The organism is Mesorhizobium sp. B2-3-2 (assembly GCF_006442295.1).
GTDB lineage: Bacteria > Pseudomonadota > Alphaproteobacteria > Rhizobiales > Rhizobiaceae > Mesorhizobium.
Map to the genome: position 1 here is coordinate 1 of NZ_VFWA01000022.1, position 56035 is coordinate 56035.

Sequence of the window (56035 nt, forward strand, 5' to 3'; positions counted from 1 at the left end):
GTAACCTGCCGAGGGACGCCGGCCTGCGGGTTGGAGCTCCGCCAAAGAAATGTACCAGCAAAACGCGCCCGAACCATTGGAATTAACCTTTGTTAATAGGGCGTGGACAAGATAAGCCTTTGTGGGCGCTAAAAAATGCTCACCGGAATTACTTTCGGATGAGCAAGGAGCCTCTTTCATGTGCAATGACTACGAGCAGCATGTACTCTGGGCCGAATATTGCCGGATGATGGCATCGCTCGCGCTTGAAATCCCGACCCACCAAACCGAGCTCGATCTGCCGCAGGCGGATGATATTCATATTAACGACCCGGCACCGATAATGCGCGCCGCCGCTGACGACGCCATCGAGCTCGCTTCGATGACATTCGGATTTCCACCATCCGGTCCGAAGGGCGGGCCTGTGTTCAACTTCCGCTCGGAAGGGCGTCAGTTCGGCGGCAGTAAACGCTGCCTCATCCCTGCTTCCGCCTTCTTCGAATTCACCGGCACGAAATATCCCAAGGCAAAACATCGCTTCACGCTCAACGGCTCTCCGTTCATGGCCATCGCGGGACTCTGGCGTGACGCTGTCGGCAACAAGCCGCCGACCTTCACCATGTTGACGACCGAGCCTGGGCCGGATGTCGCGCCGTATCACAATCGGCAGGTCGTAGTCCTCCAACCGGAGAATTGGGGAGCCTGGATTAACCTGACGAAGCCCGAGGCCGAGCTTCTGCGACCGCTTCCGACCGGATCGCTCGCCGTGGAGACGGTGCGCCCCGAAAGCTCGTAGCGCGCATCGAACCTTGCGGCTATTCCATGTCGGGTACGTCGCCGCTGACAAATAGCGTTGTGGGCGGTCCGTAGTCGCCAAGCGCCGGGTCGGCATCGCGGCTCCATGCAATGACGCCGATATGTTTGGAAGCCAGCGCCTTGGCCGTACGAACTGCCCGTTCCTCGCTTTGCTGATCCGTCGGCCCGTATGCGCTACAGAGATCGCCTTCGTCGCCACGGTCAAACGCAACGACAACGATCAGCTTCGGCTTTTTCTGGCTAGGCAATACATGGTCGGACACGGATCTCTCCTCAGATACCGATCGCCGTCAGCGCCGTGCTGTGGTTATCCTGCGAGGGGTGAACAAAATAGGAACGAAAATGTCAAGCGCCCCTTGACCTTGGAGGAATATGTTCCTCATTTCAGGCTATGCCGGAACAACCCGAACGATGGCCGCGCGGCGTGCCTTGGAAACTATTGAATGCCCATAACGCAGGGCAGGTGGTGCGCCTCCGCTGTGGCCACTGCAATATCAAGCGCTTCTACAAGCCGGCTGAATTGCGCGAGGTCATTGGGAACATCACCATAGACGAGGTGCGCGCCAAGGTCCGTTGCCAGACATGCGGCGAGAAGCGTTCAATGAACGCCGAGCTGTTCCACCCTGTCGGCCAGGAATTGCAGACGATCCGCTTTCGCAGGCTGGTCGAGATCCGTTGGGAGCGTCGGGTGATCTGGCGCGACGAACCGCCATGAGGGTTCGCCGGCACCGATGGCCAAGGAATACAATTTTAAGCAAATGTTTCCGGATCGCGCTATTCTGTTACCTGGCGCCAGTTCACGTGCAATACAGCGGAAACACCCACGGGACACCTTAGCGCTGAGGCTGGAAGTGCACTTCAATGGCGCATCTGGCAGCTCTGTGATGTGTAATATTAGCTACGCGCGTAAACTTGGCATGTTCGTTGCACCTTACCCCTCGAGGGGTCACGGGGGTTGGAACCAATGTATCGAAATGACGCAGATCTGTTCGCGCGGGCGAACGCACGGGGCATTACGATCTACCAACGTTCGAAAACTGTATGGATCGCGGCGGGAAGCTACCGGGATCGCGAATATGCGGTGAAAGGACGGACTCCTGCCCTTGCGCTCGCATTGTGGAAGGAAGCGGCCAGATACAGCGGGTCGGCAATTTAGAGCCTGTTCCATGCCGGCTGGATGAAGCAGCCGGCTCAGAGACGATCTAGACGCCCGCCACGCGACAAAACATTTGCAACGCTGTCAGGGTGCGGGCTTCTGTCGGCTCTTCTCTTCCTGCCTGTAAATCCGCCGGCGCTGCATCCGCTTCGACGAATTTGCGCCGGGAAGCGGATGGCTGTGCGGTACGGTTGTCGTTTGCAGCGACGACAATCGCGGACTTTTTCATCGACAATCCTACCTCGTGGGAGCGCTGCGAAACCCGTAGTGCACGGCATCGCAGCGCTCGGGGTGTATCACGGCAGCTGGTCCAGGAGCAAGCCATTGCCGCTTGTTCAGAAGCGCATGCCTGAGGACAAAACCGGCCGCTGAATATTTTGTGCCTCGCTTAGCCGAATTGCCGTGACCAACCTTCTCAGAAGAGCAAGCTGAGTGAGCCGTTGCGCCCTGGGCGCACGGGCCAGCTCGCCTGTTGGTCCGTGGCAGCGATGGAAGTCGCGGTGGAGGGTCCGGGCGGACTGGCGGCGGTGATCGCTGCCAACGGCGCCGCACTCGAGCCTGGCGACCAAGCGACGCTTGGCATGCGCCCGCTCGCCGGCGCACGCTACGGAACGATGATCGGCAACCGCTTCGCACTTGGCAGCAACTGTTATTTTCGGTGACCGAGCTTAATTCGTCGAACCCGGTTATCCGGATTGCTCCGCCCGGATCAATCCTAGCGCCGCGGCAAAGGGATCGGGGCGAGCACCAGCGGCTGGTACTGCGCTAACCTTCGCAGGCCCGCCAGATCCGTCAATTCGATGAGGTGCGCATTGCTGGTGATGAGCTGCTGGGCGCCGCAGCTTCTGCAGGACGCGATAAGATGTGGCACGCTCAATCCGAGGACGTCGGCCATGATTTCCCTGCGAAGCTTGCCTCTTGTGCATGTCCCACCTCTAAAAGGCGTGCGTGGATCTCGAGCAAAAGGCGCACCGGCCTTTCATGGTGCGCGCCTGCCGCGAACTGGCGCTGGCAGGGCAGACCACCGTGCTGGTCGAGCAGAACCTTGCCGACTCTCGCGCTCGCGACCCGCGTCTATATTCTAAGCAACTGCCATGTCGTCCACGAGGCCGCCGCTGCCGAGCTCAGGGCTCAGCCGGACCTGCTGCAGCGTCCATAGTTGCTGGCAGCCGCGCCTCGACCTGGACTAGACGCCAAGAAAGCGCCGGTGGGATGCCGATCGGGCGCCGTTGTTGGTCACCTTGCGCTGCGCCAGCCCAACCGGGATTCGATGCGCCTGGCGCTGGCTTTGACCAGGTCGACCAGATCCGGATTCTTCTGCTTCAGCTTGATATCGGGAACCACGATGGAAATCGTCGCCCTGCAAGCCCCCTCGCCGTCGCATATGGGGGCGGCGATGCACGCCACCGAGAAGTCGGATTCACCGGCCTGGATCGAGAGGCGTTGTTCGAGCGCCGCAGCCGCCGCGCTCGCCAGCACCTCCTCATCCGTTTCGGCTCGGCCGGTCGGGGACGCCGTTGCCGAGCGCGCAAAAATGGCGCGGCGTTCCTCTTCCGGCAAGTGGCCGACCAGCATGCGGCCTGAGGCGGTCCAGTTGAGGGGGCTGCGAGTGCCTACGCGCGAGGTCACCTGGAAGTGATCCTTGCCCTCCTTCATGGCGAGCACCACCATTTGATCGCCATCGCGCCCGCAAATCTGGATGGTTTCGCCCGAACTGTGAGCAAGCTCGTGCATCTCCTGGATCGCGACATTGAGAAGATCAAGGGTGCGCGCATAGGTCAAACCATAGTGGTAGAGGCGAGGCCCGAGCCAAATCAGGCGATTGTCCTGCCGGTCAAGCAACTCCTTTTCCACAAGGTCGTCAACGATCACATAGATGGTCGACAGCGGCGCGCCTATGTCGCGGGCGATCTCGTAGGCGGTCGCCGGCCGCTCCACCTTCTGCAGATAATCGAGGATCTGCAGCGCCCGGTCGATGCCGCTGGTGCGCGAGCGGCGCGGCTCAGGCGCCGCGATTGGCGCCGCTTCAATTTGGTCCACTGTCCTGGTCATTGGTTCGGACATCTTTCTGAAGGCAAATGTTGAACGGAATGGCTGTTTGCGAGACCTGATATCAATCCAGCCATTTCAGGATCGCCGCTTCGCGTGCGCGCAGGCGCTCCTCAAAGGACGTGGCCGCCATCACGTTCGACTTGCGCGCCTGATCCAGTTCCACGGCCAGCCGCTCTGCCACGACAAGCTCCTCATCCGGATGCAGATTGCAGGGGTCGAGGAAGAAATAGCCGTGCTCGACCTCATGGTCGCGCACGATGACCGGAGGGTCGCCGGCAGCGAGGCGGTCGGCCAGATCCCAGGCGGCAATGCGCGCCTCCCTGGGGTCGACCGACAGTTTCAAGCGGTCGAGGGGATTGTTGGTCGGATCCGGGACGATCTCGGCGACTATGCCCGGCCGGCCATCGAGCGCCTCGAGCCAGCAGTCGAGCGCCTTGCGTTCGCGGGCGCGGATGCCGTCATGGTCGCGTGTTTTCCACGCCTGCAGGGCGGCCACAGCGCCGACGATGCCTTCCTTGCCAACCTTCATGCCGCGGCCAATGCCGCGATTTTGCAGATAGACGTCGCGCACCCTTGCCTTGGATCCGGCAACGATGCCCGAGGTCGGGCCACCGAGGAACTTGTGACCGGAATAAAGAACCAGGTCGGCTCCATCGGCCAGGAAGCCCTTCAGATCGTATTCCGACGCCGCATCGACAATCACCGGTACGTTGTGCGCATGGGCCACTTCGGCGAAAATCTTCAAGGGGATTTGCGCGTAGCCCACCACGTGGTGTGAGACGACGTAGACGGCGGCCGCGGTGCTTTCGGTAATGGCGCCGGCGAGTTGGTAGGCAGCGGCACTTGTTGCCTGGCCGACCGGCACGACTTTGGCTCCGGCAATGCGGATCGCCTGCTCTATGGGTGCGCCGTAGCTCACCATATGCCCGGACTGGATGACCACCTCGTCCTTCAGCCCGGCCGTGTCGGGCAGGCATTCGATCGCCGCCAGATCCGGTCCGGTCATGCAGGCTGCCACTGCCAGGCTGATCGCCGCCGAGCAGGATGCCGTAATGAAGCCGGCTTCGGCACCGGTCAGGTCGGCGATCACGGTGCTGGCGCGGCGATGCAAGTCACCCATTTCGACGAATTCGGTCAGGATGGCCGCCACCGCTTCGACGGCATCCGGCACTACGATGGACGCGCCGAGCGAGGTCATCGTGCCGGAAACATTGATGACCGGTCTCAAGTCAAGGCGGCGACGGATATCGTCAGTCGGCATGGCGGCGGTGCTCCTTGATGGCAACTCAATCGATGGCGATGATGGCTTCGATCTCGACGGTGATTTGGCCAGGCAGCGAACCGTGCCCGACAGCCGAGCGCGCGTGGATCCCCGCTCGACCGAAGACGTCGATGAACAGATCCGAGCAGCCATTGATGACAGCAGGATGGTCGGCGAAATCGGGCACGGCGTTGACCATGCCGAGTAGTTTCACCACCCGCCGCACACGGGTCAAATCATTGAGCGACGAATGCATCACGGCAAGCAGGTTGATGCCGGTCAGTCGTGCATGCGCGTAGGCCTGCTCGACCGTCACGTTGCCGCCGACCTTGCCGGTGTGCTGCATGCCGTCAGCCTCGGTCGGCCCCTGGCCGGACAGGAACAGAAGCTTGCCTTCCTGAACGTAGGTGACGAAATTGGCGATTGGCGGTGGCGCCTTGGGCAGTGTGATGCCCAGCGCCTTCAGCCGGTCATAGGGTGAGTTTTCCGATCGCTTCGTCGGCTCGGAAAAAGTCATATGCGAACTCCAGTCAGTCTGCTTTTTCGTCGTGGCGTATGCACGCCACGTGATGTCCACCGCCGATTGGCGAAATCGGCGGGATTGCGGCGGCGCAGGCTGCGATCGCTTCGGGACAGCGAGTGCGGAAGACGCAGCCCGACGGCGGATCGATCGGGCTCGGAATATCGCCGGAAAGCGGTACATGGATGCGCCGGCGCGTTGGATCCGGCACCGGCGCGGTTGCCAGCAGGGCCTTAGTGTAGGGATGCCGCGGCGCCGCATAGACCAGCCGGCTCGGGCCGCGTTCCATCACCCGGCCGAGATACATGACCACAACTTCGTCGCACAGATATTCGACCACCGAGAGGTCATGTGCGATGAAGAGCAGCGTCAGGCCAAGCCGCTTTTGCAGATCGCCAATCAGGTTGAGCACCTGCGCTTGCACCGAGACGTCGAGCGCCGAAACCGGCTCGTCGGCGACAATGAATTCCGGCTCGACCGCGAGTGCCCGGGCAATGCCGATCCGTTGGCGCTGGCCACCTGAAAATTCGTGCGGGTAGCGGGAGGCATGATCGGGTGAGAGGCCGACAAGGGCAAGAAGCTCGGCAATGCGGTCCTGCCGCGCCTTGCCGCGCAAATAGCCGCGGGCATCGAGTGCTTCGCCGAGTATTGCGCTGATACGCAGGCGCGGATTGAGGCTGGAGAAGGGGTCTTGGAACACGATCTGCAGCTTTTGCCGATAGGCCCGCATCTCGCGTGCCGACAGCGAGAAGAGATCGACGCCGTTGAACAGGGCTTTGCCGCTGGTCGGCTCGACCAGGCGCAAGATGGCGCGACCGGCCGTGGTCTTGCCGGATCCGGATTCACCGACCAGACCGACCGTCGAGCCGCGCTTGACCTCGAAACTGACGTCCTCCACGGCGTGTACGACACGCCCGTTGCGCGCGGGGAAGCGCTTTGTCAGTGCCTGGACGCTGAGCAGGGGGGCTGCTTGTGTCGTGGTATTGGTTTCAGCGTCGGCAATCATAATTCGGCGCTCCGGATGCAGCGGGAGAACCCTGCGGAGCCCGCCGGCATCAACGGTGGCGGGGCTGCCCGGCACGGGGCGATTGCATAGTCGCAGCGCGGCTCGAAGGCGCAGCCGGGCGGCAATGCGGTGATGGGCGGCACGCTGCCGCGGATGGAGTACAGTGTTTTGCGCTCGCCGGCCGCATCGACGTCGCGCGCTGCATTGGGCGTGCAGGCAAGCAGGCCGCGCGTATAGGGATGGTGCTGATGCGCGAACAGATCGTTGACGGGCGCCTGCTCGACGACGCGGCCGGCATACATGACCACGACATTGTGCGCGATCTCGGCGACGACACCCAGATTGTGGGTGATGAACAGGATTGACATGCCGAACTGCTGCTGCAGCCGTCGCAAGAGATCGAGAATCTGTGCCTGGATCGTCACGTCGAGCGCCGTCGTCGGCTCGTCGGCGATCAGCAGCGAAGGATTGCAGGCAAGCGCCATCGCGATCATCACGCGCTGGCGCATGCCGCCCGACATCTGGTGCGGATAATCGTCCAGGCGCGATGTGGCATCGGGGATCTCGACATGCCGCAGCATTTCCAGGGCTCGTCTGCGCGCTTCCTGCCGGCCGACCGGTTCGTGTAGCGCAATCATTTCTCCAATCTGGTCGCCGACGCTGTAAAGGGGGTTGAGGCTGGTCATCGGCTCCTGAAAGATCATCGCGATCTCCTTACCGCGGATAGGGCGGAAATCCTTCGCGGCGAAGCTCGCGAGATCGTCGACCCTTCCGGCTCGGTTGCGAAACAGGATTTTTCCACCAGCGATCCGGCCTGGTCTCGACAGAAGCCCCATGATCGACAGGCTGGTGACTGATTTTCCCGAACCGGATTCGCCGACCACGGCCAGCGTTTCCCCTCGTTTCAGGTCGAAAGTGACGCCATCGACCGCCTTGGCGGTGACGCGGCGTGTCACGAACCAGGCTCTGAGGTCCTGGACCGACAGGATCACGTCCGAGGCCGGAACGTCGCTCAAGATTTCCATCCGCAATGAGGACAGGCAGGACTGCCGTCACCGCCATCCGCGGCCGGCACGTGCCGATGGGCTTGGACTGCGTTCGCACCCAGAATTGCGTAGCGCGGTTCGAACAGCTGTTGCAGCACACTGGTTGCGCCTTGTGAATCCTTCACCGTCAGCGCGGCATCGACCAGATCGAACAACGTGAATTCGGCCGGCTTGCCTTTTTCCAGCAACTCGTCGGCGGCAATCCGGATGGCACGCCGCGGCGCCACGGTCGATGCCGTCACCACGTCCTCGAACGCCATGCCGAGCGAGAGCAGCTTCGACATGGTCGTCGGCATGTCCCATACGGCCCCGTCGATCGAACGGTTATGCAGGTCGGTCGAGATCGTCTTCGGCGGCAGGCCGCGTTCCAGCGCTGCCTTGGCGACGTCGAACGAGAAGGACGCCCCGCCATGGCCGACATCGAGCACGATGCCGCGCGACGCCGCGTCCTCCGCCAGACGGTAGAGGTCATCGTCCTCGATGATCGAGCCGCCGGCCTTGCCGTTGAAGCAATGGGTGACGATGTCGCCTTCGGTGAGCAAGCCGAGAATGTCGTCATAGAGGGGCGGTGGCTCTCCGACATGCACCATCACTGGCAGCTTGACGATGCGGCCGAGCTTCTTGGCCAGCTTGACTGGCGTCAGATCCCAACCGCCGGTGATGACATGGCTTGCCCGCACCTTCAGTCCGACGATGACGTCGCGATTGGCTTCGATGGTGGCGATCGTGCGGTCGATGTCGATCGAGCGCATGTCGATCAGCTCGCTCACCCTGTTGCAGGCAACCAGCCCGATCGAACCAATGTTGAGGAAGGCATAGATGTTCTCCTGTGCCGGTTCGATGATGAATTCGCGAAAGCCGTGGAAATTGGCCTCGCCGGCAGAACCCGCGTCGACCATGGTGGTGACGCCGCGATTGGCCCCACACTGCTGGGGCCGTATGGAGATGTCGGTGCCGCCATACCACACATGGACATGCAGATCGGCCCAGCCGGGCGACAGGAACGCGCCATTCGCTTCCACCACCTTCACGTCGTCGCCGGCGGCAATCGTCGAGCCGATCTCCGCGATGCATCCGTCCTTGTCGACGAGCACGTCGATGGTAGGGCCGAAACGATCGCCGAAAGCCACTGGCTTGGCGCCCCTGATCAGAAGCGGTTGCTTCGTTTCGGAAAAACGGTTGCCAAACATCAGATGTCCTTTGCCAGACGGGGATCGAGAAGGTCGCGCAGGCCGTCGCCGACCAGTTGCAGGGCCAGCACGGTGATGACGACGGCAGCGCCCGGAAACATCATGATCCAGCCGGCCTGGTCCATGTACTGGCGGCCGACCGCGATCATCGTGCCCCATGTCGGGATGTCGGGAGAGATGCCGACGCCGAGGAAAGACAGCCCGGCTTCGGCCAGGATGGCGTTGGCGAAGACGAAGGTTCCCTGCACCAGGATGGGGGAGGCGACGTTGCGCAGTACGTGACGCACCAGGATGACGGGCGTCGGCACGCCGAGCGCGCGCGCCGCCTCGACATAGGGCAGTTCGCGGATCACCAAGGTTGAGGCGCGCACAACCCGCCCCAGTCTCGGCGCATAGACGATGCCGAGCGCCACCACGACGTTGGTTGCCGTTGCACCGAGTGCCGCCACAAGGGCAATTGCAAGCAGAATATCGGGGAACGCCATCATGGCGTCGATCAGCCGCGAAAGGGGGGTGTCGAGCTTCCTGAAGAAGCCGGCCATCAGGCCAAGGACGATGCCGATCGCCGATGAAAGGACGACGACTGAGAAGCCGACGGAGAGGGAGGTGCGCGCGGCATAGAGCATGCGCGTGAAAACGTCACGGCCTAGATCGTCGGTGCCGAACAGATGCTCGAGGCTCGGGGGATGTAGCCGGCTCGCGATCGAAAGCTTGGTCGGTGCGTAGGGCGCGATGACGGGCGCCAAAATCGCCGCCACTGCAATAGCCACGAGCACGGCCAGTCCAATCGCCGCCGTCGGGCGGCCCAGCAGCCGTGACAGCAGGTGGGCTTCCTGATGCAGCGGGGGGGCGATCGCGGCCATCAGTAGCGCACCCGGGGATCGACGAGGATGTAGAGCATGTCGATGATGAAATTGACCAGCACGTAAAGGCCGGCGATAACCAGCAGCGCGCCCTGGATGACCGGATAATCACGCCGCAGCACCGCCGAGACGACCAGGCTGCCGACCCCAGGCAGCCCGAACACGGTTTCAGTGACGACGGCTCCCGAAATCAGCAGCGCCGCCGTCAGGCCGATCACGGTGAGGATAGGGATAAGCGCATTCTTGAGGGCGTGTTTGAGCACCACGCGCCACTCGCTCATGCCCTTGGAGCGCGCGGTGCGGACGTAGTCATCGTTAAGAACGTCCAGCATTGAGGCGCGCGTGAAGCGCGTGATCAAGGCCGAACTGACCAGGCCGAGCGCCAGCGCCGGCAGCACGAGATGAGCGATGCGGTCGCCGAAGGAGGCGCCGGGGCCGCCATATCCCGACGTGTCGAACCAGCCGAGCCTGACGGCAAAGAACTGGATGAACAGCAGGCCCAGCCAGAAGCTCGGAACGCTTGCCGCGAACATGGCGATCGTGGTGGCTGCCTGGTCGAAAAGCGAGCCGCGCCTGTAAGCGGAGAGGATGCCCACCGGAAGCGCGATCACACTGGCAATCAGCAGCGAGAGCACCGTGAGAAAGAAGGTCGGTTCAGCGCGCTGGGCAAGGGCCGTGGTGACCGGCTCGTTGAGGAAGATCGACTGGCCGAAATCCCCCTGCAACACGCCGGCGATGTAGCGCCAGAACTGTTCCAGGATCGAGCCGTCAAGCCCGAGTTTGGTGCGAAGCGCGGCAATATCGGCGGCCGTCGCGTCGGGCCCGAGCATGACCGCGGCCGGGTCGCCGGGCGTCACCCGCACGATCACGAAGACGATGGTGGCGACCAGGGCCATGACCACAATCATGCCGAGAAGCCTGTTGAGAACCGAGCGGAGCATCCGTGTTGAAATCGTCCCGTGGCTGGTTGTCTGAGCGGGCCGCCGGCCGGCGGCCTCGCCGGGCGGATGCCCGGCTGCCTTTCCCCAAGCAAAGGGGAAAGGCAGGAGGTACGGCTATTTGCCTTCCAGATAAGCATTCCAGAAATAGGGCCAGGGCGCGGGCGTGACGCCCTTGAGGTTCGGCACCTCTGCGGCCAGGGCGTTGAAATCGCCGACCTTGTAAACCGTCGCTTCGTCGTAGATCACCTTCTGGACGTTTTCGTAGAGCTTGGCGCGCTTGGCCGGATCGGCCTCGGAGTTGAATGCGTCCAGCACCTTGTGCTTGGCGTCGCTCGACCACCAGCCCGGGGTGTTGTCGGACATGAAGCCGTTGAGGGACGGCTCGGCGAGAAAGGGACTGTGGGTGATGTAGATGTCCCACAGCGCCGGATCGGTGCGGTTCTTGGTCAGTGTCGCCCATTCGACGACATCGAGTTGGACCTTGAAGCCGGCCTGCTCCAGATAGGCCTGAGCCACTTGTGCCATCTTGTAGTGGAATTCGTACTGGCGGCTGGTCAGGATGCGCAGCGGCTTGCCGTCATAGCCGGCTTCCTTGAGCAGTGCGGCGGCCTTCTCGGTGTCGCCCTCGGGCTTGTAGGCTTCGGTACCAGTGTTCGAATGCCAGGCGAAGCCTTCCGGATACATGGCACCATCGACTGCATAGAAATCCTTGGAACCGAAGGCGGCGAGCAGCATATCCTCAGGCGCCAGCGCTGCCTGGATGGCCTTGCGGATACGGACGTCGGAATTCAGTCCCTGTTTGGTGTTCATCACGAACACGGGCCAGCCGAACGGCTTCAAGATAAGTGGCTTTGTCTTGCCGCCGGAAATCTTGTCGTAGGATTCGACAGGAAGAGAATCGGCATAGGCGAACTGGCCGGCGACGGCGCCCTCGACGCGCGTATTGGGATCCGGAACAGGCACGAAGCGAATTTCGTCCAGATATTGTTTCCTTGCCCCGCCATAGCCATCCGGCTCTCCGTCGCGGGACCTGTAGCCATCGAAGCGGGCGAGTTGGATGAACTGATCCGGCTTACGGTCCTTGAGCATGTAAGGCCCGGTTCCGATGAACTTTGTCAGCGGATCTTCGTCGGCATTTTCAGAGGGGATGATGATGGCCGCCGCATTGTTGAGCGACAAAAGAGACAGCAGCGGCGCGTAGGGCTTCTTTAGCGTAATCTTGACCGTCTTCTCGTCGAGGGCGTCGAGCGAGCTTATGACGTCCGCCGCCTGCTTGCCGCGCGTCGCCACCTTCATCCAGCGTTTCAGCGAGGCCATGACATCGGCCGATGTCATATCGGAACCGTCATGGAACTTGACGCCCGTCCTTAGCGGGATCGTGTAAGTTAGTCCGTCCGGCGATATCGTCGGCAGGTCGGCGGCCAGGAGCGGCGTGATGCCCCACTTGTTGTCGAACGTATAGAGCGTCTCGTAAATGTGCTGCGTGATGATGCCGACCAGATCGGCGGTCGATGCCATTGGATCCAATGTCGGAGGCTCGCCGACGGTGGCGACGTCGATCACACCCCCCTTCTGCGGTTCAGCCCATGCCAGCGCCGGCAGCAATGCGGCGAACGACGCGACGACTTGCAGTACGCGCTTCATTCGTTCTCCTCCAGGTTCCAGTTTTATGGAATATATAGTCTAGTTACGCACTAAGCTTACGCCCATGAGGCCTCGCGTCAAGCGGCGAAGCCCGAGCTGGGCTAGATTGCGGATCCGGTCCGTGCGCGAACGGTCATGAGACAACTTCATCAGATCTCTCCGCACTGGCCGAACCCGCTTTCTGAATAGCGTTGGGCCTTGTGGCGCAGCCTTGCGCCGGTTGGCGCGCTCTTCCCACGGAAGACATGCCATTGCTTTTGATGCTCAGGATTGCGGCCGACGCGGAACCGCGGCCCCTAGCAGGCTGCTGTTGAAGAAGTCTGCCGTATAGCCTTGAGGATGGCCTCCTCGCCGTTGTGGTAGGTGAATGTGATCTCGATCGAGCCGTCGTCGAGCAGTTCGGCGTGGCCGTCGCCTGTGACTTCGTCCATCTCGTCACATCCGGCCCATGTGAAGTGAACCATCGACGGGCTGTAGATGAGGTCGAGGCCGGCTTGCAGGACGCCAAGGGCGATCTCGCCATTGTTGTCGCCGCCAATGGCGATCATGGCGGGGCCGCCGAGGTTCAGGTAGCTGCGATCCCACAGATCGGCTTCCACGATGCGCCAGCGGCCGATCAACTGGCAGCCTGCGGCCACAGTCATATCGGCACCGCCATGAGCTTGGGCAGCCGCACCAGGTTGTAGGCGGCAGCCGCGAAGGTGAAGGCCCACCCAACGCGGTCGCGACCGCGCAACTTGGTCTTCGGCTGCCCGGCGACCGTCTTGATCCAACCGAAAGCTTCCTCGATCCGCTTGCGGATACACTGGCTGACGGCATAGCCGCCGTGCCGGGTCGTGCGGCGATCGATCGCCGAACTTCGCCCGTTCGTGTTCTGCGCCACGTGCGGTGTCACCCGCATCGAGCGCAACTCGTTGACGAAGTCCTCCGCGTCATAGGCATTGTCGGCGCCGAGCGTGACCGCGCCCGGCCGGTCGGCACGAGGCTCGATGATGTGCAGCGCAGCCACCCGCTCGGCATGTCCGTCGGCCAGCGTCAGGCAGGCATCGACCAGCAGACCATGGCGGTTCTCCATCAGCTCATGCCCCATGAAGCACAGCTTGGTCTCTTTGCCTTTGCCCTTGCGGTATAGCCTGGCGTCCGGATCGGCGGTCGAGACATGCGTGTCGTTCGATCGCTTCCGGCCATGGAAATCCGCTTCGGTGTTGCGCCCATCGCCTTGCGCCGGTGGCTCGTCCGAACCGTCCTTCGCTTTGACGCTCTTCATCGAGGCCCAGGCCTCAATCAGCGTGCCGTCGACCGAGAAGTGGTCCGTCGACAGAAGTTTTTTCACCTTGGGCTGTGCCAAGACCGCCGCCAGGAATTTCGCCGCGACGTCGCCTTCCAGCAGCCGGTCACGATTCTTCGAGAACACTGAAGGGTTCCATGCCGCATCGTCGACGCCGATGCCGACGAACCAGCAGAATAAGAGATCGTATTCCAGCCGCTCCATCAAAAGCCGCTCCGAGCGGATCGAATAGAATGCCTGCAACAGCATCGCTCTGAGCACCTTCTCGGGCGGGATCGATGGCCGCCCGATCGACGAATACAGCGCCGCGAACTCCCCCTCCAGCGCCGACAGCGCCTCGTTCACGATCGCACGAATGGCCCGCAGCGGATGATCTCGTCGCACCCGCGCCTCATGGTCCACGTAGCTGAACAACTCGCCAGTTCGATCGTCGCCGCCGCGCACCCTTCACCTCCGAATCCCTTCGGAGCCAACGAATCACGCTCATGGCTCGACGGCGAGCGACTTTTTCAACGGCCTGCTAGGGCGTTTGTCGGGTCGCGATCACAAATGAACCGCTCGGGTTAATTTGCCCCATGGCCGGTCAGTGGCTCTTGCCTGGCCAATTCAGCTCGATCCAGGCCGGTGCATGATCGCTTGGCTTCTCCCAGCCGCGCACTAAGACATCGACACCGGCGCCTTGGAGTCTAGGCGAAAGAGCGGGGCTGATCAGGAGATGATCCATCCGCAGGCCAGAGCTGCGATCGTAACCGTGCCGGTTGGAGAAATTCCAGTAGGTGTAAACACCTTTTTCCGGGTGGATGCGCCTTACGGCATCGGTCCAGCCCATCGTCAACATATCGGCGTAAGCCTGACGAGACTCTGGAAAATAAACGGCATCGGCCAGCCAGCGCGCCGGCACCACTGCATCGGAGGCTGTGGGCACCACATTATAGTCGCCGCACAGGACCGTGTCGTATTTGAGCAGTGTCTGGGCATAGCTGGTCAGACGCTGGAACCAACTGAGCTTGTAGTCAAATTTGGGGCCTGGTGCGGGATTTCCGTTCGGCAGGTAGATGCAGCCGATCACCAGTCCTCCGACTTCGGCTTCGATATATCGGCTATGGGTATCGTCGGGGTCGCCCGGCAGGCCGCTCCTGCGCTGCAAGGGCTGTCTGCCGCGGGCAAGAATTGCCACCCCGTTGTAAGATTTCTGGCCGTGCCAGATGGCACCATAACCGGCATCATTGAGGGCGCCGACAGGAAACTTCTCGTCCGACGTTTTTAGTTCCTGAAGACAAACGACGTCGTGTGTAGTTTCGTTGAGCCACTTGAGCAGGACCGGCAGTCGTCCGTTGACGCCGTTTACGTTGAAGGTTGCGATGGTGATCATTCGCCATCTCAAGCCGAAACCGTTCGCCGGGTTGTCTCCGGCAACTTCGGTCGCCCGGCTCGGAAGTGCCTAGCTGTCGTCCTTATAAGACTTTGCAGCTTCATCGATCTTTCGCCAATCGTTTCCGTGACGCCGCACAAGCTCTCGCGCCTGGGTTGGCGATATGTTTTGGGTCTCCACGATGTGGTCCACTTCCGCCTCTTCGCCTTTAAGGGGACGCGAGCGAGGTCTCGCTCGCCGTGGGACCGCTGGATGCTTGGCGTCTCGTCTGGGCATCAATCGACCCTCTCCGGAGCACAATTAACGGTTCAGCGCGGTGAAAGTTTCCGCATGCGGCCGCTCGCGGCTGTGACATAGAAGCCCGCGGTGGCGTTGTTGAGCCCAAATGGCCTGCGCCGCGTTCTTTATGAGCATTGCTGCCATTCGCAATCTGATGGAAGATTCCGACCGCCCTGCCGCACCGCGGCCAATTCCTGGTGCGAAGCGCGCTTTGCGTACGATCGAAAGGCGATTGAGCGGTTTCGACAGGTACTTCCGCGGGCCAGGTGGAGCTACGAGCGCAGGAGTTGGTTCGTGCCGGGAAAAAGCGCGTCGCGGCGGATCCAGCGCTGGTTAGCACAAGAGGCGGCTCCGCGCGCAGCGCATGATGACGCCAAGGGACGAGACGCCTTCGCCTTCGAGCCTCTATCGAGCCGGTATCTGGCAATCGCCGACGACCTGCGCATCCGCACGCCCTATCGCGAGCGGTTGTTGAGGAAATGCAAGCCGTTCCATGGGCCAGCTGGGATGGCGAACTGCGGGCTTGGAAGGTGCCTTTTCGCTCCTACGAGGAGTTGAGGCGCCGCTGGCCAAGCATCGAAAGGTCCGCCCACCGGGCGGAACCAGAGAAGAGGAAGCGGCGAAGGGAAGCGTCCAGAAATTCGGAGGAATATAAGGCCGCCAAGTTGCGGCATGCTGAACGCAGGCGGCATCGCTATCCCCTGCCACCTGATGATTTACCTCCTGTTGGCAAGGCTGTGGCAACGCAGCAATGCGGTATCGTCATCTTTACCGAAATCACTAATGAATCTGTCGAACCGCGGATTTGACAGCGTCCTATCCGCACTTGGTGGGTGCGCACATCGATCTTGTTTGGGGCCGTTGGCGGCCGGCGACACTGGCTGAATTGATCGGAACATGGCCGGCCCGGCGTGCTGCCGGATCGTCAGAAACGGACAGGGGCTGGTGGCACGCAACGGTCGCTGAACTCAGAATCGCCCGCCGAAAAGCACGAAGCCTGGAGCGGAGGGGGCGAGGGGGCGAGGGGGCGGATGATCGCCCGTCTGGAGCGGAAGATCAAGCAGGAGGTGCTGGATATCTTTTATGATGCCGATCTGTTGCGCCTGCGCAGCAGGAGAATTCTCGCCCGTGCATGCCGGCTTTTCAGCAACGGGCGTGGCTTCGTCAAACTTAGACCAGTCGATGAGATTGAAGCGGACGTCAAGTCGCATCAGGAGTGGATCGATCGGTCGAAGCATTTCCTGATGCAATTGACGTCGGCAAGCGGCGATTGCTTCAAATTGCTCCGCTACAGCCCAACGTCGTGAAACGAGACAGATCTCGCTGTCTGCCTCGAAGTCGGTTCCTTCCCTTCATCAACCGTCCCGTTTGTGCCGACCAGATTTGTAGGAGCGGACAGGGGTTCCAGCACATGCCATTTGGCCTGCTGCCGGTTTTTCGGCCACGCCGTTAAGCTAGCACTGCTTTCTCCTCGAATTCGACGGGGCTCAGATAGCCTAGCGTCGAGTGCCGAGGGTTGTAGAGGTGGTCGGGGGTGCCGATCTCAGCACACTTTGCACTTGTCGCAGACCTTCAGATTTCCGGGACAGTTCTCTTGCAACCAAAACATCCCGGACACGTTGTTCGTCTATTCGCAATCAGGGGAGAACGTCGTGAACGGAATAATATATCTCGTGGGTCTCGTCGTGATCGTTCTGTTCGTTCTGTCATTCCTTGGACTACGGTAAGATCATGGCCGACACAGTACCCGAAAGCCCTGCAGTTAGCCCAAGGGTGGCTGCATCGTCCTATCTTGAATGGGGGGACATATTTGGCGGCGGGATCATCGCTTGCGCCATCTCAGTGGTTCTTTTGCAATTCGGATCGAGTGCCGGCTTGGCGCTGGGTTCTCCTACTCTGCCCAACGGCGGCGCTTCTTGGAACGTGCTGGCGGCCGGGCTATGGGTAGTCGTCGTGGCCGTAGCAAGTTCCGCAGCCGGCGGTTATGTAGCTGGACGCATGCGCACGCGCTGGGAGGACAGCGACGCAAATGAGAGCGAATTCCGCGATGGCATACATGGCATCGCGGTCTGGGCTCTGGCGACACTCGGAGCGGCGTTTTTCTTTGCGATGATTGCCCGAAAAGGCGCGGATGCAGTGGTCAATCCCGCTGACGCGCAACTCAACGAAACGACCGTGCGCCTTTCAGCCAACATAACGGCCATATTCAGCTTCGCGACGGCCGCGGGCTCCGCACTTGGCGCTGCGGCCGCATGGTTTGCAGCGACTACCGGGGGTGAACACCGCAATCAGGGAATCGCCTTCCACGACGTTGTGCCGGCTTTGTTGCGCAAGCGTTAGCATGCGGATAGGCAATCTAGATCGGCCGACATAGCCTCCACAGGCGTTCGAGGCTTCTTCGGGCTGGCTCGGATCGAGGTCATTTTACTACAATCCTTTTGAGGGACACTATCCAGCGGCTGTTGACGAGAAGCCGGGCGTGGCGGAGCGCCAATCAGAATTGCACGGCTCGAAAGGCGCGGCGGCGCAGTCGATGACCAGCTTGAACTGCGTTCCGACGATCTAGAGATACGGCAAAATTGTCCGACCGCTTACATCGTAATATCCGCTTCCATGATCAGCCGGCAATTGCCGCCGTTCCAACTTCCGCGACCGCAACGTAGGTAACCGTTCACCGACATACGGTGTCGGGATGCAACGTAAGGAGCGAAACGACCACGACGGCATTGAGACCGGGTTTACGCCCGTCGGGGCCGTTTGCTGTTCGGCTTACTGTCCAAAATGCACATCGTTTGTATGAACGGCAGGGGCTTGGTCGCACGACAGGAGACGCTGGAACCTGGGGCGACAAGCAGCTATTGCGAACTATGACCGGCCGCAATCGCGTCCGTTCTTCATGGCGGTCTCGTGCTGTTCGCTGCCAGCTGGTGTTGCGGCGTGGAGTGACGACGTATCCGGGGAAGCAGGCTACACCTCCTCGGTTTCGAGCACGAATGTGCCCGCCGGTATGCGGTTAGTGATCATAGCGCGAATGCCTGCATCGATGGCCGGATCGGTTTCGTCGAACAGGCCGCACGCTTGCAGCGCCTTGCGCTGGTCGACGGAGCGGCCGAGATATTCCAGAAGCACGACCGAGGCTGCGGGTCTCCGCCCCGTAAAAGGGGCATGCCCGTCTGGATGCCGACCAGATAGGCGACGCTCGTCTGGTAGCTCGGATAGAGGATCACCTGGGTGATGCTGGTCTTGAGCAGGGTTTCGGATTCGAGCGCGAATATGCGATCGCCGAGCAGCAGCAGGGCGGCCGAATATTTCGAGGTCTTCACGCCATATTTGCCGAAATGGACGAGCCTTTCCATGCATTTCCAGAAATAGCGACCTTCCTTTTCGTAGATCACGACCAGGCATTTGATGATCTTGCCGGAATAGCCGAACGAGTAGAAATAGCGGAAATAGTAGCCGACATAGCGCCCGACATCGCCGGAACGCTGATAGAGCTGCTCCATATGCACCAGCATGTCCGACGGCGCATGGACGCCGAGTGGGCGGCGGCGCAGCCCGACGATCTCGGCAAAGCGCTGCTGGTCCATCAAAAGCTCGCCTTCGCTCACGCCGAAGAAGTCGCAGATCTTGCGCATGTTGCGACGGGACGGCCAGGTCTGGCCGCTCAGCTATTTGTTGAACTGCTGGCGGTTGATCTGCAGGCGCCGGCACACCGCGGCGATCGAGGGATAGTAGCTGCGTGAGGTCGCCCACCAAAAGTCGTTGAAAAAGCGCTCTATGCGATAGAAAACAACTTTCCGTCGGGCAAGCTCCCGGGCATCGAGAAGTTTGCCAGCATTTACGTCAACACCTCGCAAGGAGAGGGCGACGCCACCGGGCCCTGGAATTCGGGAGACGAATGGGACCGCATCGACGATCTCGAGGACGTCATGCCCATTGATGGCGGAGACGGGAGTGCAACGGTCAAGCTCAATGCCAAAGACAAGAAAGTCGCTGCCAAGATGGCGGAGCGGACACTCTCGGATCCCTCTTCCGATCCAACCACCGGTGCCGATATTGGAGCAGGCCCTGGGGCCGGGCGCACGAAGAATGGGGACATGGGCCGCGCCGCCAACATTCAGAAGGCGCCGGCGCAGGCAGAAGCCGTAGTTCGCAAGAGGAAGTAGCCTGCGAGCCGGAATAGTGCCCGAAACGCACACACTTTGGCGCCTCGTGATCAGAGTACCGGTATCCGACGGATCTTGGGAATTGTACTAAGCGGATGCATCGAACTGTTGGCCGCCGGATTCTGACCAGTCGCGCAGAAATGATCTATCCCAAGCGGCAGCGCTGCAAGCCCTTCCTGTCAGAGCAGCGGGTCGACTATCGCGTGCGGTTTCTTACCAGCAGACGCAGCAGAACCGCCAACGATTGCGCGCTGCGATTGCGCGCGAACGCTGACGGCTCCAGTTCCGGCGACGTCGTCCCGCCGTCGGGCTGCTTTCCACTCCGGCGCCGTTCCTCAGATCGACGATGGGCGCCGTGCCTCTCAGCTTCGATGCCGATCGGCCGCGCTCTTTCTCAGCGGGGTGTCAGACTGAAGTCCTGTCAGAGGAACGTTTCCGATTTCCTCACGTTCAGCTTAGGGCCGAGGCATCCTGCGCTCAGCCCACAAAGAGGAAATAAATCATGAGAATACATGTCACTGGCGCCACTGCCGCGTTGTTGCTGGTTGCTGGAATCGGCGTTGCTGCTGCGCAGGACGTCGTCGTTGTCCAGCCAGAGCAGGAGACAGTTGTCCGCGAATATGTGAAAAAGCAGCCCTTGGCGTCGGTCAACCTGTTGGGCGTGGAGCTTAAGCTGGGCTCATCAGTGCCGGACAAAGTTGAACTGCGCGAAGTTCCTAACGTCAAATACCGGGTAGCGGTGATTAATGATCAGACCGTCCTTGTCGATCCAGATACCCATCAGATCGTCGACGTCTTACACTAGCGATAAAGCCCGGTTCTATAGGCGGGCTGCGCTTCGACCCAGCCCGCCATTTTTATCTGCGCTCAGTTGGCAGGTTCTCCGAAAACGGGGCAGTTGGTCACCCAGCATGTCGGATCCATACCTGCGGCAATCCCGTCGAGCATCGCTTCCTTCGCTGCTCTTTTCGCCTCCGCCTGGGCGGCAGCAAGATTTTCCATCTCGCCTGAATTGCGGGTTGCGCGGTGGTCTCTATGAATTCAAAGCGGAATTTCGGCATTCGCATCTCCACGGTCTGATTCGGACGACGTCGCGACAGCCGGTTCCTCAGGACTATCGTTGTCTGAGCCATCTTCCCCGAGCACAGTCTCGGCGATGTAATCCTTAAGGTCGCCGACTTCGTCGTTGATCTCATCGGCCAGTATCCCTTCGCTTTCGGCATCGGAGATACATTGATCCGCCATCCTCTTGGCAGCTATTTCGGTTGGCACTGCGGCGGGCACTTCGACCTTGTGCTCATCGATCCATTCCTCGACGAAATGTGCCGTTTTATTCACGAGGATTTCAGCGTCTTGCGCCGTAGCCGTTTCGGCGTGAGGAAAGGCCGGTTTGGAGTCCATGGGAGCACCACCTTCAATGATCCATCTCTCAACGCGGATTTCGCACGAAGGATGCAACGCTTTGTCGAAACGCGGCTGGTGCAGGCCATCGCCCGACCGGCTTGCTTGGTCGATTTGAAAAGCGGTCGTTTGTTGCTTCCGACAAGGTGAGATGGGAAGGCGCCCAGGCAGTGTTAAATGATGATACGACGCCGCGCCGATGGAACATTCGGTGCGGCCACTGCGGGGGCGAGGGCCCGCGCTGGGCTCCGCCGGCATGCGTTGCAGTGCTTGCCAGAGGGGGAACCTGCGTCACGCTCGAAAGTTCTTGGGTGATGGCAAATCACCCGATCACGAGTGTGCTCACCTCAATCGGCACGCTGACCTCTCGCCCCGCGGCATTCCTGGTGCTGCTAGCTTACGCGGCTCTTTGGCTCGTTTTCGATCGGGAAAGTTTGAATTGGCACGGGGCGGCTACCCTCTTCACTTGGGCTATGACGCTGTTCATTCAAAGAGCAGAGCACCGCGACACTCAAGCGATCCATGCCAAACTGGATGAGATGTTGCGAGCAAATAGCTCGGCATCGAACATCACGCGAATTGACAAGGAAGAACCTGAGGAAATCGAAAAACATCGCAACCATAAACAGCACGGCGATTGACGTGAGCCTTTCCGATTTCGTGGCGCTCCTGGCTGGCGCCAAGCCGGTAAGGTTTGGCCAAAAGCTGGGCCGTCTATTGCCGTACCTCAGATACGCAGCCGCCGCGCTTATCGCCAGTCTGATCACCGTGCTGGCCATAAACTTAGCGCCCGAGCCACGCGTTTTGCGAACGATTGTCCCGCATCGTTTCGATGCGTCGGATCCACAGTTCGCAGGCAGCATGAGCAGTTATTCGCAAGGACAGCTGTTCGGGGCGAATGCGGTGCAAACCCTTGTCAACGGGGATGAAATCTTTCCGTCGATGCTGCAGGCGATCGAGGGGGCTAAATCTACAATAGATTTGGAGACTTATATTTATTGGTCCGGCGTCGTCGGTTATGAGTTCGCGGCTGCGTTGGCACACAAAGCCAGGGATGGTGTCGAGGTCCGTGTACTCGTCGACTGGGTGGGCAGCTTGCCGTTCGATGAATATCTGATCCAGACCATGACAAGCGCTGGCGTGCGGTTCCAACGTTATAGGCCGATCCATTGGTACACCTTGGATCGCATAAACAATCGGACCCATCGCAAGCTGCTCATCGTTGACGGACGGGTCGCGTTTACCGGCGGCGTCGGTATTGCCGATAACTGGCTTGGAGACGCCCGCAACCCAGATGAGTGGCGCGACACGCACTACCAAGTCAAAGGCCCCGCAGTCTCTGCCTTTCAGGCAGCGTTCGCCGAAAACTGGTTGGAGACGGCCGGTGAGACATTGCAGGGTGAAAAGTTCTACCCGCCACCCGAGCCAGCAGGAGCGCTTGGTGCTCAGCTGATCCTTTCTTCGCAACCGAACGGCTCGGAGAACATGGAACTGATGATGCTGGCGGCGATGGCTGCCGCCAAGGATCATCTTCGCATTGGAATGGCCTATTTCGTGCCCGACGATATTGCCCTTCAGCAGATCTTGGACGCCAGGAAGCGTGGGGTGGCAGTCGATGTGATCGTGCCCAATCGCCTCACGGACGTGCCACTGGTTCGAAAAGGCTCACGATACTTCTGGGGCGACCTACTCAAAGCCGGGGTTCGGATCTTCGAGTTTCAGCCAACGATGTATCATCCCAAACTCCTGATCGTTGACGACGTCTGGACGAGCTTTGGTTCTGCCAACCTGGACGAGCGCTCTTTGCGACTAAACGACGAAGCGACCCTCAATGTCTACGGTCAGGATTTTGCGACAACGCAGATCGACCTGTTCAATCAGGATCTCGAACGATCCAGGCAGATCAGTTTGAGCGAATGGCAAACGCGCCCCCTGGCAGAAAAGGTAACGGACTGGCTGGCCAGCAGGCTGCACTCGCAACTTTAGTGCTTTGTGGAAGGTGCTGAGGGCGAGCGCCGGCTAGTCGGGGCCTGCCGCGGCTATCGAATGGCTAAGATGCTATGGTTCGCCGGAAATGGGAGCAGCCGTGCAAAGCCAAACGCCCGGCGATCTGCTAAATATTCGCGCGCGAGTTCATCGGCCGATGCAATTTAGCCTCCGTCTTTTTGCGTGAGCGCAACGCCTTGGCTGGACCCAAGCCGCCCAGTGGCGGTGGGCCCCCGGGAATTATCAAGTTGTTTATTCAGATCAGCTTGGGGTGGCCAGAGCCGGGCGATCAAAGGCAATGGCATGTCTTAATCGGGGAGAATACTCCAACGGCGTAAGGCAGTACCAAAAGACCCAAAGGCTATCCAGAAACCGGGTTCGGCCATTGCGCTGAGATCTGAGAGACGTTGTTTCATGTGGCCCTCCGCGTACTGAGGATCGGTATTCGGTTGCCTTGAGGAAAAGAGCCCGCCCCTGAGGGAGGAGGAGCGGGCTCTTGGCTGGGCCCTGCGACCCAGCAGCACGGCGCGTTAACTTGCACCGCGCCCGGCTGCTGTACGAAACCGCAGCTGGCCAGCTTTGTTCCACATAAGAGCCCGTCGAAGCATGCGAGCCTATCCTGCCATCGGGCAGGTTCCTCCGTCCTTGCGCGGCAGAACTATCCCAAGGCAGCAAGCGCAAGGGAACACGTGGTTGACCGGCCCTGAAAGCGTCCGGTCTGGCGGCGGAGATGGCCTTTCTTCTCGGCCACCTGCAAATCACGGGCAGCCGTACGATCATCATCGTTTGGCGCTGTCACTGTCGGCCACGGCACGAGACAGGAACGTCTGCGTCGTCTGGCCAAGCCGAAGAGGACGTTGCGGGTCTCCCGGCAGGGGAATGCCTTCCCCTGCCGGCCTCCGTGCGCAACCGGTCATTCAACCCAACAGTGCAACCCGCTCACACCGCGTCCGCGCCCGCCTGTGTGGTTACAGCAGCTACCACGTCTTCGCCCCGAAAGCCGACAGACGGCTCACGGCCCACTGTATGAAGTTCGCCTGATAGCTGGTCGCCATCAGCGACACATGTGCCTCCAGCGGCGGCAGTAATTCGAACGCCTTCGGCTCCCGCGCAAAATTCCACAACCGCACTAGCGGCCAATCACTGCGCCGCTCCTCCGCAACGGCCAGCTCATTGCGCGTGATGTGAAACAGCGTCCGCTCCCATCCATTGGTCGTCTTCACCTCAATCAGCCGATTGCTGCCGTTGGTGGCGAAGCTCAGAACGTCATAACCGGCACCGTCATCATCCAGGTGCGACACCACCCAGAGGGTGCGCTCGGCGAGAACGGTTCGGCCGGCGGCAAGCAGACTGGCACGCTCATGCGCGAGGACGCGCTCCTCGCCAGCACGGCCCAGAGCCCGATTGCGGGCATCACGCTCAGCCACGTCGTACTTCCGGGCGATGGCGGTCATCTGCTCAAGTTCTTTGGGCGGCGGCGCGTTGCTGTGCGTCGGGGGTGAGCCGATCCACAGCATCGCTTCGTCCCGAAGCGCCGATGGCGAAGGCTCCATCACCATCTGCGCGGCCGGTGCGAGCCAATCCGGATGACGATCGAGCCAGCGCACCATCGCATCGACGAGTGACGCTTGGAAATGAAGGCCGGCTTGTAGCCTGGGATCCAGCCCTCGCCGAGGCCCTTGTGCACGGCGTTGATGTTCTGATGCTTGTATTCGATCGAGCCGCGGGGCCGATCGATCATCTCCTGTAGCAGGCGGCTATGTTCGGCCTTGCTGTATGGCCGCCCGGCGATGTCGTCCGCGAGCATCGCGATATAATCCGCCACGATCGCATCGTTCTGCTCGTCGGACCAGTCACCGGCCATGGCGGCTCCCGAGCAGACCTGTCCCGCTGGAGAAGTTCCGGATTATGCCAGCAACCGCGCCGGGACACCGAGCGTCGGCCCGGCGTCGGCAAGCCGCTGGTCGAGCGTGTGCACCGTGGCGCCATGCTCCGATGCGATGGCGAGATGCAACGCGTCTCCGGCACGGAGCCCAAGGGCATGCTGATCAGCAAACCTCGCCGCCGCTCGGAACTGCCCACCCGTCACGGGCAGGACGGTGAAGCTCTCGGCAACGAGCTTGTTGAACATGGCGAGCGCCGCCGCGCGTTGCTCCAGGCTGATCTGTCCGGTCCGCAGCTTGATCGCCATGGCCGACGACATCTCCGTGACCGTCCAGTCGCTGATCAGGAGCTGCGCCGGGTCCTGCTCCGCAAGCCAGGCCTGGACCCGCGGCGTCATCGCTTCGTTGGAGAGCGCCGCGACGAGCAGCGACGTGTCGAGATAGAGCATCAATAGCGATCGCCATCCCGCATCGACCGCACGAGATCGGCGGCACTCTGAGGCTGGGGCGGCATCGCTGCCGTCAGCGATTGAAGCAGCGCGGCATCGATCGGCTTGCGCGGCTTGGCGACGGCGATGAGCCGCGCGACCGGCTTGCCCCGACGAGTGATGTCGATCGAATCGCCCGCTTCGACTCTGTCAACCAGCTCGCTCAGATGGGCTTTGGCATCCGCCAGATTGATCACATCCATGTCACGCTCCTGACCATGTAGATAGTCATATAGTGCAATCGGCCTTACAATTCTAGCGCTGCCTCCCAAATCATCTGCCGGCGAACGCTGCTCGAGACCGGAGGCAGTCCAAGCCATCCAGATTGCGCGTTCGGAAGGAACGTCCTGACCGCTCCCAAGCACGGCGCTCGCGAGCCTTTCAGGAGACGTAGGATGATACTCCAACAAACTTCCTGCCAACTCAGGTATGTGCGTAATTGGATCAACGACGGGTCCTCGATCCCCGGATTGGATGCGGATCCAGATGTCCGGCGATCGCATTCAACGGCATTTTTTCCCATCGTCACACCGGTTGGCACCGCAGGGGTGCATTTGGGCGACGTGGGGATTGAGCATCAGAGCCAACTCTGGTCGCGCTCACCGGACGAAGTCCCGCAACTGATCGATGGGTTTGTGGCAGCCGGCGCAGCCATTCGCCAGCATGATCGGTACCGCACGTGCACCGACGCCGCCGGTAGCGGCGTCCGCCTCTTGCTGCACCCGACGGACTCGGTCGGCCCACAATGCGAGCGCGCCGCCCGCGACGACCAACAGAATGCACACGGCGATGATCAATTTAGATGGGCCAGGGGGCATGTGCGATCTTCCTGGTTCCGCTCGTCGTTATCCAGAGGCCGGCCAGCAATAGCGCTGCCCCGCCATAGATAAGGCCGGCCGGGACCCACATAACGAGCCCGGCAAGCTGCTGGTCCTCGATCGGGCTCAAATTCCACACTGCCGCCCCGGCAGCATTCTCCGGGTACCAGAGCTTCGGCGATAGAAGAAGCAGGACGCCGAGCAGGCCGGTGTGCAGGGAGGTGAAGAAAAGATGCATTACGGCACTTCCATAAGCCTGCTGTTGGCGTCGGCGCGGCAGCAACGCCCACCAGAAGAGCAGGCCGGTGCCGAGGAAGCTCGCATGTTGCGCATAGTGCAGCACGCCATGCTCGAGCGCTGCCTCAAACAGGACCGGAATGTGCCACACCCATATCGCGATCCCGTGAACAATCGTTGCGGTGACAGGCCGGCTCGCAAAGGTCCAGAGCGCTCGCAGCGATTTGCCATGCCCAACCATACCCAGGGCACGCCGAAACGGCACCGGCGCAGGTGCTTCTCGCATCAGTAGGCGCCTCTCGGCTTCAGCCGGCGGCGTGCCGCAACTGTCTACCGGGGCTTGCCACTGCGCGTTGTGAGAGAGAGGACGGCAGCTCTGCCAGCTATGGCGAGTGGTTTGCATATGAATTGCCGCCAATCGAGACAGTCGCGGAACATACCGCTGGGTCGTGGGTTTACCACAAGGCTCACCAGGAACGAGATTATGAGGCCCGACGCTCTACGGATGTCGGAAGTGATCAATCCCTGAATACGAGGTAGTCGCACCCGGTTCGGCCCGACCTGATCTTTTCTGAGCGGCTCTCGCCATTGAGGAGGTTTTGCTTGCCCGGTAAGACGACACTGCCGACCAGATCAGTTACCGACATTTCCGCCTTGTTCAAAGTGCTGGAGCGGCGAGACGATATCACACCCGGAGATCGAGCAATACTTGAGGACGGTCCCTGGCGGACACGTGACTACGAGGTCGGCGACGAGATCGTCGCGGAGCACTCCGAGCCCAAGGAGAGTTGCGTTATTGTGGCGGGGATCACCGGACGAACCGTCACCTTTGCCGACGGCCGCCGCCAGATAACGGCTCTCCATATTCCTGGCGACTTCGTGGACCTGCACGCATTCCTGTTGCACGTGATGGACCACAATGTAGTTGCACTTGCGCCGGCCCGCATGGCGTTCATCGGACATGACAGGCTTCGTCGGATCACCGACAGCCATCAGCACTTGTTCCGCGTGCTGTCGACCGTATTGGCGGTGGACGCCGCCATTCAGAGGGTGTGGATCGCCTGCCTCGGGCGCCGGTCCGCGGGGGCCCATCTGGCGCATCTCATTTGTGAGATGTTCCTGCGCATGGAGGTTGTCGGAATGACCCGCGGCCGGTCGTTCGAATTTCCGGTCACTCAGAGCATGCTGGCCGATACTATCGGCCTCTCTATCGTCCATCTCAATCGAACGCTGATGGAATTGCGCCGCGCGGACCTCATCACCTGGGAACGCAAGGTGGTGACTATCACGAACTGGGACCGCTTGGCTCGAGCCGCCGAGTTCGATGGCACTTACCTCAATCTTCGCAAGGAGCCCCGATAGCAACGCTCTTACGCGTGCTTGACCGCCGTCGGCGGTACCAATGATGGCCCAAGCATCACGCCGGCGCGGCACGCCCGCTTTTGCCGAATGGGCGGTTACGAAGTAACCGACGGAGCGCGTTTCTTCATAATTCAGGGCAGGAACCTTCGTACCCTCTTGTCGTTCTTGATGCTGGCCAACCACGAAAAGCACAGTCACCATGGACTGGAATTGCGTCGAAGGAAACTGGAAGCAATTCAAGGGCAAGGTGAAGGATCAATGGGGCAAACTCACCGATGACGACCTTGATCGAATCGCAGGAAAACGCGATCAGCTGGAAGGCGTCATACAAGAGCGCTACGGTATCGAAAGAGATCGCGTTCGCCAGAACGTTGACGACTGGTACAACCGCCAGAGCTAGAGTCGAAGGGCCAGAGGCTTGCCGCGTCACACGGTCGCTGCAAGCCTCTCCGTTCGACGGGCGTGGGCCGAGCAACACCCGAGCGCTCATTTGCAAAGCGGCGCGGATACGACAAAACGGCACCGATCTTGGGGCGACCAGCCGCGGTCGTAAGTCGGCGAAGAGGCGCAGCCAGCCTGCGGCGTCGACAAGCCTGGAGAGCAAGGCTGCTCGTCGGGCGGGTACAACTTGACGTACTTCAGAAAACGCCTTTTCTGATCAAGGCTATCCGCACCAATCCGCAGCCGCGGGGTTCCAGGGCGGTTTCCAAGCACCCCCGTCCCTTCCGTTGCCAACTAATCGTGGTCGCGAACTTCTCTCCGCGATGAGGAACGATAAGCCCTGTTGATCCTGCTCTATCTCGGCGAGGGAGAGATGACGTGAAAGATCCCGTTTCCAGGGTTCGCAATAAGCCGGTGACGCGACGCCTGAGGTTCATGCCGGGAGAAGCGAGCCTTGGCGAAGGCAGTCCGGAATGCGGCAAAGGCCTCGGTTGGCACGTCCTCGAATTCGTAGCGTTTCCCGCTGGACACGAACCGGACCGAAAGGGTTCTGCGGCCGGGTCGTAGACTGATTGTGTATCGAGAACGATGGCATGACGAGACCTAGACGAGCTCCATCAACATATATCGAATGACAACTTGATGCTGGCGGAAGCGCCGCTCAAGTTCGGCTCGGCAGTTGCGCCATTCTTGTAGATCGATTTTTCCGGTCATCACCTCGAATACTATGATGTCGTCGTCCCTGGAATGTTCGCCCTGCCTCCACAGCCCCTCGGCAGGCGCCTGTAGGTAGGCCGTCACGCCGTCAAATCGGCAAGCCAGATCTTCCTTTATGCGGTCAAAATCCTGTTTGGGAAACGGCTCTCCGGAGTTGTCCGCGCGGGGCAGCAAGATCTGGAAGAGGTACATGGCGGCGTCTCAATTGATTTTCGATCAACGGTGGAGATACCGACACGTTCCCAGATGCGGGTTGCTATTTATTGCCGCCGGTGCAGGCAGAATCCCAACGCCGCGTGCGACGGCAGGGCACGTGGGGTATTGGGTCCTTTGTTTCGGCGCGCACAGGGAATGCAATCTCTGGTCAGTATAAACATTCCTTGCTGTCTCCATTGGAGACCGACGGACCGCCGACAAGAATATATTCTTCCGCTCTGACGAAATATCAGGGCGCCTCCGCGCATAAGGTAGATCGAGCGGCTAGTCGGGGAACATTGAACCAGTTGCGTCGTTCGGCGCGAATGTCCGCTTTAAAGTCGAACGAGCCTTTTGACGTCGCGATCGTCGGCGGTGGTCCGGCTGGGTTGGCGGCGGCTGTTTACCTGGGAAGGTTTCGCCGCAGCGTCGTAGTATTCGACGCGGATGACGGCCGCGCGAAATTGATTGTGAAAAGTCACAACTGTCCGGGTTTTCCCGACGGAATTGGAGGCGAGGATCTCCTGCGGCGCCTCACCGCGCAAGCTGCTATGTACGGCGCTGTTCTGAGGCAGGAGCGGGTAGAGGCGATTAACCCAGTCGAAGCCGGGTTCGTCGTTCATGCTGCCAATGAAGCGTACCCGACACGCCAGGTAATACTCGCGACAGGGGTTACCGACATCACGCCCGATGTACCACACATACGCGAAGGAATCGCCAAGGGCACCATTCGCCTGTGCCCGGTGTGCGACGGTTATGAGGTGATAGACAAGGCCGTTGCCGTGATGGGCCCCGAGGAGAGCGCGATGAGGGAGGCGTTATTCCTGAAGCAGTACACGCCCAACGTCACGGTCCTGGCTAGCCGTCCCGAAGGTCTATCTGCCAATGCGCGGAGGCGAGCGGTTGCTTTCAAGGCAGGAATTTTGGACAATGTAAATAGCCTCCTTCCAATGGACAGTGGATACGAGGTACTTCTGGAGAACGGCCGCAAACAACTCTTCGAAGTGATCTATATCGCGATGGGCTGTGTCGTACGATCCGAACTAGCTACATCCCTGGGGGCCGACTGCTCAGAAGACGGCTATGTTCGAGTTGACGCGCATCAGCGCACAAGCGCGGAAGGTGTCTCCGCCATTGGAGATGTGGTGAAGGCGCTGAATCAGATTGCGGTCGGCTTCGGCCATGCCGCGGTCGCCGCTAGCGACATTCACAATCAGTTACTGCGTCAGGACCCCAGATAATCAATCAGCTTGCGTCATGACACCTTGGCTGGAATTTGAACAGGAACGTTGCCAATCGCAGTTATTCTCAGAGAGACGCATCAGCTCCAGCATCTCAACTAAGCCTCTGCTTTTATAGAGATTTCCGCCAGTTCCATAAGATAGATTCTGCGACTTGTGGATGTAGCAGGGTGGGTTCTATCTTGAACTGCGACGTTGCAGCGATACCAATGCCTTATCGCATGCATGGAACCGCACATGAAACGCAGCTACTCCCAGATCGATTTGGATGAACGCCGCAAGATCGAGCGCTGGCGCCATGCTGGCGTCAGTGTCGATGCGATTGCTGAGAAACTCGGCCGCCATCGCTCGACGATTTTCCGCGAGATCGCGCGGAATAAGTTTGAGGATCGGGAGATGCCGGATCTGACAGGCTATTTCTGTGTGGCGGCCAACCATCGGGCCAAGGAACGTCGCAGCCGTTATCGTAAACTGGTTCGGCATCCGAAGCTTCGCGCATCAATCATCGAGCGTATCAAGCATGGCTGGTCACCGGAGCAGATCGCCGGTCGATTGGCTTATGAACGCAGCAGCGTTCGCGTCTGCCACGAGACGATCTATCGCTTTGCCTATTCGCCCTATGGCCAGGAGATAAAGCTGTGGCGCTATCTTCCGGAGAGCCGCGCCCGACGCCGGCCGAGGCACGTAAGGCGGCGTCATGGCCGTCGATTTAGCCCGGATTTGAGCATTTTGCATCGTCCGGACATCGTCCGCGACAGAAAGCAGCTCGGACACTGGGAATGCGATCTGATCCAGTTCCGCAAGAAATTTGGCAAAGCGAACGTCACTTCGCTGGTCGAACGGGTGAGCCGCTTCACAGTCTTCCTACGCAACAACGACCGACAGTCGCGCGCGATCATGGATGGCTTGATTGACGTGCTTGGTCCACTTCCCCATTCGGCCCGCCGATCGATCATCTTCGACCGCGGCACCGAGTTCACAGACTGGCCCTACCTTCAGGCCGGTCTCGGCGTTCAGACATGGTTCTGCGACCCGCAGGCGCCGTGGCAGAAAGGCACGGTGGAAAACACCAACCGTCGCGCTCGCAAATGGCTTCCGCGAGACATCGATCCGTTGTCGATAGAGCATCGAGACCTGCACCAGGTGTGCGCCCATCTCAACTCGACGCCCCGAAAATGCCTCGGCTTCAGAACACCGGCCGAAGTCTTCCGTCAGAAGATACTGTTGGCCAATCGGTGAACGCGCTAACCTGACGCGCTGCTTGTCGCACTTCAGCTGGAACTCACACCGCAAAATAGAAATGTCTTGATTCCGCAACGTAGGAATGTCGCCCTGCTCGTCGGTGAGCGAGGGAGACGGCGGGTTGGGACTAATTTTAATGAGCGAGCGCGAGCTGCAACGCATCGAGGTGCTGTCGAAGGTTTTGGAGCGGCGCATGACGGTTGTCTCGGCGGCGCATGTGCTGGATATGACGACCCGCCAGGTCCAGCGTCTGCTGAAGGCGTTCCGGGCCGAAGGCGCCGCAGCCCTTCGGCACAAGGCTCGAAGACGACCGTCGAACCATCGATATGTCGCCGGCATCGGCGAACTGGCGGTTCAGTTGGTTCGGGAACACTATCTCGACTTTGGGCCGACCTTGGCGGCCGCGCGGCGAACCACGGCCTGGTCGTGTCGCGAGAGACGTTGCGCAAATGGACGGCGGAAGCTGGAATCTGGCTGTCCCGAAAGCAGCGCAGGACGTTCCATCAGCCCAGATTACGTCGGGAGTCATATGGCGAGTTGGTGCAGATCGACGGCAGCGATCACCGTTGGTTCGAGGAGCGGGGCGATCCATGCACCCTGCTCGTCTTCATCGACGATGCCACGAGCAAGCTCCAGCAGCTTCGCTTTGTGAAGTCGGAGAGCACCTTCAGCTACTTCGAGACGCTCGAGCTCTATCTGAAGGCGCACGGCTGCCCAGTCGCATTCTATTCCGACAAGCATACGGTGTTTCGTGTCGCCAAGACGGACGCCAAGGCAGGCCGCGGCATGACCCAGTTTGGTCGCGCCTTGTCGGAACTCAACATCGAGATCCTGTGCGCCAATTCGAGTCAGGCCAAGGGCCGGGTTGAAAGGGTCAATCGGACGCTGCAGGACCGCCTCGTGAAGGAACTGCGCCTTGCCGGCATATCTGACATCGAGGCGGCCAACGCGTTCTTGCCGATATTCATGGCTGACTTCAACGAAAGGTTCGCCGACCGGACAATCTGCATCGCGCATTGAATGTTGCGCCGGATCGGCTGCGTGACATGCTGTGCAAGCGGGAGCAGCGTTATGTCGGCCAGCAATTGTCGTTCTCCTACGAACGCAGGCAAATCATGCTTGAGAAGAACGAGCTTTCGTGCGGGCTGGTCGGCAAATACGTCGATATCTACGAATTCGCCAACGGTCGGCTGGACGTTCGATGGAGAGCGTGTTCCTTGCCTTACACCGTCTTCGATAAGGAGCAGCGCGTCACGCACACGGCGGTCACCGAGAACAAACGGCTCGGCGAAGTGCTGACCTGGATCAAGGCTCAGCAGGAGGAGGCGCGGCCTCCGCCGAAGATCAAGACCAACAGCGAGCAGAGCGCTTACAAGAAGCGCGGGTCGAAGCCGGGCCGCAGGACCGATTTTCTCAACGACCCTGCTGTCATCGCGCGGCGAGAACAGGCGCTGGCAAGGTTGGCCGCTGCCGAGTGAAGCGGCTTTCAAAGCTAAAGCCAGGGAGCCAGGCTGCCCCCGATCGGGCTGCGCAACCCGGACCAGCTTACGCCCGATCGGGCGCTCTGGTCCGTGCCATTATCCCGCACTTGGGCCCTTAGGTTGTCAAGCATCTGCGACCCGGTTACCCCCCGCGAACAGGCCAGCAAATTCATCGATGGCCTGGGGTCATCTTGTTGCGAATGGAATCGGCCGTGTCGAAGATGATGGCTCGCGCAATGTCGGCCTCGCGTTCCGAGGCCGATGTCGTGATCACGACCCATCATCGCCATCAGCATCATGGCACAGGGGTTTATAATGAGGACGGCGGCCGCCTTCATCACCGTCACCACGGCCAAGTGGCCTTTTACGACAACGGTAAGCGTGCCTGGCATCGCCACCATCGTCGGCCCGACACCGTTGTCGTCACGGGCTCGATGCACCGTCAGCATCACCGCCCGGTGGTCATCCAGCAGGACGACAGCGATTATTGATCGCCAAGCTTGACCCGGCTTTCTTGATCCTGATCTGTCAGCCGGGTCATGCTTGCGTCGCGGGACGGCCTAGCAGATTAGCCTAAGCGCAGATGGACCCAACCTTCTGTCCGGAGCCCTCTTTTGTATCTGCCTGTTGTGACCACATGGCATAACAGTTGGCCGAGTACCTGGGTATTCCCGGCTGCTGTCGCCCTGTTCCACTTTCGAATCTGGTCACTTAGGCTAGATCCGGCTAAGATCCGGATCCTCACATCTCGAAAAGTTCCGAACCGACTCGCATTCACCAGCTTTCGCGGGTCCGCAACTGGGCGATCGGGCTGGCCAATTGCCGTTATCTCTAGCGTTTATCTCGGCAAAGCACGAACGGTTGGACTGCAATTAATCGGCAACGGAATATGTGCAGCTTCCAAACTGGAACCTTTTCCATTTTCGGCGATTCATTTTGCATGTCCGAAACCGCACCGGTTGCCGCTCCCATACTGCCTGAGGGAAGCCCCGACAGGGAAGTGAACTGCGAAGTTGCAATAGAGACCGCCTTCGCGGCTTTGGTAGCCTCTTCAATCGCGCAGGGGTGGTCAGCAGAGGAAACGGCAACGGCGCTCCTTAACCTCGCCACTGCACATTTGGCTAAGCTCAAAGCCGCGATCATCTAGCTGATGGCCAAACTGCCTCACGCTTCGGCATCCCGATGCCGATTGTTGGTTGCGCGGCTATGCGTCCTGGCTCAGCGTAAGAATTGCGAGGCGTGAGCGGCATGTGGTTGGGCATTCAGAGAGCCTGACAGGCCTGACCGAAACAAGCCAGGCGATATAAAGCCGGTCACTCTGCGCGAGGTGGCTCCTCTATCCCTGCGAGCTGAGACACACCAATCGGTATTGCCGCGACTACAAAAAAAAGGGGCATGAATTCGAATCGGAAGCGATGCCTATCCGAAGGAAATCTCGTCAGATCTGACGACCTCCTCAAGGGGCCTCTCGTCATTAGCTTCTATCGCGGGGTCTGGTGTCCTTGTTGCAACATGGAATTGCAGGCGCTGGAGGCTGCCAAGCCCGAGTCCGACAAGCTCGGCACCTCGCTTGTGGCGATCTCGCCGCAGACGGCGCCGAACAGTCGCAAATCCGTCCGCCAGAACAATCTCACCTTCCCCATCCTCTCGGATGTAAATGGCGAGGTTGCAGCCGCCTTCGGCATTCGCTTCAAGCTGCCGGACTATCTAATCGATCTCTACAAGAGCCTGAAGAACGACCTACCGGCCTTCAACAATGATCCGAGCTGGGCGCTGCCGATGCCGGCCCGCTATGCCATCGCCCAGGACGGCACCATCGCCTATGCAGAGGTCAATCCGGCTATACCCGCAGGCCGGAGCCGGACGACATGCTGCCGACCTTGCGTCAACTGGTGCGCTCGACCGCCTGAGGAAAGCGGCAGGTTCGGCGTAAGCGCGCTGTGGCCGTCCGCGACGATCCTCCCGTCCAGTTCGACCATGCCATTCCTTAACTGCGCAGCTTGCTCGGTTTCATCGGCTTGGCCGATGTCGACGTCATCCGCATCGAGGGCGTCGCCAAGGGACGAGATGCGGTCACCGACGCATTCGCCAAGGCGACCGCCAAGGGCGATGCCGTTGTGGTTGTGGCTGCAAACGCGCGAAGTCGCTGCGGCCGCATAGGGCACTGCGTCACCCCGCATCAATGGCAGGCGCCCGGCGCCTGCCGTTCTTTCTCTCAAGTGTCCTTCGCGTCCGCTTGCAACTCGGACAGCGGCGGCAGCACGACAGCCGGATGCCGGCCCTCGCGCAGCATCAGTCCGAGACTGTAGTCGACGGCCAGTTTCATGGCACCCAGCGCCGTGCCGTCATCTTCAAGCGAACTGACGGCGATCCGTGTCGGCCATGCAAGGTCCGCCGCGATATTTCCAACGCTTTCCGTCATCAGCGGATTTCTGCCGACGCCGCCGCCAAGCACGATCAGCCCAGGATCAAGCATGCCGATGCAGCCGGCCGCCAGCCTGCCGATATCGGCGGCATGACGCTCGACGGCCACCATTGCCGGTCGTGAACCTTCAAGAGCGCGCGCGAACAGATCCTTGGCCGAGTCTGGCGGCGCGCCTTCCCCGGCGGGCCAGTCGACTCGGCAGCGCTCAAGCAGCGCCCGCGAGCCGAGATAATGTTCGAGTCCTTCACGATAGGGCGTCTCGCTGGCTGACCACGGAAACGGCATGCGGCCAATTTCGCCGGCCGCACCCCCGGCGCCGCGAAACAAGCGTCCCTCGGTGATGAAGCCGAGCCCGACCCGCACGCCAACCTGCAGAAAGACGAAGGTCCGGTGACCTCGCGCGGCACCAAAATGCATTTCGCCGATGGCCGCGCAGTTGACGTTGTTTTCCAGGATGATCGGCACCTCGATGCTACGGCGCAGCAGGTCAAGCGCGGCGGACGGCCCCCCAGGACGGTCAAAACCATCATTGGAGACTATGCGCGGCACCGCCACGGCAATGGCGCGCAGCGCGCGAAAACTCTTGCTGACCTTGGCCATTGTGGCACGCGCCACCGACAGGACGATGGCTCCGACCTCGTCGGCATCGCCGGCCTTGGCTTCTGGAATCGGTTCTTCCGCCGATATCAGCTTCTGTGTGTCCATCGAACAGGCAACCGCCCGCACCTGGGCGGCGCCGACATCGATGCCAATCGCGTAGCCCGCACCCGAGCCGATGCCGTAGATGGTCGCCGTGCGGCCAATGGCGCCGCGTTCCCGGCCGCGCGCGGCAACGAGGCCGAGCGCGCTCAGCTCCGACACGGCGGCCGACATGGTCGGCTTCGACAGGTCGAGCATGGCGCCGAGCTTCGGCCGCGTGACCGGTCCATGCGCGGCGAGCACGCGCAGCACGGCTCGGGCACTGTCGGTCAGATTTGGGATTTCCGCAGCCGCCATCTCAGCCGTTTGACCTTTTGCCCTGAAATCCTGTCTCGGTCGGTACAGCGAAAGCGCCGCCGACTCAAAGCCGCATTCCGCCCTCAATGCCCCATTGCTGACCGGTTTGGCAATTTCCACGATGTCCGCACAAGGATGTCAGACTTCCGTCGGCGACCACGGCCTCAGCTTGGTATCGGTCTGCCGATAACGGAAGACGATATCGGTCAGGCCGGCCGCATCCTGCATGTTGCCGACGACAAGCTGGATGGCGACGATTTCCAGAATGGCATCGGCGAGGGCATTGCCAAGGGCCGGTACGGAAATCACCGCCAGCCTGTCGGCCGAAACGACATCCGAGCGCCGCGTGACCAGCACCGATGGGCAGCCAAAGCCGGCGACATCCTGCGCGATCTTCACCTCGCGGCCATCGCCGATGACGATCAATCCGGTCGCCGCATCCTGAGATTCCATCGGTCCATGCAGATAATTAAGCGTATCCCACCCGGATGCCGGCACGCGAACCGCCTCGCGGATCAGCATCGCCGCCTCGCCGGCATTGGCGAAGCCGACACCGGCGCCGACGATATCGATGGATGTTCTGCCCTGCAGCAGCCGCGCCGCTTGTCCGGCAGCATGCTCCGCATCGGAGAGGACGGTGGCGACCGCGCCCGACAAACGCGCCCAGTCGAAGCGGTTGCCGGCAAGCCGGTCGATCAGCATGCCAAGCGCCAGCAAGGTCCCGGTATAGCCGGTCGAGCTGGCGCCATTATCGTCGCCCGAATCAGTGGCAAGAGCGGCGCCGGTCAAATCAGCCAGCGGATTGTCGCTGCCACGGCAGATCGCCAGGCGCGGCGACGCGGATGCTTCACGCATGACATCGAAAATTTCTCGGCTCTGCCCTGAGGCCGACAGTGCGATAAAGACATCGGCGGCCGCATCCGTGCGACCATAGAGATCTGTCGGCGTATAGGCGACGGCCCTGATGCCGGAGGCGCGCAGATAAAGCGCCCCGGCCAGCGCCGCCTGGTAGCTGGCGCCAATACCTGCAAGGCCGATCGTCTTGCCGGCAAAGGCTCGGAGATCGAGGCCGTCGAGTGCGGCGGCCACTGAGCGCCTGCCAATCTCGAGACTTTCCGTCTGGCGCGCCACCGCCAGGCGATAGCCAATCCGCTTCATCATTCAAACAGCTCCAATGTGTGGGGATAGCTCCTGGCCAACGAGCAGCCGCCGGGCCAGAGCGACGCCGCCGAGCACCGGCGGCTCGCGCAGCAGCACGATCTGGCTCGACGGCGATACTTTCGCCATGGCCTCGACGAATGCCGTCATCAGCATCGGCTGTTCCGAGATGACACCGCCGCCGGCCACGACCAGAGCAGGATTGGCGCCGCGTTCGATCAACAGTTCGACCAGCGCGGCAAGTCCTGCCCCACCTTCCCTGATAACGCGGTTAGCCAGAGCCGATCCTGCGATGGCCGCGTCGAACACGGCATTGGCATAGCGACCCCAGACCGCGGCACCGCGCGTTTCATTGAGCAGGATGCCGAGCTTGGTGTGGTCGTCGGTATTGAGTTCGCGCATCAGTGTGGCTATCAGCGGGTCACCATCGTCGCCCCTGTCGAGGCTGTGGCGGATCGCCTTGGCGGCCTCGCGTACCAAGGCCGGCGCACTGCCCTCATCGCCGAGGATCCAGCCCCAGCCGCCGGCCGCCAGCATCCTGCCTCGGCCCGTGCGCGCCACCGCGATGGAACCTGTGCCGGCGACGACGCCGATGCCTTCGGCATGGCCGGCGGCGGGCACCATCAGTTCGGCATCGTTGACCACCTGCACCGCGCCGCCGGTCCTGCTCGCCAGCAGCGCCTGGAAGCGCAGGCATTGTTCACCCGTGTCGCAGCCATGCGCGCCGACTGCCAGCGCAACGGGCGCCACGCCACCGCACAACCCCGCGACGATGTCGGCGAGCCTCGTGGCATCGGACTCCATCTGGCGAATACGCCAACTCTCCGTCACCAGCACCTCGTCGGCGATCGTGCGCTCGTCCATGCACGCCATAATGCGCGTCTTGGTCCCGCCTATATCCACACCTGCAATGATTTTCTGGGTCACCAACATCCACCGCCCATGCCGGACGAAGCGGGTTGCCGCGTCCAATTCGCATTAGTTAGGAAACTTTACAAACTATCTTTCCAGACGGCAAGAACTATGATTTGATAATCGTCGTAAAAAACGCATCAAGCGCGATTGGGAGATTGCAACATGAGCAGGAGAAGGATTGGTCTGGCCCTTGCGGCCGCGTCTTTCGCATGGGGACTCACGGCAAGCGTGGCTCACGCTACCGACATCTCGTTCTGGACCTGGCGTCAGGAAGATAGGGCCGCCTACAATGAACTTTTCACCGATTTCACCAAGGAGAACCCGGACATCCATGTGAAGTTCGAGTCGTTCCCGGATGAGAACTATCCGACCATCGTCTCGACGGCCTTGGCCGCCGGCAAGGGCGGCGACGTCATTCATACCCACGCCTATGGCTGGCTCGAGCAGTTCGTGAAAGCAGGCTACTTCGAGCCGCAGGATCTGACCAGGGTTCCGTCACTTGCCAACCAGCCCGCCGATGCGCTGGTGGCCGGCACATACCGCGCCGACAAGAAGGTCTATTCCCTGCCCTTCGCTTCGCAGACGCTTGGCCTGTTCATCAACAAGGACGTCTTTGCCAAGGCCGAGCTGAGCCCGCCGACCACATGGGACGAGTTCATAACCGTCAGCAAGGCGCTGAAGGTCAAGGGTATCTACCCCCTGGCCAACGGCATGGGCACGAGCTGGTTCAACGAGATGTTCGTCGCCATCTTCACCAACCCGTTTCTCGGCCAGGACTTTGTCAGCGACCTGACGTCGGGCAAGACCACCTTTAAGGACCCACGCTACGTCGCGGCACTCGGCAAGCTGCTCGAATTGCGCGACTACATGCCTCCTGGATTCGAAGGCATCGACTACGACACCGCTGGCCAGCTGTTCATCAGCGGCAAGGCGGCGATGCTGGCCGGAGGCAGCTTCGACATCGCCAGCTACCGGACCCAGAACCCGGACATCAACATGGACTTCATCGCCCCGCCAATGGCCAGGGCCGGCGATGTGCCGCAGGTGACTAAGTTCTTTGATGGCGGTTATGCCGTCAACGCCAAGTCGGCCAACAAGGAGGCCGCGCTCAAGCTGGTGAACTGGATGGGCACCAAGGAATTCGGCGACAAGTTCTCGGCGTTGCTCGGCAACATCTCGCCGATCAAGGGCGTGGTCATCAAGGACGAACTGCTCGCCCACGTCGCCAAGTTGAACGAGACCGCCATGCCGCATATCAATGTTGTATACTTCCGTTTCGAGAAGCCGACTGGATCGGAGCTGCTGCAGGGCGACATCACCAAGATGATGTCAGGTTCGATCAACCCGGACCAACTGGCCGCCGACCTGACCGACGGCCTGGCCAAATGGTACAAGCCTTTCCAGGTCAAGTGAAATGAACAGCGGCCGGCGCCACCCCTCAAAAGCTTTTCCGTGGCGCCGATCACTCTGGATAGCGGCCCTGCTGACACCGGCCCTGGTGGTCATGGTGCTGTTCGTGCTGTGGCCGCTGCTTTCGGCCTTCCGTCTCGCCTTCTATGAGTTCAACGGCCTGCGGCCGACCGGATTCATCGGCTTCGAGAACTTCCGCAAGGTGCTGTTCGAACAGCCTTACAGCGGCTGGACCTACAATGCGCTGAAACACAACATCGTCGCCTTCGTGGCGCTGATGGTGTTCGAGAACGGCACCGCTTTCCTGCTTGCCTACGCATTGCTGAAGGCCTTGCCCGGTCACCGCGTCCACCAGGTCATCGTCTTTCTGCCTGTTGTGCTGTCGGCCGTCATCGTTGGCTTCCTGTGGAAACTGTTCCTGCATCCGCTGTTCGGGCTGGTTAACCAGACGCTGGTGCTGATCGGCATTGGCGCCATCCCGTGGCTCGGAAGTGAAAACACCGCGCTGGGCAGCATCCTGTTCGCGAACATCTGGCACTGGCTCGGCTTTCCGACGCTGGTGCTGCTGGCAGGCATGCAGCGCGTCGGCAAGGAAGTGATCGAAGCTGCCCGGCTGGATGGCGCCGGCGACTATGTGCTGATGACGCGCATCATCTGGCCGCTGATTGCGCCGAGCGTCACCATCGTCACCATCTTGACCTTCATCGGCAGTTTCAACTGGTTCGAAATCCCCTATGTCATGGCCGGCCTCACCGGTTCGCCAGGCGGCGCGACGGATGTGCTCGGCCTCTATTTCTACCGGACCGCCTTCGGCTCGACGACAACAGGCATCCAGGATTTCGGCCAGGGCAGCGCGCTGGCGGTGATGATGTTCATCATTGTTGCCGGCGTCACAGCAATCGCGCTTCGCTATCTGCGCCGTCGCGAGATCGAACTGTGAGCGCAGCGGTCGGCACCAGGGAACCCGGCGAGCTGTTGAAGAACGGCGCCATCCAGCTGATGCTGGTGATCAATGCCGTCATCATGATCTATCCCCTGTTCGTCATGGTGATATCGTCCTTCAAGACCAATGCCGAGATCTTCAGCTCGCCCTTCGCCCTGCCGGCGCACTTTTCGCTGGTCAATGCCGAGCGCGTGTGGAGCGAAACCAATTTCGTCCGGTACCTCGCCAATTCTCTCGGCATCACCTTGGCCGCGGTAGCACTGATCCTTCTGTTCAGCACCATGGCCGCCTATGCCATCGCCCGCTATCAATTCAGGCTGAGCGCACTGGTGCTGATGTTTTTCCTGAGCGGCATGACCGTTCCGCTGAAACTGGCGATCATTCCATTGTTCATCCAGCTGGATTCGCTTGGCCTGGTCGACAGCTATGCCGGCTTGGTGCTGGTCTATGTGGCCATGGGCATTCCTTCCGCGGTGTTCATCATGACGGGCTTTCTCAGGACCTTGCCGCGCGAACTGGAGGAGTCGGCGCGCATGGACGGTGCCAGCGAATTTCGCATCATGCGCTCGATCATGCTGCCGCTGGCGCGCCCGGCCTTGGTCATCGTCGCGATCCAGAATGCCGTGCCGATCTGGAACGATTTCTTCTTTCCGCTGGTGCTGATCACGTCGGACGATCTCAAGACGTTGCCGCAGGGCCTCACGGTCTTCGTCGGCGAATTCACGACCGATTGGGGCGTGCTGTTCACCGGGCTGACGCTGGCGGCCCTGCCGATCACCCTGCTCTATATCGTGCTGTCGAAGCAGTTCATCTCAGGCATCACGCAAGGCGCAGTGAAATAGAGGACGAGGATATTTTCAAGTGGCGAACCAGAACAAGATCATCATCACCTGCGCGGTCACCGGCTCGATCCATACGCCGTCGATGTCGCCGCATCTGCCGGTGAGCGCGCAAGAGATCGCCGACGCCGCGATCGGTGCGGCCGAGGCCGGTGCAGCCATCGTCCACCTGCATGCGCGAAATCTTGTCGACGGCCGGCCCGACCAGTCGACAGGGGCCTTTGCGCCCTTCCTGAAGGTGATTAAGCAGCGTTCCAACTGCGTCATCAACATCACCACGGGCGGCGCCGCCACTATGAGCGTCGAGGAGCGGGTCAAGCCGGCGGCGACCTTCTCGCCGGAAGTCGCCTCGCTGAATATGGGCTCGATGAATTTCGGCCTCTATCCGATGCTGGAGCGCTTCAAGACCTTCGAGCATGATTGGGAGCGCTCCTATCTCGAAGGCTCCCGCGACCGCATCTTTCGCAACACCTTTGGTGACATCGAGCACATCCTGCGCACCTGCGCGGAAAACGGCACGCGTTTCGAAATCGAGTGTTACGACATCGGCCATCTCTATACGCTTGCCCATTTCGTCGAGCGCGGCCTGGTCAAGGCGCCGTTCTTCGTCCAGAGCGTGTTCGGCATACTGGGCGGCATCGGCACCCATCCGGAGGACGTCGCGCATATGAAGCGCACCGCCGACCGCCTGTTCGGCAATGACTGTCATTGGTCAGTGCTAGGCGCCGGCCGCAGCCAGTTGCCCATCGCCACTCAGGCCATCGCGCTGGGCGGCAATGTGCGCGTCGGGCTGGAGGACTCGCTGTGGATCGGCAAGGGCCAGCTGGCAAAATCCAACGCCGAGCAGGTGAAGAAGGTGCGCCAGATCGTCGAGGGGCTCGGCGCCTCGGTCGCCACCCCTGACGAGGCGCGGCAGATCTTGCAGCTCAAGGGCGGCGACAAGGTCTCTTTCTAAAGGGAAATACCAATGAGTGCGGTCACCATATCGGGTGTCGAGAAGGACTATGGCAAGGGCGAGTTACCCACGGCGTGTCGGTGGATATCGCGTCGGGCGAATTCGTCATCCTTGTCGGGCCGTCCGGTTGCGGCAAGCGACCTTACTAAGGATGATCGCCGGCCTCGAAGATATCGGCGCCGGCGAGATCGCGCTCGACGGCCAAGTCATCAACGACATCGCGCCAAAATCGCGCGATATCGCCATGGTATTCCAGAACTATGCGCTCTATCCGCATATGACGGTAGCGAGAACATGGCTTTCGCGCTGAGGCTGAAGAAGACCGACAAGGGCGAGATCGACGCCAAGATTACGCGCGCCGCAACGATCGTTGGACTGCAAGACCTGCTGGAGCGCTATCCGCGCCAGCTTTCTGGCGGCCAGGGCCAGCGCGTCGCCATGGGTCGCCCCATCGTGCGCGACCCGAAAGTCTTCCTGTTCGACGAGCCGCTCTCCAACCTCAATGCCAAGCTGCGCGTGCAGATGCGCTCTGAGATCAAGGCGCTGCACCAGCGCCTGGGCAACACGATCGTCTATGTCACCCACGACCAGGTCGAAGGTCGGCGTTAGCCCCCGCCCCGCCCCCAATGACTTCGCCGCTACACAAGGGTGCGCCGCGCTCCAAGGCCCACTTGACTTCCATCGCTCGATCGTAGAACAAATAGAGAACATTCTTATATGCGCTTTCCCGGAGGTCAACGACCATCTTGCGGCCGGAGCCCGCCATAGATGCCTTGCGCGCACAGATCGAACGCGGCCGCGCACGGGATCGACATCCGGCCGGCCTGCGTCAACGCCTCGCGTTTGACTGCACGCTGGAACCGGTCGCCGACGACGGACATTTCGCCGTCCGGCTTGGGTTGCGCATGGTGCGCGGTCTCGCAAATGTCCATGCAAGCACGATTGTCGCCACCCGCGCCGACCAGGCGTTCGCCTCCGTCGACGATCTGTGGCGCCGCGCTGGCGTGCCGCAGGCCGCGCTTGTCCAGCTCGCCGAGGCAGACGCGTTCCGGCCGGCGCTTGGTCTCGCGCGGCGCGAGGCGCTGTGGGCGATCAAGGCGCTGCGCGACGAGCCCCTGCCCCTGTTCGCGGCCGCATCGGCCCGCGAGGCGGAGATGATTCCGGAGATCAATGAACCGGCGGTGGCGCTGCCGCCGATGACCGCCGGCGGCGAGGTCGTGGAAGACTACCGCCACATAGGCTTGACGCTTCGCAGCCATCCGATCTCTTTCCTGCGCGAAGATCTTCGCCGCCGCCGCATCGTGTCTTGCGCCGAGGCGATGGAGGCGCGCGACGGGCGCTGGCTGGAAGCGGCAGGCATAGTGCTCGTCCGGCAGCGCCCGGGCTCGGCCAAGGGCGTGATGTTCATCACCCTTGAGGACGAGACCGGCATCGCGAACCTCGTGGTCTGGCCCCAAGTGTTCGAGCAGCACCGGCGCACGGTTCTGTCGGCGGGCATGATCGCGGTAAGCGGCCGCATCCAGCGTGAGGGCGAAGTGGTCCACCTCGTGGCTCGGAAGATCAGCGATCTTTCAGCCGAGCTCGCCAGCATCGGCGAACGCGAGGGCAGCTTTCCCCTGCCGCACGCCCGCGGCGCAATGGCGGCTCGGGACCCGATCCGCGCGAGCTGCTGCCCAAGGGGCTGCGCAGCCGCGACATCTACATACCCGACCTCCACATCGACAACCTCAAGGTCAAGACGCGGGATTTCAGGTGAAACGTCGAATTTCTTGTCCGGCTCAGGATCGCAAGTCTTACCAAAGCGTTACAGGTCGAACGTCGTGACGGCGCAGCTATGGAACAGGGGAGACGATAATGGCGGACAACAAATCGAAGCGAGGCGCCGCAGACCGTCGGCAGGTCTCCGGCGGTGAGGGCTATGAGGTCAATTATTTCGCCCGCAAGCACGGTATCAGAGAGAGCAGGCCGAAGCCCTGATCAAGCGCATCGGCAACGACCGCGATAAGCTCAATGCCGCCGCGGAGAAACTGAAGAAATAGGCTGCGTGTTCGCAATGACTCATTGCATAGTTCGGTCTGAACAGGGTCAAGTCAAGTGAGCAAGTCAGCTTTGCGTCGGCCCACAATCAAAGGATCTTCAGCTCCCCCTGCGAAGCCAGCCTCGCGCGGGGCAGCCAAACATGCGCCACCCGCGTTCCGGCCGGTCCAGCTTGCAAAACTGGTGGACACGGTTCCCCCTGGCGATCGCTGGATCCACGAGATGAAATACGATGGCTATCGTATTCTTGTCGCCGTGGGCGGCGGCGAGGCGCGCGCCTATACGCGCTCCGGCCTGGACTGGTCCGGCCGCTTTCCGTCCATTTTGGCGGAGGCGCGCAAGCTCAAGGTTCGCTCTGCCCTCATCGACGGAGAGGCCATCGTCACCGACGCCGAGGGGCGGTCCAGTTTCCAGGCGCTGCAGAACGCGTTGAAGGGCGCTCCCACGAGCATCGATTTTTATGCCTTCGACCTGCTCCAACTCGACGGGGAAGACCTGACGAGGCTGCCGCTGCTGGAGCGCAAGGAGAAACTGGAGGCAATTCTGCCGGCGAAGAGCCCCATCCTTCGCTACTCCGATCATATCCAGGGCCGGGGGGAAGAATTGCTGAACCGCTTCTGCGACGCCGGCCTTGAGGGGGTTATCTCGAAGCTGGCGGATTCGGGCTATGTCGGCGCCCGCGACGGAAGCTGGCTGAAGATCAAGTGCATCAAACGTCAGGAGTTCGTGCTCGTAGGCTGGACGCCGTCAGACAAGGATCGCGCGTTTCGATCGCTGATCCTTGGGGTCCATGACGGCGGAAAGCTGCGCTATGCCGGCAAGGTCGGGACCGGCTTCAATGCCGCCGGGATGGCCCGGCTGATGAAGACCATGGCGCCGCTCGAGCAGAAGGCAGCCACCGTCGAAGCACCGCGCGCGGAGGTTCGTCGCGCGCACTGGCTGCGTCCCAGCCTCGTCGCCGAGATCGCCTTCACCGAGATGACCAATGAAGGAACACTGCGCCATCCAAGCTATCTCGGCTTGCGTGAGGACAAGAAGCCCGAAGCGGTTGTGCTCGAGACGGAACACCGCACAGCGACGCTGCCGCCGCCGGCGACAAGCGCGGTCGCGATCAGCAATCGCGGCCGCGTAATCTACCCCGAATCCAACATCACCAAGGGACAGCTTGCCGATCATTACGCCGATGTTGCAGCGATCATGCTTCCCTGGGCAGGCAGCAGACCAATCAGCCTGGTCCGCTGCCCGCAGGGCCGCGCCAAGAAATGTTTTTTCCAAAAGCACGACGCTGGCAGCTTCGGCGACAAGGTCCATCACGTCGGGATCACCGAAAAGGACGGCCATGAGGAGCCCTACCTTTACGTCGACGACGCCGAGGGGCTTGTGACCTGTGTCCAGATGGGAACGATCGAGTTCCATGGATGGGGAGCGCGCATCGAAGACGTCGAGAAGGCCGACCGCCTTGTGTTTGACCTCGACCCCGACGAGGGACTGAATTTCGAGGCGGTTCGCGCTGCCGCATTCCAGTTCCGGGATATACTGAAATCCCTTGGATTGACCACTTTCCCGATGCTGACGGGCGGCAAGGGCGTGCATGTGATCGCGCCGCTTACGCCGCGAGCTGAATGGCCTGAGGTGAAGGCCTTCGCCTCCCGGCTTGCTCAGGCGGTCGCGCAGAGCGACCCTGCCCACTTCACGGCCGTTTTGTCGAAGGCCAAACGCAAGGGTCGGATCTTCGTCGACTATCTGCGCAACCAGCGCGGCGCAACGGCAATCATGGCTTATAGCGCCAGATCGCGGCCGGGCGCCCCGGTCGCAGCACCTGTCACCTGGGCGGAGATGAAGACAATCGATGCGCCCTCTCATTTCCATGTCGGCGATGCGCCCGAGTTGAAGAAGCGCGCCGCATCGAAGGCCCTCGCGGGATGGGGCCGGGCCGATCAGTTCCTGCCGGACCTGTGAAGCCATGAGGATCGCGACCTACAACGTCAACGGCGTCAACGGCCGCCTGCCGGTGCTGCTGCGCTGGCTGGAAGAGGCAGCGCCGGACATTGCCTGCCTCCAGGAACTCAGGGCGCCCCAGGAGAAGTTCCCGGAACGGCCGATCCGCGACCTCGGCTATGACGTGGTCTGGCATGGCCAGAAAAGCTGGAACGGCGTCGCGATCCTGAGCCGCGTCGGCAAAATCCACGAAACGCGGCGCGGCCTTCCGGGCGACCCCGACGACAGCCATAGCCGCTACATCGAAGCAGCAGTCAACGGCATCCTTATCGGATGCCTTTATCTTCCGAATGGCAATCCGAGGCCCGGCCTGAAATTCGACTATAAGCTGCGTTGGTTCGATCGGCTCATCGACCACGCAGCCGAACTCGTCGGGTCCAAACAGCCAGTGGTGCTGGCAGGCGATTTCAACGTCATGCCGACCGAACTCGATGTCTACAAGCCCGAGCGCTGGCTGGACGATGCTCTGTTCGCGCCCGAGGCGCGCGCCGCCTATGCGACGCTGCTCAAACAAGGCTGGACCGACGCGCTGCGCGCGCGTCATCCCGGTGAGAAGATCTACACGTTCTGGGACTATTTCCGCAACGCCTTCGGCCGCAACGCAGGCCTGCGCATCGACCACCTTCTGCTGAGCCCGTCGCTCAAGAAGCGGCTGATCGACGCGCAAGTCGACGTCGAGGTGCGCGGCTGGGAAAAGAGCAGCGATCACGCGCCGGTCTGGATCGAGCTCTCGCAAAAGGCACCGCCTCGCAGCCGTTCGGCGCCTGACGAACGAAGCAGCTCCGGTCCCGGCTAGGGCCTTCGTTACTCACCAATGATGAAACCTTCCCGCCACATAGCTGCGGCGCAGACAGGCTTCGTGCGCCTACAATGCCTACGCCCAAATCGCTGCAGCATTCAGCAGCGCGTCCGAGACAGGTGCGATGGCATTGACCGTAGGCGGACCGAGCCAATCCCACAGAAACATTGGTGGTATTTTGTTGATCTGGACTACCGTTGTGCGGGCCCTCAACTGACCGAAAAAGCCGGGTTTTCTTGATTGAAATCCGTCTCGAACCTGCTTAAGGGCAGGCTAGTAGAGCGCCAAATATATTGGTGACCTAAGCGTCGATTGGCAGTCCATGAGCATGTTTCACTTGACCAAGGGCAAAACTCGACTCGATTGATGCCACGCCATCGAGTCTAGTGAGCTTCTGCTTCAGGAATGCTTCATAAGCCTCCAAGTCTTTGACGACGACGCGCAGCAGGAAGTCCATCTTGCCAGTCATCAGATAGCACTCCACGACTTCCGGCCAGCGCAGGACAGCATTTGAAAATCGATCCAGCTCTTCTTCCCGTTGTCGTTCCAGCTTGACGGACGCAAACGCGCTGACGGGTAATCCAACCTTCACCTGGTCGACGATTGCTACATACGCTTTGATCACGCCAGATTTCTCCAGCATCCGCACCCGACGCGCGCAAGGTGATGGAGACAGACCGGCGATCTCGCCGAGGTCTTCTGTTGTCGCGTGAGCATCCGACTGAAGCGCCGCCAACAACTTGCGATCGATACCGTCAATGACGCTTTTTGGCATGACCTTCTGTTCCTTGCATCGAAATTGGCTTGAACTCACCGATATGGCCTTACCTGATAGCAATTTTAGCTGCAATCGCCCTGCCGATTTTCCTATCCTCATCATATCAAATGATGGAGCACGACATGGACGATCCTAAACTTGCGTGCCTTGAGGCTCTCGAGCGGAAGGTGCTGTGGTTGTCCACATGGATGATCCACAATGCCAACAATCTTCGACCCAATGACGACGGGCTCAAAGTTGGAGGCCACCAAGCATCGTCGGCATCGCTCGCCACCATAATGACGGCGCTCTACTTCGCGGTCTTGCGTCCTGAAGACAGGGTCGCGGTGAAGCCGCACGCAAGTCCGGTCTTCCATGCCATTCAGTATCTCTTCGGCAAGCAGACACGCTCGAAATTGGAATCGTTCCGCGGCTACGGAGGGGCGCAATCTTATCCATCACGCACGAAGGATACCGACGACGTGGACTTCTCGACGGGCTCCGTCGGCCTGGGGGTCGCACAGACGCTGTTTTCCTCATTGGTGCAGGATTATCTTCGAGCCAAAGGCATGGCCTGCACTCTCGCCGAGGGCCGCATGGTCGCGCTCATCGGCGATGCCGAGATGGATGAGGGTAACATCTTTGAAGCTCTGCTTGAGGGCTGGAAACACGGACTCCGCAACACCTGGTGGATCGTCGACTACAATCGACAAAGCTTGGACGCGGTGGTGCGGGAAGGGTTATGGGAGCGCTTCGTCTCGCTGTTTCGCGATTTCGGTTGGGAGGTGGTGATCCTCAAATACGGTTCCCTCCTCGAGGAAGCCTTCCAGGAACCCGGGGGCGAGGCTTTGCGAAGCTGGATCGACAACTGTCCCAACCAGCTCTACTCGGCTTTGGCCTACCAAGGCGGGGCGGCATGGCGAAAGCGCTTGATCGATGATCTTGGCGACCAAGGCCAGGCTTCCAAGCTGATTGAAAGCCGCTCGGATCAAGACCTAGCGCGTTTGATGACCAACCTCGGTGGGCACGACTTGCGCTCATTGTTGCAGGCCTTCCAGGACGCGCGCGAGCACGATCGCCCGGTTTGCTTTGTCGCCTACACGATCAAGGGATTCGGCCTGCCGCTGGCGGGCCACAAGGATAACCATGCGGGGCTGATGACCTCAAAGCAGGTCGAGGACCTGCGCGCTAGCCTTGGCGTTCGGCCCGGTTACGAATGGGATCCATATGAAGGTCTCCTGCTGCCCGCCGAAGAACTGGCCGTTTTTGTACAGGCGGCCCCATTCAACGCCCGGCGCCGAGCGCCCCATCAGGCCGGGAAAATCGCTGTTCCTGCTGCCTTCACCATTGAAGTGCAATCGCCAGTTTCGACGCAGCATGGCTTTGGAACTCTCATGCACGAGATCGCCAAGGCCGACACTGATCTCGCGAGAAGGATCGTCACGGTGTCGCCGGACGTGACCATCTCTACCAACCTTGGCGCATGGGTAAATCGCCGAGGTCTGTTTGCCCGGGAAGAGAAGGCCGACCTGTTCAGAAAAGAGCGGATTCCTTCGACCTTCAACTGGGAATTCTCGCCAAAGGGCCAACACATCGAACTCGGCATTGCCGAGATGAACCTGTTTCTAACTCTCTCCGCTCTCGGGCTCTCCCATTCGATATTTGGCGAACGGCTGTTACCGGTAGGAACCCTCTATGATCCGTTTATCGAGCGCGGCCTCGATGCTCTGAACTATGCCTGCTACCAAGATGCCCGCTTCATTGTCGTGGCCACTCCCTCTGGGATCAGTTTGGCGCCTGAAGGCGGCGCACACCAATCGATAGCAACACCACTGATCGGCATGGCGCAGGACGGGCTTGCCAGCTTCGAGCCAGCCTTCGTTGACGAGCTCGCAACAATCCTGCGGTTTTCATTCGACTACATGCAGCGCGATGGAGATGGTCATGCCGATGCCGTGAGCTGGCTCAGGGACGCAACGGGTGGCTCCGTGTATCTCAGACTTTCGACGCGGCCGATTGAGCAGCCCAAACGCGTTGTTGATCAGGCGTTGGCTGAAGACATCCTCAGTGGAGGCTATTGGATGCGCAAGCCAGGACCAAATGCCCAGATCGTGGTCGCCTATACGGGAGCGATTGCACCCGAAGCGATAAATGCGATCGGGTTGATCGGGGAGGACCGCCGCGACGTAGGCCTCTTGGCCGTAACGTCTGCAGACCGCCTGAATGCCGGATGGACTGCTGCGCAGCGCGCAAGGGAGCACGGCCTGGCACACGCACGAAGCCACATCGAACGATTGCTCGCCGGCGTCCCCTCCAATTGCGGGCTCATCACCGTGATCGATGGCCACCCTGCGACCCTTGCCTGGCTCGGGTCCGTCCAGGGCCATAAGACCCGGTCCCTCGGCGTAGAAGATTTCGGCCAGACGGGCACCATCGCAGATCTGTATCGGCATTATGGAATTGACGCGCAAAGCATTGCACAAGCCGCGCAGTCGCTGTCGCCCGGAAGGCCAATCCGGCATTTGCGAGCCGCACTCTAAAATCTCGGCTCAACGAGGCACATGGCCAGCGGACGCTTGTGCGGTTCCTCCCTACTGCTCGCGCTCGTCGCGATCACGCATGTGGCGCTGTTCCAATTCCTGCTCCAATTCGCGCAGGTGCTCTGGCGATCGTTGCGATGCATCAGTTTGCGAGGCACACCGCTCCGGGATTCCACTCGGTCTTTCAGCCGCCGGCTGCCCGGCTTCATTCATCCTTTCGGCGGCAATCCAACCGGGAGGGTCACGGGCCTGACGAGCGCTCCCCAACCGTTCGTCTCGCGGAAGCTCATGGCTTCGGTCCAATGCCGCGTTGCCAGAAACCGGCTCGTGCGTCGACTTCGGTGGCGTTCGAGCATCCTGCGGATCGGCCTCGGCCGACGTCGAAACCTCGCGGGAGGCGCTTGGCTTGCCGCGACCCACCTCGCCTGCGACAGGCTGTTGTTCGGAGAACCGGAGATTTTCCCGGCGGATGCTCATCACCTCGCGCGCGGCTTCTGTGATCTCGTGGAATCGGGCCCGCTCGCCCGGCCCGACGGAACGCTCAATGTCGGCCAGAATGGCCTCGACCCGTTTCTCGTATGCCTGCAATTCAGCACGTGTCATCGCATGCATGGCAGCCTCGTCGCCTCCAAAAAGTTCTCGTGACAGATGTCCCTTAGCCTCATTCGTGTCCGGCCTTCGCCGATAGACCGCAGTCGCGTGGATTTGGCTAACCCGCAATGCGGCCCGGATTCGTTCGAGATGATCTTCGGCGAACTCGGCGACCTTCCTGACCGAGCTATCACGCGCAATTTCGCGCCATACCTGGGCAGCCGCTGCCGCGTATTGGGCACTCCGGCTCGACAGTGCTGCGTCAGGGATATTGGAACGCTTGGCTAGATAGCGTTCCCGTGCCGACTGGCTGGTGCCCTCATGCTCGGTTCTCCCCGCATAGCTGACAGGCCGCACCTGGGTTCGAGTATAGGCGGGCGCACTTGCAAATTCGCGACGGTCGGTCAGCTCCATATTGATTCCGCGCTGTCGGGCTTTCTCGGCCATCAATGAGCGCCACGCCCGGAAGACCTGGGGGCTGGTCTCGATACGTTCTCCTGACTCCGAACGCATGGTGACGATCGCGTGAGCGTGGATATGCGGCCGCTTGCCACCCTGCGCCATTCCCTTTGGATCCTCAGCCGGATCGTGCATGGCGTAAGCGTAGCGATGCCCTGCGAATTGATCGCCCAGGAAGTCCCGCACCGCATCTCGAAAGGCGGTTGGATCGGTGCCAGCGCGCGCGGACAAGATTAGATGCATGACGTCACGTCCCTTGCGGCTTTGCATTTGCCTGCGCCAATGCCTCTGGACGAGACCGCCGGCCCGCTCGAAAGTAGCGATGCAGGTGCCCCTATTATCGCGCACCTGCCCATCAAAGCGTTCGACCATTTCACGAACCCGGCTCAGCGCGAAGGCAACGCCATTGCCGTGACCGCGAAATAGAATTCGCGCCTGCACGACGCTGCCGATCTTGCTCCTGTCGAACCGCTCCTGTGCGATTGCAGCAGCCTTTGCGTCGCCGCTCAGGCGCTCGCCGTCAGGCCCGCGCAATAGCAGGACCCCGTGCACTCGAAGATGAGCGCCGTCCACGTCTTCGATTGCATAGACAAAGCGGCGCTCTCCGAATGCGGCGCGCAGGACATGGCGAAAGATCTGGTCGCGATCGTTTTCCTGTGTCTTTTTGTTTACCGCTACCTGGAACAGACCAATGTCCCGGCTCGAGGCACGATTGTCGAAAAGATGCTCCCATTGCGTGCGCAGCTGCGAGAGGGCCGCCTTTCCGGTGATCTGCTCGCCCTTCTCGGTTTCGACCGCCAGTTCGCCATTCCGGGAAGTATAGCCGAGCATCGCGGCGACGCGCACGCCTCCACCATAGGAAGCGAGCTTGACCACCGCCGGCTGGCTTCCATGCGCCACGGCTATGATCCGTTGTCGAATCGACCGATGGAGCTCGACGTCCCTGCGACGAAACGAAAGCCTGCCGCCGCCTTGTGTGTCGTCTGGGCTGAACGCCGCCCCGCCCTTTCGACACCACTCCCATTCATGGCGCTCGCCTCGTCCCAGCTGCAGTTCGTGAAGCAGCGCTGCGCGACGGCGTTCCCAGTCCCGTTCGAAAGCACCCAGGAAGAATTCCATTAGCGCGCACCAAGGCGGCGAGCCGAGCTGGCGCGCTTCGTCATCTGAGAGAGCTCGGCCGCGACCGTCAATGCAATGGCGCGGGCATCGTCCGCGGCTGCGGCTACATCCGAAGCCGCAGCCATGCGCCCAGTGTTGAGTTCGCGTATGGCCTGATTGAGAGCGTTGCCAACAGCACGCAAATCCTTGGCGAGGAGTTGCAGGATCGCCTGATCCTCCTCATTCAAAAACGGCCGGAGGCCCGCCCCCTCGCAAGCAAGCGAGCGGACGAAGGCCGAAACCGACAGGCCGGCGGTCTCCGCAGCCGACGCGAGCGCGGCAAGTTCCTCTGGCGCGAACCGAATATGCGCGACCTTCTCCCTCCTCGCCGGCCGACCTGAAACCGTTGCGTTGGCTGGAGTCATGGACCGTCTGCCTCGCTCGCGGCCAAGCCGCGGATCGGGGGCTTGTCCCCCGATCGTCAGGAAAAATGTATCACATTTTTCCGTATCCTGCCAACCAATATGACATCGGAAAGCAGGAATTTTCCCAAAAAAAACACTTTATCATTGTCATTCAGACATCGTTTTTCTACATTCATAGAAATTCATGTGCCCACGGACCCATACTTGAGCAATCCTGGATTCGTGTGCGAGTAGAAACACACGCTCAGAGGAGAATTCGCGCATGCCTATCGTGATCTCCGCCATCAATGGCAAAGGCGGCGCCGGCAAGACCACCACTTTGATGAACATTGCCGGCGAGTATGCATTGCGCGGTACGACGGTCGCGATGGTTGACATGGATGGTAGAAGCAATCTGACCAAATGGTGGAGCGACTGCCACGACAAGGCCGCGCAACCAGAAGGCATCAGCGTCTTCGGCCATAAGACGGCCAAGTCGCTGGATGCGTTCATTGAGCGCCATGCCCATCGTTTTGACTACCTCCTCATCGACACGCCTGGAGAGGATATTTCCACCATTGACCCTGTGATTGGACGGTCCGATCTGGTGATCTCTCCAATTCAGCCGTCCAAGCGCGAGGTCTTGGGCGCGATTGACTGCTTCCAGTCCGTCGTGAGGGTCAACGAGCTCCGCGGCGGGTCATGTCGCCACGGCGTCTTGCGCACCCGGATTTCGATGACTGTTCGGCAGACGGAACTTTATCGCAAGATTCGTCCCATCATCGAGGACAAGGTCGGGACCTATCTCTTTAGGGCCGAGGTAATGGAACGCAACATCTATAAGGATATCCAGAACGGCACTGGCACTCTCCAGATGCAGGCGTTGTCCGAGGCTGTAGGCAAAGCGCGTCGCGAGACGCAAGAAGTGGTGGGCGAGATCGATGCCCTGTTGAGTCCCCTTCCAAAAGCCGAGCACGCCTGATGGGCCGCAAGGAAAGCCTGTCCCTGGACGAGTTCGCACTCGCTGCGCGAAAGCAATCGTCGGGAGGTGACGAAGATCGCCCGTCCAATGACATCAGCACAGACCGCGAGCCCGACGGCACATCGCAGACGGGCAGCGACTTGAGGCAGGAGGCCAGGAAGGCCTTGCGCAGGATGAAGCGAGAGCGGGTGAAGGGGGAAAGTTGCTTTGTGAACGTGAACCTCGACCGAGCGACCAAGCGGCGGCTGAAACTGGCCTCCTTCACCGCCGAAACATCGATGCAGGCGATCATGGAACAGGCGATCGCAAAGTATCTGGACGACCTTGGCCTTTGATTACAGCCGATCGACAGATCTCCCTTCATGGTCCTGGATATGGAATTTGATCGCAGGCCCACTCACCTGCTAGGCTTGAGGTCACGTTGGCTCTGTTTTTTCATGTATCGGGCAATTTGGGGCGAAGAGTCGCGTCTTGTGGGCGCGCTTCGCGGCACACACAGGAGCGGGTAAACCCGTCGCAATGGCAATCAAGGACGTCCAGAAATACATAGACGAGCATGGACTCATCGAAACGGCAGACGCTGAGTCCGAGAAGCCGGTCTACAGGAAACCAGGTTTCGAAGGCATCCGGAGCTTCGGCGACATGGAGCAGGCTTTCAGTCGGTTCGTACGGGAGCGTCGCGACGCCAGGCGGCTCAATCGGGCGCAGATGGGGATCATGGTCGGCTTGCACGAGACGATCTTTGCACGTTACGAGCGCGCCTTTTCAAAGCTGCATGCGACCAGACTACTTCACATCTGCGAGATTCTGGACTGCTCACCGATCGAAATGATCCATTTCGCAGCCCCGCATTTTTTCGGTGAGAGTCGTCAGGAAGCCGACGACAAGCTGAAGCTGATCTTGCGTGTGCTTGATATGCCTGCTTCCACCGCCTCAAGCCTGTTGAACCTTGTCGAGGGCCTCGTCGGTGAACAGGCCGGCGACCATCCGCGCGACCGGTGATTAGCCCGGGAGGATTAGCCCTCCGGGAAAGCTGTCCCCGTTTGCAGACGTGTCGTCATGCTGCCCCCTCGCCTTTGTCCGATAAGGCGACATTCGATCAAGTTTTTGAATCGATGCCGAGCCACGGATTCGAAAGATGCATTGGACGGATCCCATGGCGAGGATCGATAGTCGGATGCATGAACAACGCGCCCGACCCGTATTCCTGCGCCGTATTGATGGCGCTCGTAACATGGCACGATTTTATGTCCTGTCATTGCAACCCACCCTGTTCGGCGAAATGTCGCTGGTCCGGCTATGGGGACGGATTGGCACCCGAGGCCGCCAGAAAGTCCACTTTTTCGAAGATTGCAGGCAGGCAGCCTCGGAGCAGTCGCGGTTGGCGGGACGAAAGATCAAGCGGGGTTACATGAGCTAGGATCGATGAAACCACGATCGTTTCTAGCGCGCAGAACCTGCTTTCGACTAACGCCTTTCTGCGGACCGCTTCGCTCTTGCTCAAGGTTGCTCTCACGACCTGAGAGGCCAGATGCCCCGGCCGAACAGGCCGGGGCACTTGCGGACCTCAGTCGCCACGCCGGCTATTAGGACGGGACCAGATCAGCGAGAAGCCTTGGCCTTCCTCGTCTTCGAAAAGGTTGGCGTAGATCGGGGCG

General features: G+C 60.8%; 58 protein-coding genes and 6 pseudogenes (1 of these 64 cut by a window edge). 32 read left to right on the top strand and 32 right to left on the bottom strand.

From position 1 onward, the window contains the following. Window positions 1-178 precede the first annotated feature (178 nt). Window positions 179-775, top strand: a complete 597-nt coding sequence (locus FJ964_RS28945; RefSeq protein ID WP_140553992.1) for an SOS response-associated peptidase — start codon at window positions 179-181, stop codon at window positions 773-775. A gap of 19 nt (window positions 776-794) precedes the next feature. On the opposite strand, the gene FJ964_RS28950 is transcribed toward FJ964_RS28945, so the two are convergent. Next, the gene (locus tag FJ964_RS28950; protein ID WP_181172650.1) at window positions 795-1058 is read right to left on the bottom strand and encodes a hypothetical protein; all 264 of its coding nucleotides are present in this window, start codon (window positions 1056-1058) and stop codon (window positions 795-797) included. A 128-nt stretch (window positions 1059-1186) separates the two neighbouring features. Here FJ964_RS28950 and FJ964_RS28955 point away from each other — a divergent pair, with 128 nt between their 5' ends. Next, window positions 1187-1510 carry a hypothetical protein gene (locus FJ964_RS28955; protein ID WP_140553993.1) on the top strand — a complete coding sequence of 108 codons (324 nt, stop codon included), beginning with the start codon at window positions 1187-1189 and terminating at the stop codon, window positions 1508-1510. Window positions 1511-1997: 487 nt separating this feature from the next. Here FJ964_RS28955 and FJ964_RS28960 read toward each other — a convergent pair whose 3' ends face one another. Next, the gene (locus FJ964_RS28960; protein ID WP_140553995.1) at window positions 1998-2180 is read right to left on the bottom strand and encodes a hypothetical protein; all 183 of its coding nucleotides are present in this window, start codon (window positions 2178-2180) and stop codon (window positions 1998-2000) included. Between the two features lie 259 nt (window positions 2181-2439). Here FJ964_RS28960 and FJ964_RS31125 point away from each other — a divergent pair, with 259 nt between their 5' ends. Further along, a complete protein-coding gene (locus tag FJ964_RS31125) occupies window positions 2440-2613 on the top strand; it encodes a hypothetical protein (RefSeq protein WP_181172651.1) in 174 nt (57 codons plus the stop codon). 53 nt (window positions 2614-2666) lie between these two features. Here FJ964_RS31125 and FJ964_RS28965 read toward each other — a convergent pair whose 3' ends face one another. Continuing rightward, complete coding sequence (locus tag FJ964_RS28965; RefSeq protein WP_140553996.1) at window positions 2667-2846, bottom strand: hypothetical protein; 180 nt, start codon at window positions 2844-2846, stop codon at window positions 2667-2669. Window positions 2847-2932: 86 nt separating this feature from the next. Here FJ964_RS28965 and FJ964_RS31820 point away from each other — a divergent pair. Continuing rightward, window positions 2933-3110, top strand: a pseudogene (locus tag FJ964_RS31820) (ABC transporter ATP-binding protein); the annotation flags it as partial. A 77-nt stretch (window positions 3111-3187) separates the two neighbouring features. Here FJ964_RS31820 and FJ964_RS28975 read toward each other — a convergent pair. The 12 genes from FJ964_RS28975 to xth (FJ964_RS29030) form a co-directional block, all read right to left on the bottom strand. Beyond that, on the bottom strand, window positions 3188-4003 hold the full coding sequence (locus FJ964_RS28975; RefSeq protein ID WP_224629785.1) for an IclR family transcriptional regulator: 816 nt from the start codon (window positions 4001-4003) through the stop codon (window positions 3188-3190). A gap of 61 nt (window positions 4004-4064) precedes the next feature. Beyond that, on the bottom strand, window positions 4065-5264 hold the full coding sequence (locus tag FJ964_RS28980) for an aminotransferase class V-fold PLP-dependent enzyme (protein ID WP_140554000.1): 1200 nt from the start codon (window positions 5262-5264) through the stop codon (window positions 4065-4067). Window positions 5265-5289: 25 nt separating this feature from the next. Next, complete coding sequence (locus FJ964_RS28985; protein ID WP_140554002.1) at window positions 5290-5781, bottom strand: RidA family protein; 492 nt, start codon at window positions 5779-5781, stop codon at window positions 5290-5292. 13 nt (window positions 5782-5794) lie between these two features. After that, window positions 5795-6790 (bottom strand): ABC transporter ATP-binding protein, encoded by a 996-nt coding sequence (locus tag FJ964_RS28990; RefSeq protein ID WP_140554003.1) that lies wholly within the window; start codon window positions 6788-6790, stop codon window positions 5795-5797. Then, the gene (locus FJ964_RS28995) at window positions 6787-7806 is read right to left on the bottom strand and encodes an ABC transporter ATP-binding protein (protein ID WP_224629783.1); all 1020 of its coding nucleotides are present in this window, start codon (window positions 7804-7806) and stop codon (window positions 6787-6789) included. The genes FJ964_RS28990 and FJ964_RS28995 overlap by 4 nt, the downstream gene beginning before the upstream one ends. Continuing rightward, window positions 7803-9026, bottom strand: coding sequence for an amidohydrolase/deacetylase family metallohydrolase (locus FJ964_RS29000; protein ID WP_140554006.1), 1224 nt, complete (start codon window positions 9024-9026; stop codon window positions 7803-7805). The genes FJ964_RS28995 and FJ964_RS29000 overlap by 4 nt, the downstream gene beginning before the upstream one ends. Beyond that, on the bottom strand, window positions 9026-9889 hold the full coding sequence (locus FJ964_RS29005; RefSeq protein WP_140554008.1) for an ABC transporter permease: 864 nt from the start codon (window positions 9887-9889) through the stop codon (window positions 9026-9028). Before FJ964_RS29005 ends, FJ964_RS29000 begins: the two co-directional genes overlap by 1 nt. Next, window positions 9889-10830, bottom strand: a complete 942-nt coding sequence (locus FJ964_RS29010) for an ABC transporter permease (RefSeq protein ID WP_181172652.1) — start codon at window positions 10828-10830, stop codon at window positions 9889-9891. Before FJ964_RS29010 ends, FJ964_RS29005 begins: the two co-directional genes overlap by 1 nt. Window positions 10831-10944: 114 nt before the next feature. Continuing rightward, entirely contained in the window at window positions 10945-12474 is a 1530-nt protein-coding gene (locus FJ964_RS29015) for an ABC transporter substrate-binding protein (RefSeq protein ID WP_140554010.1), read from the bottom strand. 296 nt (window positions 12475-12770) lie between these two features. Then, window positions 12771-13118, bottom strand: a complete 348-nt coding sequence (locus FJ964_RS29020; protein ID WP_140554011.1) for a hypothetical protein — start codon at window positions 13116-13118, stop codon at window positions 12771-12773. Continuing rightward, window positions 13115-14206: an IS5 family transposase gene (locus FJ964_RS29025; RefSeq protein WP_140554013.1), complete on the bottom strand. Its 1092-nt coding sequence runs from the start codon at window positions 14204-14206 to the stop codon at window positions 13115-13117. Before FJ964_RS29025 ends, FJ964_RS29020 begins: the two co-directional genes overlap by 4 nt. A gap of 139 nt (window positions 14207-14345) precedes the next feature. Further along, entirely contained in the window at window positions 14346-15131 is a 786-nt protein-coding gene (xth, locus tag FJ964_RS29030) for an exodeoxyribonuclease III (RefSeq protein WP_181172657.1), read from the bottom strand. 1313 nt (window positions 15132-16444) lie between these two features. Between xth (FJ964_RS29030) and FJ964_RS29045 the strand changes: the two genes are divergently transcribed. Together FJ964_RS29045 and FJ964_RS29050 are read left to right on the top strand one after the other, a co-directional pair. Then, a complete protein-coding gene (locus FJ964_RS29045) occupies window positions 16445-16720 on the top strand; it encodes a hypothetical protein (protein ID WP_224713363.1) in 276 nt (91 codons plus the stop codon). Window positions 16721-17144: 424 nt separating this feature from the next. Continuing rightward, the gene (locus FJ964_RS29050; protein WP_140554019.1) at window positions 17145-17753 is read left to right on the top strand and encodes a hypothetical protein; all 609 of its coding nucleotides are present in this window, start codon (window positions 17145-17147) and stop codon (window positions 17751-17753) included. Between the two features lie 680 nt (window positions 17754-18433). Here the strand turns inward: FJ964_RS29050 and FJ964_RS29055 are convergent. Next, window positions 18434-19048, bottom strand: coding sequence for a hypothetical protein (locus FJ964_RS29055; protein ID WP_140554021.1), 615 nt, complete (start codon window positions 19046-19048; stop codon window positions 18434-18436). 294 nt (window positions 19049-19342) lie between these two features. Here FJ964_RS29055 and FJ964_RS29060 point away from each other — a divergent pair, with 294 nt between their 5' ends. Together FJ964_RS29060 and FJ964_RS29065 are read left to right on the top strand one after the other, a co-directional pair. Continuing rightward, entirely contained in the window at window positions 19343-19579 is a 237-nt protein-coding gene (locus tag FJ964_RS29060) for a hypothetical protein (protein ID WP_348642868.1), read from the top strand. A 502-nt stretch (window positions 19580-20081) separates the two neighbouring features. Next, a complete protein-coding gene (locus FJ964_RS29065) occupies window positions 20082-20384 on the top strand; it encodes a DUF1236 domain-containing protein (protein ID WP_140554023.1) in 303 nt (100 codons plus the stop codon). Window positions 20385-20620: 236 nt separating this feature from the next. Here FJ964_RS29065 and FJ964_RS31130 read toward each other — a convergent pair whose 3' ends face one another. Further along, the gene (locus FJ964_RS31130) at window positions 20621-20980 is read right to left on the bottom strand and encodes a DUF768 domain-containing protein (RefSeq protein WP_181172653.1); all 360 of its coding nucleotides are present in this window, start codon (window positions 20978-20980) and stop codon (window positions 20621-20623) included. A 314-nt stretch (window positions 20981-21294) separates the two neighbouring features. Here FJ964_RS31130 and FJ964_RS29075 point away from each other — a divergent pair, with 314 nt between their 5' ends. After that, window positions 21295-21621, top strand: a complete 327-nt coding sequence (locus FJ964_RS29075; RefSeq protein WP_140554026.1) for a low affinity iron permease family protein — start codon at window positions 21295-21297, stop codon at window positions 21619-21621. Window position 21622: 1 nt separating this feature from the next. After that, a complete protein-coding gene (locus FJ964_RS29080; RefSeq protein ID WP_224629011.1) occupies window positions 21623-22966 on the top strand; it encodes a phospholipase D-like domain-containing protein in 1344 nt (447 codons plus the stop codon). 977 nt (window positions 22967-23943) lie between these two features. On the opposite strand, the gene FJ964_RS29085 is transcribed toward FJ964_RS29080, so the two are convergent. The 6 genes from FJ964_RS29085 to FJ964_RS29105 form a co-directional block, all read right to left on the bottom strand. Beyond that, entirely contained in the window at window positions 23944-24576 is a 633-nt protein-coding gene (locus FJ964_RS29085) for a DUF3883 domain-containing protein (RefSeq protein WP_224629010.1), read from the bottom strand. Continuing rightward, a complete protein-coding gene (locus FJ964_RS31580) occupies window positions 24519-24830 on the bottom strand; it encodes a hypothetical protein (protein WP_224629009.1) in 312 nt (103 codons plus the stop codon). The genes FJ964_RS29085 and FJ964_RS31580 overlap by 58 nt, the downstream gene beginning before the upstream one ends. Window positions 24831-24872: 42 nt before the next feature. Next, window positions 24873-25298 (bottom strand): type II toxin-antitoxin system VapC family toxin, encoded by a 426-nt coding sequence (locus FJ964_RS29090; protein ID WP_140554028.1) that lies wholly within the window; start codon window positions 25296-25298, stop codon window positions 24873-24875. Next, window positions 25298-25540 (bottom strand): type II toxin-antitoxin system Phd/YefM family antitoxin, encoded by a 243-nt coding sequence (locus tag FJ964_RS29095; RefSeq protein ID WP_140554029.1) that lies wholly within the window; start codon window positions 25538-25540, stop codon window positions 25298-25300. Before FJ964_RS29095 ends, FJ964_RS29090 begins: the two co-directional genes overlap by 1 nt. Window positions 25541-25936: 396 nt before the next feature. Further along, window positions 25937-26134, bottom strand: a complete 198-nt coding sequence (locus FJ964_RS29100; protein ID WP_140554031.1) for a hypothetical protein — start codon at window positions 26132-26134, stop codon at window positions 25937-25939. 1 nt (window position 26135) lies between these two features. Then, window positions 26136-26657 carry a cytochrome c oxidase assembly protein gene (locus tag FJ964_RS29105; RefSeq protein ID WP_246676229.1) on the bottom strand — a complete coding sequence of 174 codons (522 nt, stop codon included), beginning with the start codon at window positions 26655-26657 and terminating at the stop codon, window positions 26136-26138. Between the two features lie 338 nt (window positions 26658-26995). On the opposite strand from FJ964_RS29105, the gene FJ964_RS29110 reads away from it, so the two are divergent. Then, complete coding sequence (locus tag FJ964_RS29110; RefSeq protein ID WP_140554032.1) at window positions 26996-27754, top strand: Crp/Fnr family transcriptional regulator; 759 nt, start codon at window positions 26996-26998, stop codon at window positions 27752-27754. Window positions 27755-27953: 199 nt separating this feature from the next. Continuing rightward, entirely contained in the window at window positions 27954-28154 is a 201-nt protein-coding gene (locus tag FJ964_RS29115) for a CsbD family protein (protein ID WP_140554033.1), read from the top strand. A 395-nt stretch (window positions 28155-28549) separates the two neighbouring features. Here FJ964_RS29115 and FJ964_RS29120 read toward each other — a convergent pair whose 3' ends face one another. Together FJ964_RS29120 and FJ964_RS29125 are read right to left on the bottom strand one after the other, a co-directional pair. After that, window positions 28550-28726 (bottom strand): hypothetical protein, encoded by a 177-nt coding sequence (locus tag FJ964_RS29120; protein WP_246676230.1) that lies wholly within the window; start codon window positions 28724-28726, stop codon window positions 28550-28552. 72 nt (window positions 28727-28798) lie between these two features. Further along, a complete protein-coding gene (locus tag FJ964_RS29125; protein ID WP_140554035.1) occupies window positions 28799-29104 on the bottom strand; it encodes a hypothetical protein in 306 nt (101 codons plus the stop codon). A 302-nt stretch (window positions 29105-29406) separates the two neighbouring features. Here FJ964_RS29125 and FJ964_RS29130 point away from each other — a divergent pair, with 302 nt between their 5' ends. The 6 genes and pseudogenes from FJ964_RS29130 to FJ964_RS29160 form a co-directional block, all read left to right on the top strand. Continuing rightward, window positions 29407-30348 carry an NAD(P)/FAD-dependent oxidoreductase gene (locus FJ964_RS29130; protein WP_224629006.1) on the top strand — a complete coding sequence of 314 codons (942 nt, stop codon included), beginning with the start codon at window positions 29407-29409 and terminating at the stop codon, window positions 30346-30348. A gap of 237 nt (window positions 30349-30585) precedes the next feature. Continuing rightward, window positions 30586-31587 carry an IS30 family transposase gene (locus FJ964_RS29135; RefSeq protein WP_140554036.1) on the top strand — a complete coding sequence of 334 codons (1002 nt, stop codon included), beginning with the start codon at window positions 30586-30588 and terminating at the stop codon, window positions 31585-31587. A 124-nt stretch (window positions 31588-31711) separates the two neighbouring features. Continuing rightward, window positions 31712-33068, top strand: a pseudogene (locus FJ964_RS29140) (ISNCY family transposase). A 224-nt stretch (window positions 33069-33292) separates the two neighbouring features. Continuing rightward, on the top strand, window positions 33293-33562 hold the full coding sequence (locus FJ964_RS29145) for a hypothetical protein (protein ID WP_224629020.1): 270 nt from the start codon (window positions 33293-33295) through the stop codon (window positions 33560-33562). 934 nt (window positions 33563-34496) lie between these two features. After that, a pseudogene (locus FJ964_RS29155) lies at window positions 34497-34981 on the top strand (peroxiredoxin-like family protein); the annotation flags it as partial. A 54-nt stretch (window positions 34982-35035) separates the two neighbouring features. Beyond that, a pseudogene (locus tag FJ964_RS29160) lies at window positions 35036-35191 on the top strand (FMN-dependent NADH-azoreductase); the annotation flags it as partial. A gap of 95 nt (window positions 35192-35286) precedes the next feature. Here the strand turns inward: FJ964_RS29160 and FJ964_RS29165 are convergent. From FJ964_RS29165 to FJ964_RS29175, 3 genes are all read right to left on the bottom strand, one after another. Further along, on the bottom strand, window positions 35287-36492 hold the full coding sequence (locus FJ964_RS29165; protein WP_140554041.1) for an ROK family transcriptional regulator: 1206 nt from the start codon (window positions 36490-36492) through the stop codon (window positions 35287-35289). A 138-nt stretch (window positions 36493-36630) separates the two neighbouring features. Next, window positions 36631-37653, bottom strand: coding sequence for an SIS domain-containing protein (locus FJ964_RS29170; protein WP_140554043.1), 1023 nt, complete (start codon window positions 37651-37653; stop codon window positions 36631-36633). Then, the gene (locus FJ964_RS29175; protein ID WP_224629005.1) at window positions 37654-38577 is read right to left on the bottom strand and encodes a BadF/BadG/BcrA/BcrD ATPase family protein; all 924 of its coding nucleotides are present in this window, start codon (window positions 38575-38577) and stop codon (window positions 37654-37656) included. A 150-nt stretch (window positions 38578-38727) separates the two neighbouring features. On the opposite strand from FJ964_RS29175, the gene FJ964_RS29180 reads away from it, so the two are divergent. The 9 genes and pseudogenes from FJ964_RS29180 (at window position 38728) to xth (FJ964_RS29220) (ending at window position 47543) form a co-directional block, all read left to right on the top strand. Beyond that, window positions 38728-39978: an extracellular solute-binding protein gene (locus tag FJ964_RS29180; protein WP_140554044.1), complete on the top strand. Its 1251-nt coding sequence runs from the start codon at window positions 38728-38730 to the stop codon at window positions 39976-39978. Between the two features lies 1 nt (window position 39979). Then, window positions 39980-40915, top strand: coding sequence for a sugar ABC transporter permease (locus FJ964_RS29185; protein WP_140554046.1), 936 nt, complete (start codon window positions 39980-39982; stop codon window positions 40913-40915). Continuing rightward, on the top strand, window positions 40912-41760 hold the full coding sequence (locus tag FJ964_RS29190) for a carbohydrate ABC transporter permease (RefSeq protein WP_140554048.1): 849 nt from the start codon (window positions 40912-40914) through the stop codon (window positions 41758-41760). The genes FJ964_RS29185 and FJ964_RS29190 overlap by 4 nt, the downstream gene beginning before the upstream one ends. Window positions 41761-41779: 19 nt before the next feature. After that, a complete protein-coding gene (locus FJ964_RS29195; protein WP_140554049.1) occupies window positions 41780-42712 on the top strand; it encodes a 3-keto-5-aminohexanoate cleavage protein in 933 nt (310 codons plus the stop codon). Window positions 42713-42863: 151 nt separating this feature from the next. Further along, window positions 42864-43321, top strand: a pseudogene (locus FJ964_RS29200) (ATP-binding cassette domain-containing protein). A 177-nt stretch (window positions 43322-43498) separates the two neighbouring features. Further along, window positions 43499-44468 (top strand): annotated as a pseudogene (locus FJ964_RS29205) (OB-fold nucleic acid binding domain-containing protein); the annotation flags it as partial. Window positions 44469-44566: 98 nt separating this feature from the next. Continuing rightward, window positions 44567-44689, top strand: coding sequence for a DUF3606 domain-containing protein (locus FJ964_RS29210; RefSeq protein ID WP_318012752.1), 123 nt, complete (start codon window positions 44567-44569; stop codon window positions 44687-44689). A gap of 117 nt (window positions 44690-44806) precedes the next feature. Further along, window positions 44807-46708: a DNA ligase D gene (ligD, locus tag FJ964_RS29215; protein ID WP_224629003.1), complete on the top strand. Its 1902-nt coding sequence runs from the start codon at window positions 44807-44809 to the stop codon at window positions 46706-46708. 4 nt (window positions 46709-46712) lie between these two features. Continuing rightward, on the top strand, window positions 46713-47543 hold the full coding sequence (gene xth / locus FJ964_RS29220) for an exodeoxyribonuclease III (protein ID WP_140554051.1): 831 nt from the start codon (window positions 46713-46715) through the stop codon (window positions 47541-47543). A gap of 304 nt (window positions 47544-47847) precedes the next feature. Here xth (FJ964_RS29220) and FJ964_RS29225 read toward each other — a convergent pair whose 3' ends face one another. Next, window positions 47848-48321, bottom strand: a complete 474-nt coding sequence (locus FJ964_RS29225; RefSeq protein ID WP_140554053.1) for an Lrp/AsnC family transcriptional regulator — start codon at window positions 48319-48321, stop codon at window positions 47848-47850. A 125-nt stretch (window positions 48322-48446) separates the two neighbouring features. Here FJ964_RS29225 and FJ964_RS29230 point away from each other — a divergent pair, with 125 nt between their 5' ends. Further along, window positions 48447-50843 (top strand): transketolase, encoded by a 2397-nt coding sequence (locus tag FJ964_RS29230; RefSeq protein WP_140554055.1) that lies wholly within the window; start codon window positions 48447-48449, stop codon window positions 50841-50843. A 51-nt stretch (window positions 50844-50894) separates the two neighbouring features. Here FJ964_RS29230 and FJ964_RS29235 read toward each other — a convergent pair whose 3' ends face one another. Both FJ964_RS29235 and FJ964_RS29240 read right to left on the bottom strand, forming a co-directional pair. Then, window positions 50895-53012 carry a conjugal transfer protein TraA gene (locus FJ964_RS29235; protein ID WP_140554056.1) on the bottom strand — a complete coding sequence of 706 codons (2118 nt, stop codon included), beginning with the start codon at window positions 53010-53012 and terminating at the stop codon, window positions 50895-50897. After that, window positions 53012-53416 carry a plasmid mobilization relaxosome protein MobC gene (locus FJ964_RS29240; protein ID WP_140554058.1) on the bottom strand — a complete coding sequence of 135 codons (405 nt, stop codon included), beginning with the start codon at window positions 53414-53416 and terminating at the stop codon, window positions 53012-53014. The genes FJ964_RS29235 and FJ964_RS29240 overlap by 1 nt, the downstream gene beginning before the upstream one ends. A gap of 262 nt (window positions 53417-53678) precedes the next feature. Between FJ964_RS29240 and FJ964_RS29245 the strand changes: the two genes are divergently transcribed. The 4 genes from FJ964_RS29245 (at window position 53679) to FJ964_RS29260 (ending at window position 55797) form a co-directional block, all read left to right on the top strand. Then, window positions 53679-54377: a ParA family protein gene (locus tag FJ964_RS29245; protein ID WP_140554059.1), complete on the top strand. Its 699-nt coding sequence runs from the start codon at window positions 53679-53681 to the stop codon at window positions 54375-54377. Further along, complete coding sequence (locus tag FJ964_RS29250; protein WP_140554061.1) at window positions 54377-54712, top strand: hypothetical protein; 336 nt, start codon at window positions 54377-54379, stop codon at window positions 54710-54712. The genes FJ964_RS29245 and FJ964_RS29250 overlap by 1 nt, the downstream gene beginning before the upstream one ends. A gap of 136 nt (window positions 54713-54848) precedes the next feature. Further along, window positions 54849-55379, top strand: a complete 531-nt coding sequence (locus FJ964_RS29255; RefSeq protein WP_224713366.1) for a helix-turn-helix transcriptional regulator — start codon at window positions 54849-54851, stop codon at window positions 55377-55379. A gap of 175 nt (window positions 55380-55554) precedes the next feature. Continuing rightward, entirely contained in the window at window positions 55555-55797 is a 243-nt protein-coding gene (locus tag FJ964_RS29260; RefSeq protein WP_140554117.1) for a WGR domain-containing protein, read from the top strand. Between the two features lie 147 nt (window positions 55798-55944). On the opposite strand, the gene FJ964_RS29265 is transcribed toward FJ964_RS29260, so the two are convergent. After that, window positions 55945-56035: the 3' portion of a DUF736 domain-containing protein gene (locus tag FJ964_RS29265; protein WP_140554063.1), read on the bottom strand. 236 nt of this gene lie beyond the right edge of the window; 91 of the gene's 327 nt are visible here — the last part of the coding sequence; its start codon lies beyond the right edge, outside the window; it ends in the stop codon at window positions 55945-55947.

Bases quoted from the DNA above. Each gene is read 5' to 3' on its own strand.
- FJ964_RS31580 (WP_224629009.1), bottom strand. From the start codon at position 24,830: ATGGCCGGTGACTGGTCCGACGAGCAGAACGATGCGATCGTGGCGGAT.
- FJ964_RS29065 (WP_140554023.1), top strand. From the start codon at position 20,082: ATGAGAATACATGTCACTGGCGCCACTGCCGCGTTGTTGCTGGTTGCT.
- FJ964_RS29165 (WP_140554041.1), bottom strand. From the start codon at position 36,492: ATGGCGGCTGCGGAAATCCCAAATCTGACCGACAGTGCCCGAGCCGTG.
- FJ964_RS28960 (WP_140553995.1), bottom strand. From the start codon at position 2,180: ATGAAAAAGTCCGCGATTGTCGTCGCTGCAAACGACAACCGTACCGCA.
- FJ964_RS29135 (WP_140554036.1), top strand. From the start codon at position 30,586: ATGAAACGCAGCTACTCCCAGATCGATTTGGATGAACGCCGCAAGATC.
- FJ964_RS29095 (WP_140554029.1), bottom strand. From the start codon at position 25,540: ATGGATGTGATCAATCTGGCGGATGCCAAAGCCCATCTGAGCGAGCTG.
- FJ964_RS28965 (WP_140553996.1), bottom strand. From the start codon at position 2,846: ATGGCCGACGTCCTCGGATTGAGCGTGCCACATCTTATCGCGTCCTGC.
- FJ964_RS28990 (WP_140554003.1), bottom strand. From the start codon at position 6,790: ATGATTGCCGACGCTGAAACCAATACCACGACACAAGCAGCCCCCCTG.
- FJ964_RS29250 (WP_140554061.1), top strand. From the start codon at position 54,377: ATGGGCCGCAAGGAAAGCCTGTCCCTGGACGAGTTCGCACTCGCTGCG.
- FJ964_RS29225 (WP_140554053.1), bottom strand. From the start codon at position 48,321: ATGCCAAAAAGCGTCATTGACGGTATCGATCGCAAGTTGTTGGCGGCG.
- FJ964_RS29230 (WP_140554055.1), top strand. From the start codon at position 48,447: ATGGACGATCCTAAACTTGCGTGCCTTGAGGCTCTCGAGCGGAAGGTG.
- FJ964_RS29180 (WP_140554044.1), top strand. From the start codon at position 38,728: ATGAGCAGGAGAAGGATTGGTCTGGCCCTTGCGGCCGCGTCTTTCGCA.
- FJ964_RS29090 (WP_140554028.1), bottom strand. From the start codon at position 25,298: ATGCTCTATCTCGACACGTCGCTGCTCGTCGCGGCGCTCTCCAACGAA.
- FJ964_RS29000 (WP_140554006.1), bottom strand. From the start codon at position 9,026: ATGTTTGGCAACCGTTTTTCCGAAACGAAGCAACCGCTTCTGATCAGG.
- FJ964_RS29245 (WP_140554059.1), top strand. From the start codon at position 53,679: ATGCCTATCGTGATCTCCGCCATCAATGGCAAAGGCGGCGCCGGCAAG.
- FJ964_RS29210 (WP_318012752.1), top strand. From the start codon at position 44,567: ATGGCGGACAACAAATCGAAGCGAGGCGCCGCAGACCGTCGGCAGGTC.
- FJ964_RS29185 (WP_140554046.1), top strand. From the start codon at position 39,980: ATGAACAGCGGCCGGCGCCACCCCTCAAAAGCTTTTCCGTGGCGCCGA.
- FJ964_RS29260 (WP_140554117.1), top strand. From the start codon at position 55,555: ATGCATGAACAACGCGCCCGACCCGTATTCCTGCGCCGTATTGATGGC.
- FJ964_RS29240 (WP_140554058.1), bottom strand. From the start codon at position 53,416: ATGACTCCAGCCAACGCAACGGTTTCAGGTCGGCCGGCGAGGAGGGAG.
- FJ964_RS29125 (WP_140554035.1), bottom strand. From the start codon at position 29,104: ATGTACCTCTTCCAGATCTTGCTGCCCCGCGCGGACAACTCCGGAGAG.
- FJ964_RS29085 (WP_224629010.1), bottom strand. From the start codon at position 24,576: ATGGTGCGCTGGCTCGATCGTCATCCGGATTGGCTCGCACCGGCCGCG.
- FJ964_RS29170 (WP_140554043.1), bottom strand. From the start codon at position 37,653: ATGATGAAGCGGATTGGCTATCGCCTGGCGGTGGCGCGCCAGACGGAA.
- FJ964_RS29045 (WP_224713363.1), top strand. From the start codon at position 16,445: ATGATCGCCCGTCTGGAGCGGAAGATCAAGCAGGAGGTGCTGGATATC.
- FJ964_RS31130 (WP_181172653.1), bottom strand. From the start codon at position 20,980: ATGGACTCCAAACCGGCCTTTCCTCACGCCGAAACGGCTACGGCGCAA.
- FJ964_RS29060 (WP_348642868.1), top strand. From the start codon at position 19,343: ATGCCCATTGATGGCGGAGACGGGAGTGCAACGGTCAAGCTCAATGCC.
- xth (WP_140554051.1), top strand. From the start codon at position 46,713: ATGAGGATCGCGACCTACAACGTCAACGGCGTCAACGGCCGCCTGCCG.
- FJ964_RS28955 (WP_140553993.1), top strand. From the start codon at position 1,187: ATGCCGGAACAACCCGAACGATGGCCGCGCGGCGTGCCTTGGAAACTA.
- FJ964_RS29145 (WP_224629020.1), top strand. From the start codon at position 33,293: ATGATGGCTCGCGCAATGTCGGCCTCGCGTTCCGAGGCCGATGTCGTG.
- FJ964_RS29235 (WP_140554056.1), bottom strand. From the start codon at position 53,012: ATGGAATTCTTCCTGGGTGCTTTCGAACGGGACTGGGAACGCCGTCGC.
- FJ964_RS29055 (WP_140554021.1), bottom strand. From the start codon at position 19,048: ATGCGCAAGATCTGCGACTTCTTCGGCGTGAGCGAAGGCGAGCTTTTG.
- FJ964_RS29005 (WP_140554008.1), bottom strand. From the start codon at position 9,889: ATGGCCGCGATCGCCCCCCCGCTGCATCAGGAAGCCCACCTGCTGTCA.
- FJ964_RS29010 (WP_181172652.1), bottom strand. From the start codon at position 10,830: ATGCTCCGCTCGGTTCTCAACAGGCTTCTCGGCATGATTGTGGTCATG.
- FJ964_RS29020 (WP_140554011.1), bottom strand. From the start codon at position 13,118: ATGACTGTGGCCGCAGGCTGCCAGTTGATCGGCCGCTGGCGCATCGTG.
- FJ964_RS28975 (WP_224629785.1), bottom strand. From the start codon at position 4,003: ATGACCAGGACAGTGGACCAAATTGAAGCGGCGCCAATCGCGGCGCCT.
- FJ964_RS28980 (WP_140554000.1), bottom strand. From the start codon at position 5,264: ATGCCGACTGACGATATCCGTCGCCGCCTTGACTTGAGACCGGTCATC.
- FJ964_RS31125 (WP_181172651.1), top strand. From the start codon at position 2,440: ATGGAAGTCGCGGTGGAGGGTCCGGGCGGACTGGCGGCGGTGATCGCT.
- FJ964_RS29115 (WP_140554033.1), top strand. From the start codon at position 27,954: ATGGACTGGAATTGCGTCGAAGGAAACTGGAAGCAATTCAAGGGCAAG.
- FJ964_RS28985 (WP_140554002.1), bottom strand. From the start codon at position 5,781: ATGACTTTTTCCGAGCCGACGAAGCGATCGGAAAACTCACCCTATGAC.
- FJ964_RS29050 (WP_140554019.1), top strand. From the start codon at position 17,145: ATGGCCGACACAGTACCCGAAAGCCCTGCAGTTAGCCCAAGGGTGGCT.
- FJ964_RS29015 (WP_140554010.1), bottom strand. From the start codon at position 12,474: ATGAAGCGCGTACTGCAAGTCGTCGCGTCGTTCGCCGCATTGCTGCCG.
- FJ964_RS28945 (WP_140553992.1), top strand. From the start codon at position 179: ATGTGCAATGACTACGAGCAGCATGTACTCTGGGCCGAATATTGCCGG.
- FJ964_RS29075 (WP_140554026.1), top strand. From the start codon at position 21,295: ATGGCAAATCACCCGATCACGAGTGTGCTCACCTCAATCGGCACGCTG.